At 65.0% G+C, this 57,671-nt stretch carries 48 protein-coding genes (1 of these 48 running past the window's edge); 22 read left to right on the top strand and 26 right to left on the bottom strand.

Going from position 1 to position 57,671, the window contains the following annotated elements:
- Window positions 1-272: 272 nt before the first annotated feature.
- The 8 genes from KHO41_RS31410 to KHO41_RS31445 all read left to right on the top strand — a co-directional run bounded on the left by KHO41_RS31410 (window position 273) and on the right by KHO41_RS31445 (window position 7,641).
- Window positions 273-1,196, top strand: coding sequence for a dioxygenase family protein (locus tag KHO41_RS31410; RefSeq protein WP_211957150.1), 924 nt, complete (start codon window positions 273-275; stop codon window positions 1,194-1,196).
- A 41-nt stretch (window positions 1,197-1,237) separates the two neighbouring features.
- A complete protein-coding gene (locus tag KHO41_RS31415; RefSeq protein ID WP_211957151.1) occupies window positions 1,238-1,987 on the top strand; it encodes an SDR family NAD(P)-dependent oxidoreductase in 750 nt (249 codons plus the stop codon).
- A gap of 29 nt (window positions 1,988-2,016) precedes the next feature.
- Entirely contained in the window at window positions 2,017-2,901 is an 885-nt protein-coding gene (locus KHO41_RS31420) for a BKACE family enzyme (protein ID WP_211957152.1), read from the top strand.
- 41 nt (window positions 2,902-2,942) lie between these two features.
- The gene (locus KHO41_RS31425; RefSeq protein ID WP_211957153.1) at window positions 2,943-3,920 is read left to right on the top strand and encodes a quinone oxidoreductase family protein; all 978 of its coding nucleotides are present in this window, start codon (window positions 2,943-2,945) and stop codon (window positions 3,918-3,920) included.
- A complete protein-coding gene (locus KHO41_RS31430; RefSeq protein WP_211957154.1) occupies window positions 3,917-4,258 on the top strand; it encodes a cupin domain-containing protein in 342 nt (113 codons plus the stop codon). The genes KHO41_RS31425 and KHO41_RS31430 overlap by 4 nt, the downstream gene beginning before the upstream one ends.
- Window positions 4,259-4,368: 110 nt before the next feature.
- Window positions 4,369-5,469: a porin gene (locus tag KHO41_RS31435; RefSeq protein WP_211957155.1), complete on the top strand. Its 1,101-nt coding sequence runs from the start codon at window positions 4,369-4,371 to the stop codon at window positions 5,467-5,469.
- A 25-nt stretch (window positions 5,470-5,494) separates the two neighbouring features.
- Window positions 5,495-6,487 (top strand): tripartite tricarboxylate transporter substrate binding protein, encoded by a 993-nt coding sequence (locus tag KHO41_RS31440; RefSeq protein WP_211957156.1) that lies wholly within the window; start codon window positions 5,495-5,497, stop codon window positions 6,485-6,487.
- Between the two features lie 125 nt (window positions 6,488-6,612).
- The gene (locus tag KHO41_RS31445) at window positions 6,613-7,641 is read left to right on the top strand and encodes a LacI family DNA-binding transcriptional regulator (RefSeq protein ID WP_211957157.1); all 1,029 of its coding nucleotides are present in this window, start codon (window positions 6,613-6,615) and stop codon (window positions 7,639-7,641) included.
- 31 nt (window positions 7,642-7,672) lie between these two features.
- Here KHO41_RS31445 and KHO41_RS31450 read toward each other — a convergent pair whose 3' ends face one another.
- The 4 genes from KHO41_RS31450 to KHO41_RS31465 all read right to left on the bottom strand — a co-directional run bounded on the left by KHO41_RS31450 (window position 7,673) and on the right by KHO41_RS31465 (window position 11,645).
- Window positions 7,673-8,464, bottom strand: coding sequence for an SDR family oxidoreductase (locus tag KHO41_RS31450; protein ID WP_211957158.1), 792 nt, complete (start codon window positions 8,462-8,464; stop codon window positions 7,673-7,675).
- 16 nt (window positions 8,465-8,480) lie between these two features.
- Complete coding sequence (fabG, locus tag KHO41_RS31455; protein WP_211957159.1) at window positions 8,481-9,221, bottom strand: 3-oxoacyl-ACP reductase FabG; 741 nt, start codon at window positions 9,219-9,221, stop codon at window positions 8,481-8,483.
- 65 nt (window positions 9,222-9,286) lie between these two features.
- Window positions 9,287-10,630, bottom strand: a complete 1,344-nt coding sequence (locus KHO41_RS31460) for an MFS transporter (RefSeq protein ID WP_376989545.1) — start codon at window positions 10,628-10,630, stop codon at window positions 9,287-9,289.
- Window positions 10,631-10,706: 76 nt separating this feature from the next.
- On the bottom strand, window positions 10,707-11,645 hold the full coding sequence (locus KHO41_RS31465) for a BKACE family enzyme (RefSeq protein ID WP_211957160.1): 939 nt from the start codon (window positions 11,643-11,645) through the stop codon (window positions 10,707-10,709).
- A gap of 151 nt (window positions 11,646-11,796) precedes the next feature.
- Here KHO41_RS31465 and KHO41_RS31470 point away from each other — a divergent pair, with 151 nt between their 5' ends.
- Window positions 11,797-12,828 (top strand): AraC family transcriptional regulator, encoded by a 1,032-nt coding sequence (locus KHO41_RS31470; protein WP_211957161.1) that lies wholly within the window; start codon window positions 11,797-11,799, stop codon window positions 12,826-12,828.
- A gap of 13 nt (window positions 12,829-12,841) precedes the next feature.
- On the opposite strand, the gene KHO41_RS31475 is transcribed toward KHO41_RS31470, so the two are convergent.
- Window positions 12,842-13,312 (bottom strand): MaoC family dehydratase, encoded by a 471-nt coding sequence (locus tag KHO41_RS31475; protein ID WP_211957162.1) that lies wholly within the window; start codon window positions 13,310-13,312, stop codon window positions 12,842-12,844.
- A gap of 39 nt (window positions 13,313-13,351) precedes the next feature.
- Window positions 13,352-14,329 (bottom strand): tripartite tricarboxylate transporter substrate binding protein, encoded by a 978-nt coding sequence (locus tag KHO41_RS31480; RefSeq protein WP_211957163.1) that lies wholly within the window; start codon window positions 14,327-14,329, stop codon window positions 13,352-13,354.
- 208 nt (window positions 14,330-14,537) lie between these two features.
- Here KHO41_RS31480 and KHO41_RS31485 point away from each other — a divergent pair, with 208 nt between their 5' ends.
- From KHO41_RS31485 to KHO41_RS31500, 4 genes are all read left to right on the top strand, one after another.
- The gene (locus KHO41_RS31485; RefSeq protein ID WP_211957164.1) at window positions 14,538-15,431 is read left to right on the top strand and encodes a LysR family transcriptional regulator; all 894 of its coding nucleotides are present in this window, start codon (window positions 14,538-14,540) and stop codon (window positions 15,429-15,431) included.
- Window positions 15,432-15,715: 284 nt separating this feature from the next.
- Window positions 15,716-16,906, top strand: coding sequence for a CaiB/BaiF CoA transferase family protein (locus tag KHO41_RS31490; protein ID WP_211957165.1), 1,191 nt, complete (start codon window positions 15,716-15,718; stop codon window positions 16,904-16,906).
- A gap of 223 nt (window positions 16,907-17,129) precedes the next feature.
- Window positions 17,130-17,954 carry an outer membrane protein assembly factor BamE domain-containing protein gene (gene bamE, locus KHO41_RS31495; RefSeq protein ID WP_211957166.1) on the top strand — a complete coding sequence of 275 codons (825 nt, stop codon included), beginning with the start codon at window positions 17,130-17,132 and terminating at the stop codon, window positions 17,952-17,954.
- Window positions 17,955-18,208: 254 nt separating this feature from the next.
- Window positions 18,209-20,257, top strand: a complete 2,049-nt coding sequence (locus KHO41_RS31500) for a YadA family autotransporter adhesin (protein ID WP_211957167.1) — start codon at window positions 18,209-18,211, stop codon at window positions 20,255-20,257.
- Between the two features lie 99 nt (window positions 20,258-20,356).
- On the opposite strand, the gene KHO41_RS31505 is transcribed toward KHO41_RS31500, so the two are convergent.
- The 5 genes from KHO41_RS31505 to KHO41_RS31525 form a co-directional block, all read right to left on the bottom strand.
- Window positions 20,357-21,001, bottom strand: a complete 645-nt coding sequence (locus tag KHO41_RS31505; RefSeq protein ID WP_211957168.1) for a response regulator transcription factor — start codon at window positions 20,999-21,001, stop codon at window positions 20,357-20,359.
- Window positions 20,973-23,690, bottom strand: coding sequence for an ATP-binding protein (locus tag KHO41_RS31510; RefSeq protein WP_211957169.1), 2,718 nt, complete (start codon window positions 23,688-23,690; stop codon window positions 20,973-20,975). Before KHO41_RS31510 ends, KHO41_RS31505 begins: the two co-directional genes overlap by 29 nt.
- Before the next feature lie 549 nt (window positions 23,691-24,239).
- Window positions 24,240-24,470: a hypothetical protein gene (locus tag KHO41_RS31515; protein ID WP_211957170.1), complete on the bottom strand. Its 231-nt coding sequence runs from the start codon at window positions 24,468-24,470 to the stop codon at window positions 24,240-24,242.
- A gap of 218 nt (window positions 24,471-24,688) precedes the next feature.
- Entirely contained in the window at window positions 24,689-26,824 is a 2,136-nt protein-coding gene (ppk1, locus tag KHO41_RS31520; protein ID WP_211957197.1) for a polyphosphate kinase 1, read from the bottom strand.
- 1,210 nt (window positions 26,825-28,034) lie between these two features.
- Window positions 28,035-31,595, bottom strand: a complete 3,561-nt coding sequence (locus KHO41_RS31525) for an indolepyruvate ferredoxin oxidoreductase family protein (RefSeq protein ID WP_211957171.1) — start codon at window positions 31,593-31,595, stop codon at window positions 28,035-28,037.
- 130 nt (window positions 31,596-31,725) lie between these two features.
- Here KHO41_RS31525 and KHO41_RS31530 point away from each other — a divergent pair, with 130 nt between their 5' ends.
- Both KHO41_RS31530 and KHO41_RS31535 read left to right on the top strand, forming a co-directional pair.
- Window positions 31,726-32,661, top strand: coding sequence for a LysR substrate-binding domain-containing protein (locus KHO41_RS31530; protein WP_211957172.1), 936 nt, complete (start codon window positions 31,726-31,728; stop codon window positions 32,659-32,661).
- Between the two features lie 171 nt (window positions 32,662-32,832).
- A complete protein-coding gene (locus tag KHO41_RS31535) occupies window positions 32,833-33,561 on the top strand; it encodes a Crp/Fnr family transcriptional regulator (RefSeq protein WP_211957173.1) in 729 nt (242 codons plus the stop codon).
- A gap of 187 nt (window positions 33,562-33,748) precedes the next feature.
- Here the strand turns inward: KHO41_RS31535 and KHO41_RS31540 are convergent, their stop codons facing one another.
- Entirely contained in the window at window positions 33,749-34,195 is a 447-nt protein-coding gene (locus tag KHO41_RS31540) for a MerR family transcriptional regulator (RefSeq protein WP_211957174.1), read from the bottom strand.
- A 172-nt stretch (window positions 34,196-34,367) separates the two neighbouring features.
- Here KHO41_RS31540 and KHO41_RS31545 point away from each other — a divergent pair, with 172 nt between their 5' ends.
- Together KHO41_RS31545 and KHO41_RS31550 are read left to right on the top strand one after the other, a co-directional pair.
- Window positions 34,368-35,603, top strand: coding sequence for an NADH:flavin oxidoreductase/NADH oxidase family protein (locus tag KHO41_RS31545; RefSeq protein WP_211957175.1), 1,236 nt, complete (start codon window positions 34,368-34,370; stop codon window positions 35,601-35,603).
- A complete protein-coding gene (locus KHO41_RS31550) occupies window positions 35,576-36,634 on the top strand; it encodes an acetoacetate decarboxylase (ADC) (RefSeq protein ID WP_244874121.1) in 1,059 nt (352 codons plus the stop codon). The genes KHO41_RS31545 and KHO41_RS31550 overlap by 28 nt, the downstream gene beginning before the upstream one ends.
- 102 nt (window positions 36,635-36,736) lie before the next feature.
- On the opposite strand, the gene KHO41_RS31555 is transcribed toward KHO41_RS31550, so the two are convergent.
- From KHO41_RS31555 to KHO41_RS31615, 13 genes are all read right to left on the bottom strand, one after another.
- The gene (locus KHO41_RS31555; protein ID WP_211957176.1) at window positions 36,737-37,477 is read right to left on the bottom strand and encodes a sulfite exporter TauE/SafE family protein; all 741 of its coding nucleotides are present in this window, start codon (window positions 37,475-37,477) and stop codon (window positions 36,737-36,739) included.
- A gap of 32 nt (window positions 37,478-37,509) precedes the next feature.
- A complete protein-coding gene (locus tag KHO41_RS31560) occupies window positions 37,510-38,511 on the bottom strand; it encodes a Bug family tripartite tricarboxylate transporter substrate binding protein (protein WP_211957177.1) in 1,002 nt (333 codons plus the stop codon).
- A gap of 26 nt (window positions 38,512-38,537) precedes the next feature.
- Entirely contained in the window at window positions 38,538-39,632 is a 1,095-nt protein-coding gene (locus KHO41_RS31565; protein ID WP_244874122.1) for a Bug family tripartite tricarboxylate transporter substrate binding protein, read from the bottom strand.
- A gap of 214 nt (window positions 39,633-39,846) precedes the next feature.
- Entirely contained in the window at window positions 39,847-40,773 is a 927-nt protein-coding gene (locus tag KHO41_RS31570; RefSeq protein ID WP_211957178.1) for a LysR family transcriptional regulator, read from the bottom strand.
- Window positions 40,774-40,837: 64 nt separating this feature from the next.
- The gene (locus KHO41_RS31575) at window positions 40,838-41,671 is read right to left on the bottom strand and encodes an amidohydrolase family protein (protein WP_211957179.1); all 834 of its coding nucleotides are present in this window, start codon (window positions 41,669-41,671) and stop codon (window positions 40,838-40,840) included.
- A 19-nt stretch (window positions 41,672-41,690) separates the two neighbouring features.
- Window positions 41,691-42,374 carry a fumarate hydratase C-terminal domain-containing protein gene (locus tag KHO41_RS31580; RefSeq protein WP_211957180.1) on the bottom strand — a complete coding sequence of 228 codons (684 nt, stop codon included), beginning with the start codon at window positions 42,372-42,374 and terminating at the stop codon, window positions 41,691-41,693.
- Complete coding sequence (locus KHO41_RS31585; protein ID WP_211957181.1) at window positions 42,368-43,303, bottom strand: fumarate hydratase; 936 nt, start codon at window positions 43,301-43,303, stop codon at window positions 42,368-42,370. Before KHO41_RS31585 ends, KHO41_RS31580 begins: the two co-directional genes overlap by 7 nt.
- 12 nt (window positions 43,304-43,315) lie before the next feature.
- Window positions 43,316-45,064 (bottom strand): L-aspartate oxidase, encoded by a 1,749-nt coding sequence (locus tag KHO41_RS31590; protein WP_211957182.1) that lies wholly within the window; start codon window positions 45,062-45,064, stop codon window positions 43,316-43,318.
- A complete protein-coding gene (locus KHO41_RS31595; protein ID WP_211957183.1) occupies window positions 45,065-45,412 on the bottom strand; it encodes a succinate dehydrogenase in 348 nt (115 codons plus the stop codon).
- Window positions 45,409-45,744, bottom strand: a complete 336-nt coding sequence (locus KHO41_RS31600; RefSeq protein WP_211957184.1) for a succinate dehydrogenase — start codon at window positions 45,742-45,744, stop codon at window positions 45,409-45,411. Before KHO41_RS31600 ends, KHO41_RS31595 begins: the two co-directional genes overlap by 4 nt.
- A gap of 2 nt (window positions 45,745-45,746) precedes the next feature.
- Complete coding sequence (locus KHO41_RS31605) at window positions 45,747-46,478, bottom strand: succinate dehydrogenase/fumarate reductase iron-sulfur subunit (RefSeq protein WP_211957185.1); 732 nt, start codon at window positions 46,476-46,478, stop codon at window positions 45,747-45,749.
- A 20-nt stretch (window positions 46,479-46,498) separates the two neighbouring features.
- Window positions 46,499-48,130, bottom strand: a complete 1,632-nt coding sequence (locus KHO41_RS31610; RefSeq protein ID WP_211957186.1) for a thiamine pyrophosphate-binding protein — start codon at window positions 48,128-48,130, stop codon at window positions 46,499-46,501.
- Window positions 48,131-48,290: 160 nt separating this feature from the next.
- The gene (locus KHO41_RS31615) at window positions 48,291-49,256 is read right to left on the bottom strand and encodes a LysR family transcriptional regulator (protein ID WP_211957187.1); all 966 of its coding nucleotides are present in this window, start codon (window positions 49,254-49,256) and stop codon (window positions 48,291-48,293) included.
- Between the two features lie 187 nt (window positions 49,257-49,443).
- Between KHO41_RS31615 and KHO41_RS31620 the strand changes: the two genes are divergently transcribed.
- From KHO41_RS31620 to KHO41_RS31630, 3 genes are all read left to right on the top strand, one after another.
- A complete protein-coding gene (locus KHO41_RS31620; RefSeq protein WP_211957188.1) occupies window positions 49,444-50,958 on the top strand; it encodes a CoA-acylating methylmalonate-semialdehyde dehydrogenase in 1,515 nt (504 codons plus the stop codon).
- Window positions 50,959-51,869: 911 nt separating this feature from the next.
- Window positions 51,870-54,209, top strand: a complete 2,340-nt coding sequence (locus KHO41_RS31625) for an ATP-dependent DNA helicase (RefSeq protein ID WP_211957189.1) — start codon at window positions 51,870-51,872, stop codon at window positions 54,207-54,209.
- Window positions 54,210-54,225: 16 nt separating this feature from the next.
- Window positions 54,226-55,578 (top strand): 3-deoxy-D-arabino-heptulosonate 7-phosphate synthase, encoded by a 1,353-nt coding sequence (locus KHO41_RS31630; RefSeq protein ID WP_211957190.1) that lies wholly within the window; start codon window positions 54,226-54,228, stop codon window positions 55,576-55,578.
- Window positions 55,579-55,625: 47 nt separating this feature from the next.
- On the opposite strand, the gene KHO41_RS31635 is transcribed toward KHO41_RS31630, so the two are convergent.
- Entirely contained in the window at window positions 55,626-55,964 is a 339-nt protein-coding gene (locus KHO41_RS31635) for a hypothetical protein (protein ID WP_211957191.1), read from the bottom strand.
- 335 nt (window positions 55,965-56,299) lie between these two features.
- On the opposite strand from KHO41_RS31635, the gene KHO41_RS31640 reads away from it, so the two are divergent.
- Both KHO41_RS31640 and dmpG read left to right on the top strand, forming a co-directional pair.
- On the top strand, window positions 56,300-57,241 hold the full coding sequence (locus KHO41_RS31640) for an acetaldehyde dehydrogenase (acetylating) (protein ID WP_211957192.1): 942 nt from the start codon (window positions 56,300-56,302) through the stop codon (window positions 57,239-57,241).
- A gap of 14 nt (window positions 57,242-57,255) precedes the next feature.
- Window positions 57,256-57,671: the beginning of a 4-hydroxy-2-oxovalerate aldolase gene (dmpG, locus tag KHO41_RS31645; RefSeq protein ID WP_211957193.1), read on the top strand. 607 nt of this gene lie beyond the right edge of the window; only the first 416 of its 1,023 coding nucleotides appear in the window; it begins with the start codon at window positions 57,256-57,258; its stop codon lies beyond the right edge, outside the window.

Genomic DNA, 57,671 nt, shown 5'->3' on the forward strand with positions numbered 1-57,671 from the left:
GGAATCTGGATGCCGTGGTCTACCTGAACCCCGAACGGGCCGAGCCGCAAACCACGGAGTACAGGAAAGCAGCATAGCGGCGGACGCGACAACTACCTTGACACACGCCGCTCGGACAAAAAGTGACTCGCCGGCTACGCCGGCGAAACAGCGCCGCCAGCCAAGAACGACACCCCCCAACTCAGCCCCAAAACAAAAAAATCCTTGACCATTTCCCCATACCAATCATAATTGCAAACGTTTGCTGCAAACGTTTGCAAAGGAGACCAACAATGCAGACCACCCAACACAAAGACAACGACCTACTCCTGATCGAAGACGAACACTCCGTCACCCAGATCGTCCAGGCCGCCATGGCTCAAACCACCAGCCCGCGCCTGCGCTTCGTCATGGGCCTGCTTGTCCAGCACCTGCACGACTTCCTCCGTGAGGTCCGTCCAACGGACGAGGAATTCGAAAAAGCGCTGGAGTTCATCGCCGCGCTGGGCCACGCCACCCATGCCACCAACAACGAAGTAGTACTCGCCGCCGACGTGCTGGGCCTTTCCACGCTGGTCACCGTAATGAACAACAGCACGAAGGACGGCCGCACCCCTGGCGCGCTGCTGGGCCCGTTCTACCGTGCCAACGCCCCCCGTTACGACTGCGGCGACTGCGTGGTACAGGACGACGCACCCGGCCTGCCATTGTTCGTGCGCGGCACCGTGCGCGCGACGGACGGTACGCCGTTGTCCAACGCCCTTGTGGAAATCTGGCAGGCATCGCCCGTCGGCCTGTACGACAACCAGGACCCGCGCCAGCCCGACCGCAACCTCCGCGGCTGTTTCCAGACCGATGCAGAAGGCGCCTACCACTTCCGCACGGTGCGCCCCGCCGGCTACCCGGTGCCGACCAATGGCCCGATCGGCACGCTGCTCGACGCACAGCAACGCCATCCGTACCGCCCCGCACATATCCACTTCATCGTCGCCACACCGGGCTACCGCACGCTCGTGACACAGGTATTCGTCGATGAACCGCAGGCCCTCGAATCCGACGTGACATTCGGCGTCCATCGCCAGCTCGTCGGGCAGCTCGAACTCGTCAACCATGGCCGCAGCCCGTGGGGCGACCTCCCTGCCCCGTTCTACACGATGGACTTCGACTTCACGCTCGAACCCGGCGAACAGACTTTCCCGAAGCCGCCGATCGACTGACGGCCCTGCTTTTCAAATTTCCACGCAGCACAACTGACACCATGAGCCTCTCATCTCTCTCCGGCAAGGTCGCCGTGATCCTCGGCGGTACCGGCGGCATCGGTTTGGCCACCGGTTATGCGCTGGCACAGCTTGGCGCCAGCGTTGTCCTGACCGGACGCAACCGCGACAGTGCGGCCAGTGCAGCGGCATCGCTGCCGGCCGGCAACCATATGGGCGCCGCGGCCGAGATCGGCGACACCGCGTCGCTGAACGACCTGGCCGACGAGGTCAGCCACCACTACGGTCGCGTCGACATCCTGGTCAATACCGCTGGCTTCACGCAGGCCATTCCGCATGCCGATCTCGATGCGCTCAACGATGCGCTGATCGACGAGCTGTTCGCGATTAACTGGCGCGGCCAGTTCGCGGCGATCCGCGCGTTTGCACCGCACTTGCGCGCTAATGGCGACGGCCTCGTGGTCAACGTCGGCTCCATCGCAGGGCGCACGGGCCAGGGCAGCAACGTGGCGTACTGTGCGGCCAAGGCCGGGCTCGATGTCATGGCCGTGTCGCTGGGCCGCGCGCTGGCGCCGGCCATTCGCGTGCTGAACGTGTCGCCAGGCGTGGTCGATACCGGCTTCGTGCCCGGCCGCGACGACACCTTCAACGAACGCGCGGCCAAGACCACGCCGCTGCGCCGCATCGGCCAGGCGCAGGACGTGGCCGACGCCATCGTCGCCTGCGCGACGTCACTGCGCTTTGCCACCGGCACCACCATCGTCGTCGATGGCGGACGCCAGCTCGGCTGATCGATTTCCATACTTACGCCAACACAACCATGCACGCACGCAAGACCATCATCACCTGCGCGGTGACCGGCAATATCGTCACGCCCGAGCAGTACCCGAACCTGCCAGTCACGCCCGAGCAGATCGCCAATGCCGCGCTCGAAGCCGCCGAAGCCGGCGCCGCTGCCGCGCATATCCACGTGCGCGATCCCGAGACCGGCCGCCCATCGATGTCGCTCGACTACTACGCCGATGTCATCGACCGCATCCGCAAGCGCAACCGCGCGCTGATCATCAACCTGACCACCGGTCCCGGCGGCCGCTTCGTGCCGAGCGAAGACGAACCGCGCGTGGCCGCGCCGGGCACCACGCTGCTGCATCCGTCCAAGCGCGTGGAGCACATTGCGGCGCTGCGCCCCGACGTGTGTTCGCTCGACCTGAACACCATGAACTCGGGCGGCGACGTGGTCATCAACACGCCCGCCAATGTGCGCAAGATGGCCGGCGTGATCCGTGCGGCCGGCGTCATGCCGGAGCTCGAGATCTTCGATTCGGGCGACCTCAACATGGCGCTCGATTTCATCCGCGAAGGCGTGCTCGATGGCCCCGGCCTCTGGACCTTTGTGCTGGGCGTGAAGTACGGCTTCGCGCCGACGCCGGAAACCATCTTCTACGCGCGCAGCATGCTGCCGCCCGGCGCGCACTGGTCGGCGTTCGGCATCGGCCGCGCGGAGTTCCCGATCGTCGCGCAGGCATGGCTCGCGGGCGGGCATGTGCGCGTCGGCCTGGAAGACAACATCTACCTGGAAAAAGGCGTGCTGGCGCCGAGCAATGCCGCCCTGGTCGCCAAGGCGAGCGACATCGTGCGTTCGCTCGGCGGCGAGATCGCCTCGCCGCACGAAGCGCGCCGCGCACTTGGCCTGCGCGAAGCCTGAACACACATTCACAACATCAGACACTGAACGAGGAAGACACCATGAACACGATTCGCGTCAGCGAGAAAGCCGCGGGCATCGACACCCTGAAACTGGAACTGGTGGGCGCGCCGCGCCCCGACGCCACTGATGGCCAGTGCGTGATCGAAGTGGCCAGCGCCGGGGTCAACCCCAGCGACGTCAAGGCCACGCTCGGCCTGATGCCGCATGCAGTCTGGCCGCGCACGCCGGGCCGCGACTATGCGGGCGTCGTGGTCGACGGCCCGACTGGCCTGATCGGCCTGAAGGTATGGGGCAGCGGCGGCGAACTCGGCATCCGCCGTGACGGCACGCATGGCAAGTACCTGCGCGTCAATGCGCAGTCGGTGCGCGAAAAGCCGGCCACGCTGTCGCTGCTCGAAGCCGGCGCGGTCGGCGTGCCGTTCATCACCGCCTATGAAGGCCTGCGCCGCGCAGGCATGCCGAAGCCGGGCAGCGTCGTGCTGGTGTGCGGCGGCAACGGCAAGGTTGGCCAGGCCACCATCCAGATCGCCACCGCGCTGGGCGCGCGCGTGTTCGCCGTGGAGCGCACCGCCGAGCCCTACCGTGGCCACGCGAACGCACCGGTGCGCATGATCGACGCGAGCCGCGAATCGATTTCCGCCGTGGTGCGCGACGAGACCGACGGCCATGGCGCCGACATCGTCTACAACACCGTGGGCAGCCCGTACTTCGAGCAGGCCAACCAGGCCATGGCGATCGGCGCCGCGCAGATCTTCATCTCGACCATCGAGCGCCCGGTGCCGTTCGACATCTTCACGTTCTACCGCGGCCAGCACACCTACGTGGGCGTCGACACGCTGGCGCTGGACAGCAGCGCGGGCGCGAACATCCTGGACCAGCTCGCGCCGATGTTCGCCTCTGGCGCGCTGAAGCCGTTCCCGGTGCTGCCCGAGTACACGTATGCGCTGGCCGACGCCGCCGAGGCCTATCGCGCCGTGCTGCAGGGCGCGACCGAACGCGTGGTGCTCAAGCCATGAACACGACCCGCTTCGCCCAGGCGCCGGCGTACTTTCCGCCGAACCACGACGGCATGCACTGCCTGCGCCTGCAGGGCCATGAGGCCGGGCCGTCCGAGTCGCTGTGGATGGGGGTGTCGGTGCTGCTGCCCGGTGGGCATACCAGCATGGATGCGTCCGGCGTCGAGAAGCACTATGTCGTGCTCGAAGGCGAGGTCTGCATCCGCACGCCCGACGAAGCCGTGACGCTGCAGCAGTTCGATTCGGTGCGGCTGGCACCGGGCGAAGCGCGGCAGGTGTCGAACCCGGGCAACCGCCCGGCCATGCTGCTGCTGGCCATGCCTTATCCGAAGGCCTGACCGGCAGCCGTAGCAGCAAGCAGTATCCGGCGCCCCGGCATGGCGCCGTGCCCGCGCATCGGCGCGGGCGCCACTTCGACAAAAAACATCACAGAAGCGGGAGACTACCCATGAAACGCGTTCCCATACGAAGCGCGGCCCTGACCCTGGCCGCATGCTGTCTTGCCGGCGAGGCCGCGGCACAGTCGTCGGTCACGGTCTACGGCCGCATCAATACAGCGCTGGAGTATTCCAGCGCCAGCACGGCAACGGACGGCACGCATCTTGGCGGCACCGGCCGGCTGACCAACAACCGCTCGGTGTTCGGCCTGCGCGGCGAAGAGGACCTTGGCGGATCGCTCAAGGCCATCTGGCAGATCGAGAGCAACTTCTCGCTCGATACCGGGCAGGGCCAGATCGCCGGGCGCAATGACCGCATCGGGCTGCAGGGCAAGGCCGGTACCTTCTTCATGGGCCACTGGCAGACACCGTACACCGTGTCGACGATGGGCTATGACCCGTACTACCCGACCACCGCGGGCTATATGGCGCTGATCGGCAACGGGTCGACGTCCAGCTCCGACAACGTGCAGGACACCAGCTCGTTCGACCGCCGGCAGAAGAACATCATCGTCTACCAGACGCCATCGTTTGCGGGCTTCAGCGGCTCGGCGGCTTGGGGCATCAACGAGGAAAAGCTGACGGTGCCGCGCAACCCGGGCCTGTACTCGTTCTCCGCCGCGTACGACAACGGCCCGCTCAACGTGGCGCTGGCCTATGAAATCCACCAGAACTACCAGGTCCAGGGCCGCAACGACGACGCCATGAAGGCCGGCGTGTCGTACCGGTTCCCGACCACCACGGTCGCCCTGCTGTACGAGCGCCTGCATTACCGCACCGCGACCGGCGATCTCACGCGCAACGGGTACTACGCATCGCTCGTGCAGAAGCTTGGGCCGGGCAGCGTGAAGCTGGGCTTTGCGCTGGCCAGCAACGGCGCCGGCAGCGCGACCGAGACCGTCGGCTTCTTCCGCAGCGGCGCAGATACCGGCGCCACGCAGGTGACCATCGGCTATGACTATCCGCTGTCCAAGCGCACGACGCTGTTCGCGTACTACAGCCGCATCGATAACAAGAAAAACGCGATCTACGACTTCGCCATCAACGAACTTGGCGTGAGCGCCGGCGCCGACCCGCAGACCTTTGCGCTCGGCATGCGCCACTTCTTCTGAATCCGTGGTTGTGAGGAGACAAACGATGTACCGCCCCCTTCGTCGCAAGACTCTGTTCACCCTGTCCGCTGCCGCACTTGCTGTGCTGGCCGCGGTTCCGCCCGTCATGGCGCAACCGCAATACCCGGCCAAGCCGATCCGTCTCGTGGTGCCGTTCTCTGCAGGCAGCGCGACCGATATCCTGGCCCGCATTGTCGGCACCAAGATGGGCCAGAACGCCGGCTACCAGGTCATCGTCGACAACCGGCCGGGCGCCGGCGGCACGCTGGGTGCCACCGGCGTGGCCAAGGCCGCGCCCGACGGCTACACGCTGATCCTGGTGTCGGTGGGCCATGCCATCAACGCCACGCTGTACCCGAAGCTCGCCTATGACACGGTCAAGGACTTTGCGCCCGTGTCGCTGGTGGCGAGCGTGCCGAACGTGCTCGTGGTGAATTCAGCGAGCAAGTACAACTCCGTGCGCGACATCGTCGCCGCAGCCAAGGCAAACCCGGGCGCGATGAATTTCGACTCGGCCGGCTCGGGCAGCTCCACGCACCTGAGCGGCGAGATGTTCAAGATGCAGGCCGGCGTCGATGTCGTCCATATTCCGTACAAGGGCACCGGCGAAGCGCTGACCGATGTCATGGCCGGCCGCGGCGACATGATGTTCGCGCCGACCGTCTCGGCCATGCCGTTCGTGCGGCAGGGCAAGCTCAAGGCGCTGGCCGTGACCACGGCGAAGCGCGCCGGCTCGCTGCCCGACATCCCGACCGTGGCGGAATCGGGTCTGCCCGGCTATGCGTTCGATTCGTGGTTCGGCATCCTGGCGCCGGCCGGCACGCCGAAGGAGATCGTCAATACGCTCAATGCCGAGATCGGCAAGGCGCTGGCCTCGCCCGATGTCAGGGAGAAGCTCGCGGTACAGGGCGCCGAGCCCCGGACGTCCACGCCGCAGGAGTTCTCCAGCTACATCAAGGCGGAAATCGCCAAGCTGGCGCCGGTGGTGAAGCAGTCGGGCGTTCAGGGCGGCCAGTAACGGCGCGGACAGCGGCGCACGGGGCCCGGGTGGCGGCCGCCCGGGCCCCGTGCCTTAGAATGGCGTATTCCCGATTCCGATCAGCGCCCAGCGCCCACGGCGCCGCCGCACCGCTTCCCGCCGACATGTCCGAGCGCAAACGCCTGACCCTCAAAGACCTCGCCGCCGAGATCAATGTGCATTACTCGACCGTGTCGCGCGTGATGAACCCGGCAACGCGGCATCTCGTGGCGGACGACGTGGCGGCGCGCGTACTCGCCCTGGCCGACGAACGCGGCTTCCGCCCGAACCGCATTGCGGCGGGGCTGCGCACGCAGCGCTCGGGCCTGGTCGGCGTGGTGCTGCCCGATATCGCGAACCCGGTGTTCCCGCCGATCCTGGCCGGCATTGAATCGGTGCTGTGCCAGCAAGGCTATGTGCCGATCGTGGTCAATGCCGGCACCGACAAGGAACGCCAGCGCTTCGTGATCGACCAGATGGTCGGACGCCAGGTCGAAGGCTTGCTGCTCGCCACGGCCGAGCGCGACGACCCCATCCTCGACTATTGCCTGGCCCAGCGCATTCCGGTGGTCATGGTGAACCGCGGCGAAGACACTGGCCGCGCGTCGTGCGTCGTCAGCGACAGCCTGCTCGCCATGCGCCTGACCGTGGACCATCTGGTCGGGCTCGGCCACCGCCGCATCGGCCATATCGCGGGACCCGCCACGTTGTCGACCGGCTTCCTGCGCCGCGAGGGCTTCCTGCGCGCCGTGCGGCACCATCGCCTGCGGCGCGAGCAATGGCAGGTCATCGAAGCCCCGAGCTATTCGCGCGAAGCGGGCCGAGAAGCGTGTGAGAAGCTGCTGGCCGAGTTTCCCGGCATGACAGCCATCGCCGCCGGCAACGACCTGATCGCCATGGGCTGCTATGACTGCCTGCGCGCAAGCGGCCTGCGCTGCCCCGAGGACATCTCGGTGATCGGCCACAACGACATGCCGTTCGTCGATGCGCTGACACCGCCGCTGACCACGGTGCGCATTGCCGTGCACGAGATGGGCGAAGAAGCCGCCCGGCTGCTGCTCAGGAAGATCAGCGAGCCCGACGCCGATGCCGTCACGGTCGAGCTGAAACCGGAGCTGATCGTGCGCGGATCGACAGCGGCGCCGGCGGCCTGATACCGCCGGGGGCGGCGTCCGGTGCCGCCTCTTACAGATACTCGAGGTTGCCGTCCACGCTGATGGCCTGGCCCGAGATATTGGCGCCAGCCGGCGACGCCAGGAACAGCGCCATGGCAGCCACATCGTCCATGGTGACCATGCGCCGCAGCGAGATCTTGCGCAGGTATTCCTCTTTCATCGCGTCGAAGCTGATGCCGAGTGCCTGTGCGCGCGCGGCGATCACGCGGTCCATGCGCTCGCCCTGCACCACGCCCGGCAGGATCGCGTTCACACGCACATTGGACGGGCCGAGCTCGATCGCGAGCGACTTCACGAGCCCGACGATGGCCCACTTCGTCGCCGCATACGGCGTGCGGAACGGGTAGCCAAGGCGCCCCGCCACCGACGACATGGCGATGATCGCGGGGCTGTCCGAGGTCTGCCTGAGCAGCGGCACTGCCTTGCGCAGAAAGTAATACTGGCTGTTCAGATTCGTGGAGACGGTCTGTTCCCACTGTTCGGGGCTGATCTCGTCGACGGGACCGGTCGGTCCGGCAATGCCCGCGTTGTTGATCAGGATGTCGAGGCCGCCCAGCGCATCGCGGGCCTCGTCGATCACGCGGTCCACCTGTTCGCGAACAGACACGTCAGCCACACCCGCATGCAGACGCGGATGCCGGCCATTCGCCTGGGCAACCGCGGCCGGGTCGATGTCGCAGACATAGACCGACGCGTCGGCCTGCAGGAATGCCTCCGCAATCGTCGCGCCAATGCCGGCGGCTCCGCCCGATACCAGTACGCGCAGGCCGGGTCTTGGCTTCAATAGATCCAGGGTATTCATCTTGGGTCCTTTCCGTTCAGAGCGTCATGCCGCCAGAGGCTTCGATGACCGCGCCATTGATATAGCTGGCCTCGTCGCTGGCCAGGAACGCGTAGACGTTGGCGATTTCCTCGGGCTGGCCGAGCCGGCGCAGCGGCACCTGTTCGCGCATCTTGTCCAGTACGTCATCCGGCACGGTCGACAGGATCGGCGTGTCGACAAAGCCCGGTGCCACCGCGTTGACGCGGATGCCCTTCGGGCCCAGTTCGCGGCTCCAGGTCTTGGTGAAGCCGATCACGCCGAACTTGGCCGCAGCATAGTTGGTCTGGCCGTAGTTGCCATAGATTCCGACGACCGAACTGGCGTTCAGGATCACGCCGTTCCCCTGCTCCAGCATCCGCGCCGCCACCGCCTGCGTAGCATGGAAGACGCCGCGCAGGTTCACGTCGATCACATCGTCGAACTGCTTCACCGTCATCTTCTGCAGGCGCGCATCACGCGTGATGCCGGCATTGTTGACCAGCACGTCAACGCGGCCCCAGCGCGTGCAGACCTTTTCGACCAGATCATCGACCGCTTCACGGTTTGCCACGTCGATGCAGAAGCCCTCGGCATCGGCACCGGCCTGCCGGCACGCGTCGACGACAGCCGATACGGCATCGCGATTGAGGTCGCACGCCACCACCGTCGCGCCTTCACACGCGAACTTGAGTGCCGTCGCCGCGCCGATGCCCTGGCCCGCTCCCGTCACGATTGCCACCTTGCTGCGTAGTCTCATGAACCATCATCCTTCTTGTAAAAGCCGATCTCACCGGCGCCGGGCCAGGCCAGGCGCCGGTGCCCTCATGCGCCCTGGGCCAATGCGCCCGCCGCCTCGGCAGGCTGCTGCGTCTCGGTGCGGATGGCGCGCGCCAGCAGCGGCACCAGCAGCAGGCCCAGCACGGCGGCACCGAAGACCACGATGAATCCCGACGCGCTCTTGCCCGTCGTCGTCTCGGCCATGCCGAACAGGTAGGGACCGATAAAGCCGCCCATCAGGCCGATGGTGTTGATGAATGCGAGCCCCGCCGCGGCGTGGATGCCCTGCAGGCGCTTCATGGCGATGGCCCAGTACGAGGGCAGCACACCGCCGCCGAAGAACGCGGTCGCCGCGAACAGCACGATCTGCAGCGTGGGATCGGACGTAGCCAGGACCGCCCCGGCACATACGGCCGGTCCCGCCGTCAGCACGCCGAGGTACGCGCAGTCAGCCTTCACGCGGCGATGAATGCGCGGCAGCACCAGCACGCCGAGCAGGAAGCCGACGCCGACGCAGCTTGCAAGCAGCCCGATCACCAGCGGCGACGTGATGTGCATCTGCTGGATCATGGCGGGCGTGAAGAACACGAGTCCGACGAACGCCACCTGGTTCAGGAAATAGATCAGGCCGATCAGCACGGTGGACGGACGCTTGAGCGCGGCGACCCAGTGCGCGGACGTAAGCCCCGCGTGGTCCTCGATGACCGCCCGGCTTTCCAGCGCCTTGGCCTCGGCGCGCGACAGCCAGCGCGCATCGGAAGGCCGCTCGGGCAGCTTGAAGTAGAGCAGGATGCCAACGAACACGCTCGGCAGGCCTTCCAGCAGGAACATCCATTGCCAGCCATGCAGTCCGCCCGCGCCGTTGAGCTGCATCAGCGCGCCGCCGAGCGGATTGCCGATGACCAGCGCGATGGCCGGCGCGGTGTAGATCCAGCCGATCGCCACCGCGCGGTCCTTGGGCGCGAACCACAGCGTGACCATATACATCAGCGCCGGGAACAGGCCCGCCTCGGCAATGCCGAGCAGCACGCGCAGCGTATAGAACGACCATTCGCCCTGCACGAACATCATTGACGCCGACAACGCGCCCCATGTCACCGCGATGCGCGCAATCCAGCGGCGCGGACCCACGCGGTGGGCGATCAGGTTGCTGGGCACCTCGAGCAAGGCATAGCCGATAAAGAAGATGCCGGCACCGAGCCCATACATTGCCGCGCTGATGCCGAGGTCCGCCGCAAGCTGCGCCTTGGCCAGCGCCACGTTGGTGCGGTCGAGATAAGACATGAAGTAGATCGCGCACATAAGCGGGATCAGCTTCAGCATGGCCTTGCGCGTGGCAAGGCCATGTACTGCGTCACTATCGGAATCGTGGAACGTCGTCACGGTGATGTCTCCATGTTGGATGCTGCTTTGTCAGTTGCCGGTGCGAACGCTGCGCGACCGGGGCGCCGAAGCGCGGGAAAGGCTAGAAATTCACGCCGGAAGGGCCTTTCAGGCCCAGCATGTCGCGGGCTTCATCGGGGGTGGCGATCTCAAACGAGAGTTCTTCGAGGATGCGGCGGACCTTGCGTACCTGCTCCGCATTGGTCCGCGCCTTCACGCCGCGCGACAGGTACACGCTGTCTTCCAGCCCCACGCGCACATTGCCGCCGAGGATCGCGCCCATGGTGACCAGCGGCATCTGGTGACGCCCTGCACCGAGGACCGAGAAGTGATAGTTCTCGCGCCCGAACAGCCGGTCGGCCGTCGCGCGCATGGTCACCAGGTTCTCGGGGTCCGGACCGAGGCCGCCCAGGATGCCGAGCACGGACTGGATGAAGAACGGCCCCTTGACCAGCCCCAGGTCGGCGAAATGCGCCAGGTTGTAGAGATGGCCAACGTCGTAGCACTCGAACTCGAACCGCGTGCCGTGCGCCTGGAACTCGGTGAGGATCTCCCGGATGTCCTTGAAGGTGTTGCGGAAGATCATGTCCTCCATCGACTCGAGGTAGGGCTTCTCCCAGTCGAAGCGCCACTCGTCGATACGACCGGCCAGCGGATGCAGCGAAAAATTCATCGAGCCCATGTTCAGCGAACACATCTCGGGCCGTGCGGCACGCGGGTAGGCCAGGCGCTCCTGCAGCGTCATGCGCGTGCTGCCGCCGGTCGTGATGTTGATGACGGCATTCGTAGCGCGCGCGATCGTCGGCACGAATTCGCGGTACACCTCGGGACTTGGCGTGGGCCGGCCGTCGCGCGGGTCGCGCGCATGCAGGTGCAGAATCGCGGCGCCGGCCTCGGCGGCCTCGATGGCCTGGGCCGCGATGTCCGCGGGAGACAGGGGCAGGTATTCCGACATCGACGGCACGTGTGCGGAACCTGTCACGGCGCAGGAAATGATGACTTTGCGGCTGGCGTTGCTCATGGGATGGGATCGTCTCGGTCATGGCCGGTCACGCAATGCGCCGGCGTCTTGTCGGATCGATGATAGTTCGATAGCATCCGCCAGGTAAGGTCATTTCCGGACACCATCATGTCCTAATGGGACAATCTGAGGCGAGTCCTTCGGAGGCGCTGTGGCAACGAGACTTCCCCTGCATAACGAGCGCATCTATGCGCCCTACAAGATCGCGGCACTGGTCGAGGTACTGGCCGAACAAGGCATTGCGCCGGCCGACAGCCTCAAGGGCACGGGCATCGACCCCGACGCGCTCGGCGACACGTCGCTGATGACGTCCGTGCGCCAGTACACGGCGGTCTGCAAGAATGCGCTGACGCTGTCCTGCCATCCCGCCACGCCGTTCGAAGTGGGCTCGCGGCTGCACCTTGCCGCGTATGGCATGTACGGCTACGCGCTGATGTCATGCCTGTCATTGCGCGATTACTTCCGGCTGGGCGTGAAGTACCATCGCCTGGCCACGCCGACGCTGACCATCGCGTGGACCGAGTATCCCGACAAGGCGGTCTGGACCTTTCCGGACGCCTTCGTTGCGATGCCGTCCGCCGAGCTGCGCCAGTTCCTGATGGAGCAGCAGTTCGCCCAGCACGTCACGCACCTGCAGGATGTGGCAGGCCATAGCTGCCCGCCGATGCTCGCGCGCTTTCCCTACCCGGCGCCTGCGCACGCCGATCTCTATGCGCAATACCTCGGTTGCCCGTGCGAATTCGGCCAGGAGCAGTATGAGCTGATCTACGACAGCGCGATCCTCGGCCAGAAGCCGCAACTGGCGCACCGGCATTCCGCCGCGCTGATCCAGGAAACCTGTGATCGCCTCGTTGGGCAGGCGAAGATGTCGGTCGGCGTGTCGGGCGAGGTCTACCAGATTCTCATGCGCGAGCCCGGCGTGTTTCCGGGCATGGAAGCGGTTGGCGAAGCGCTCGGCATGACGAGCCGCACGCTGCGCCGGCACCTCGGGGCCGAGGGCACGTCGTTCGGCGCGATCCTCGACGACGTGCGCTTCAGCCTCGCAAACGAATATCTCAAGACCACGCGGATGAGCACGGATGACATCGCGTTGCTGCTCGGCTTCAGCGACGGCGCGAATTTCCGGCGGGCGCTGAAGCGGTGGAACGGGAATGAGGGCGGGGTATCACGCGGCGAACGGTGACCCCCGGGGCAGATCAGCCCTGCGCAGGCGTACGCTTGCGCAGCAAATACTTCTGCCACCCCTCCATCACGCACACATCGTTCTGGTTGCGCACCTCGGTACGCATCACCAGTACGCCCGTGGTGCGGCCGGGAATCAGCTCGCTCACGGTCAAGCTGCTGTAGAGGGTATCGCCGACGTAGACCGGCGCCAGGAAGCGGCTGCCCTGTTCGATGAAGGCCTTCAGCGACTCCTCGACCATATGCGGGAACAGCCCCGCGCCGGCGGCCGTCTGGATCAGCACCTGATAGCCATGCGCGAGCATGTGCGGCATGCCGTGTGCGCGGCAATACTCGACGTCATAGTGCACGGGATGGTTGTCGCCGCTGGCCAACTGGAACGCGGCAAACAGCGCGTCGGTCATGGTGCGCGACGGCAGGTTCATGCGCTCGCCAAGTTCGAAGTCCTCGAAGTAGCGCTGCGGGCAAAGCTGGTATTTGTTCATCGTTGATCGCTCCTGGGTGTTCGTGTTGTCGTTGCGGTCTCAGTCCGCCTTCATGTTGGCCGCGGCAGCGACCGGTGTCCATTTCGCGATTTCCGCGCGCAGGAACTGCGTCAGCGCATCCGGCGTCGGCTTTGGTTCGAGGAGCAGCCCCAGTTCATTGGCCTTGGCCTGCAACGCCGGCTCATGCAGGGTCTGGCCCAGTGTGTCGGACAGCTTGCGGATGATCTCCGGCGGCGTCTTTGCCGGCGCGAACACGGCGTTCCAGGTATAGGCCTCGTAGCCCGGCACGGCTTCGGCAATGGCGGGCGTGTCCGGCGTCTGCGGCAGCCGCTTTGACATCGATGTCGCAAGCAGCCGCACCGTCCCCGCGCGAACCTGCGCAAGACCCGTAGGCGCGCTGTCCATCATGAACTCCACGTGGCCGCCGATCAGGTCCGCCATGGCTGGCGCGCTGCCGCGATACGGCACGTGGATGGCCTTGGTGCCCGCCTTGTAGTTCAGCAGCTCCGCGCCAAGGTGCGGCGCACTGCCGACGCCGGCCGAGCTGTAGTTGACCTTGCCAGGGTGCGCCTTCAGGTAGGCAATGAATTCGCCGAGCGTCTGCGCGGGGACCGACTTGTTGACCACCAGCACCAGCGGCGCGCGCGCCGCCAGGCCCACGGGCGCGAAGTCCTCGATCGTCCGGTACGGCAGCGATGCGTGAATGCTCGGGTTGACCGCATGGGCCACGGTGGTCAGCAGCAGCGTGTAGCCGTCCGGCGCGGCCTTGGACGCATACTCGGTGCCGACGATCGTGCCGGCGCCGGTGCGGTTTTCCACCACCACCTGCGCCTTGAGCTGCCGGCTCCAGCTTGCCGCGAGCGAGCGCGCAAAGGTATCCGTGGGGCCGCCGGCCGCGTACGGCACGACCAGCCGGATCGGCCGTGCGGGATAGTCCGATTGCGCGGCGGCGCTCGCGGCAAGCATCGCGAGTCCGACGCCAAGCGCAGTAGCGAAGCGGGAAATAGGGAAAACCATGTCGATGTCTCCGTCTTGTGATCTGGCGATCGCGCGGCCGCTGCAGAGAGGCATCGGCGTGCGGTGCGAGCGGAAAATATAGAATCGGGAGCATCGGACAGGCCAGTCGAAAGGTACTGGGGGTTCCTTAGAAGATTTCTAAAAGCACGGTGTGGCAAGGCTTTGCGGGCAGCAAGCCCGCTGCAAGCCACCGCCGACGGAGACGGATTTGCGATTCGAACTGACAGACCTGCGCGTATTCCTGGCGATCGCGGAGGCCAAGAGCCTGACCGCAGGTGCATCCGATGTGCACCTGACGGCGCCATCGGCCAGCTACCGGCTGAAGAACCTGGAGCAGGCCGTCGGCGTGCCCTTGTTCCGGCGCACGCAGAAGGGCATGGCGCTCACCGCGGCCGGCGAAACCATGCTGCGCCACGCGCGCACCATTCTCGACAACGTCGAACGGTTGCAGGCCGACATGCGGCGCCACACCGACGGCATCGAAGGTCATCTGCGCGTGCATGCGAACAGCAGCACCATGAGCAGCCTGCCCGCCGCGCTCAGCCGCTTCCTCGCGGCCTATCCCAACGTCAACGTCGATCTCGAAGAGCACCTGAGCGAGGAAAGCGTGCGCGCAGTGCTCGAGCAGCGCGCCGATATCGGGCTGGTGGCCGGCGACATCGACCTGCGCGGGCTCGAATCCATCCGCTATGGCGAGGATGAACTGCTGTTTGTGGTGCCACCACGGCATCCGCTCGGCATGCGCGAACGCGTGTCGCTGGCGCAAGCGCTGCAGTACGACCTGGTGTCGATCGGCAGCCGCAGCAGCAATTTCCTGTTCCTGAAGGACATGGCCGTTCGTGCGGGCATGGAGCCGCGCGTACGCGTGCACGCGGCGAACTTTCCGGCGGTGATCCGTTGCGTGCAGGAAGGTGCGGGCATTTCGCTGGTACCGCGCTCGGTCGCGGACCCGGCCATTGCGCAAGGGCTGGTGGAAGGCGTGGTGCTCGATGAGCCATGGGCCCGGCGCGAGCAGCGGATCGTGATGCGCAGCCAGGAAGAGCTGCCGGGGTATGCGCGGGCGTTTATACGGTTTGTGGCGGAGTCGGGGGAAGTGAGCTAGATCGCTGATTCCAACGCCGACTGTTCGCTCCCCTCTCCCGCCTGCGGGAGAGGGGTCGGGGGAGAGGGCCGAAGTGTCCACGAAGTGAAGCGCCTCGCCCTTGCTGATGCCTGCCCTCTCCCCCAGCCCCTCTCCCGCAAGCGGGAGAGGGGAGAAACCGGGCCCACTTGCTGGCGTCTCACAGCACCCGTTAGAAACCCTCAAACCCCGCTTAGGAAATCTCGACTGGCCCCAAAGCAGGCACGGTTCCTATACTCGGCCGACCCGATTTCCCGGAGCCTGCCATGCCCCCTACCCCTGCGCCGCTCGACGGCATCACCGTCCTGGCCCTCGAACACGCCGTTGCCGCCCCGTTTGCGAGCCGCCAGCTGGCCGATCTCGGTGCGCGCGTCATCAAGATCGAACGTCCCGGTGTCGGCGACTTCGCGCGCGGCTATGACCAGACCGTGCACGGCATGTCGTCGTTCTTCGTGTGGGCCAACCGCGGCAAGGAAAGCCTGACGCTGGACCTCAAGCATCCGCGCGCGGCAGAGATCGTGCGGCAGTTGCTGGGACAGGCCGATGTCCTCATCCAGAACCTCGCACCGGGCGCGGCCCAACGCATGGGGCTGGATTTCGATGCACTGCATGCCGACTTTCCCGGCCTGATCGTCTGCGACATCTCCGGCTATGGCGACCAGGGCCCTTACCGCGACAAGAAGGCCTACGACCTGCTGATCCAGGCCGCCGCGGGGCTGATCTCCGTGACCGGCACCGACGCCGAGCCGTCGCGCGCGGGCATCTCGATTGCCGATATTGCGGCGGGGATGTATGCGTACTCGGGCATCCTGTCCGCGTTGCTCGCGCGTGCGCGCACCGGCAAGGGCCAGCGCGTCGAGGTCACCATGCTTGAAGCGCTCAGCGAATGGATGTCCTACCCGCTGAACTTCGCGCACTACGGCGGCACGCCGCCGGCACGCACCGGCCTTGCCCATCCGGCCATTGCCCCCTATGGCCAGTATCGCGCCGGCGATGGCGGCAGCGTGATCTTCGGCCTGCAGAACGACCGCGAGTGGCAGTGCTTCTGCCGCGAGGTGCTCGACAACGCGGCGCTCGCCAGCGACGACCGTTTTGCGACCAATCTGCAGCGCGTGGCCAACCGCGGTGCGCTCGATGCGGAGATCAACGAGCGTCTCGCGCACATGACGCGCGACGAACTGATCGGCCGCCTGGACCGCGGCGGCATCGCCAATGCGCCGTTGAACGATATGCACGAGGTGTGGGCGCATCCGCAGTTCACCGCACGGGACCGCTGGCGCGAGGTCGCCACGCCTGCGGGTGCCGTGCAAGCCCTGCTGCCACCGGCCACGCTGTCGCACGCGCCGGCGTGCATGGGCAGCGTGCCGGCACTTGGCGAACACTCGACGGAGATTCTCGCCGCATTGGGTCTCAGCCCTGCGCAGATCGACGTGATGCGCGCTGAAAACGCGATCTGAGCAAACAGGGCGGCGCTGGCAGCCGCCGCAAGAAAACTGCGCGGATTCGAAGTCCTTCTATAGTTTCCGTGGCTGCGGAACCCTAGTCTACGACTCGTAGATCCGCAGCATTCCACGTCGCTCGACATATTCACGACTGAAGCCAATCTCCCGGACAGCCTGGCTGGCCGAGGGCAGGTGTTTGCCGCGGATCGAAGTCCTTCGATCCACCTGAGGCATCACCATGAGATTGACTATCGCTTCGCTGGCGGCTGCCGTGGCCCTGACGGCCACTGTCGTTACCGGATGTTCCACCACCTCCAGCCACCCCACGGACCAGGGCACATCCGCCAACGTCGTATTCCCCGACAAGGCGAGCGCCTGGCCTGAACAGGGCACATTCCCGAACCTCGACAACCTGCGGCTGCTGCGGCCGGGCATGACCAAGGACCAGCACTACGCGCTGATCGGCCGGCCACACTTCAACGAAGGCATGGCCGATGTGCGCGAGTGGGACTACCTGTTCAACTTCCGCACGGGCAAGCCGGCCCCGAACGACATCGTGCAATGCCAGATGAAGGTCCTGTTCGACACGGCGATGGTGTCGCGCTCGTACTACTGGGCGCCCGAATCGTGCGCGGCATTCCTGCGACGTCCCGAAGCGCCGGTCGCAATGCCCGCCATCGTGGAGACCACCGCCACGCTCGGCACCGACGCGCTGTTCACGTTCAATGGCTCGACTGCCTCGGACATGTTGTCCGACGGTCGCGCCAGAATCGAGGCGCTCGGCCAGCAGCTGGCCGGCATGAAGGCGCTCACGCATGTGGACGTGTACGCGTACACCGATCGTCTTGGCTCCGATGCCTACAACATGCGGCTGTCACAGCAGCGCGCCGACACGGTGAAGTCGTTGCTCGTGGCACAAGGCGTCGACAGGCGCGTGGTGACGTCACAGGGCATGGGCAAGGCCGACCCGGTCAGCCATTGCGGCGCGATGCCGCGTCCGCAGCTGATCCGCTGCCTGGCGCCTGACCGGCGCGTGGAGATCCGCTCCGCCGGCGTGAAGTAGTACGCCGCCAGGCCGGCGTGAACACGCCCGGCTGACCCCATCCACTCACGAAGCTTTTCGAGATATGCCGCGCGTGCGGCAGGGGCGGACTCGTGCCGGATTTCCGCAGGGGCCTCCGATGAGGCGTCGGCCTCCGCACACCATCGCTTACGCAAGAAAACAGGAATTTCATCATGAAGAAGACATACCGCAGCATCAGGTCCAATTGCCGCATGCTTGCCTGCACAGCGCTTGCGGTCACCGCCGGATTGGGAATGCGAACCGCCTTCGCCTTCACGCCCATTGGCAACGACGCAACCGGCAGCTCCACCGACCTGGTCATTGGCGACAACGCAAAAGGCGACGCCACGCCAACCTATTTCTGGATCGTCCCCGATACGGATCCGGCGGGGAAGCCGGTGCCCGCCGTCGGCTCGACGATCGTCGGCAACTATGCCAACGCGAATGAGTACGCCGGCGTGACCTTGTTCGGCGACCATACCTACGCTACGGGCAACGGTGCCGTCGCGTTCGGCCCCAATGCATCGGCTGGTACGGTCGGGACGGCGGTCGGCAATGATTCCATGGCCGGAGGCAAATGGAGTCTGGCTTTTGGCGCGCGTTCGTACGCACCGGGGTATGGCTCGATGGCCCTGGGCGGCCTGTCGAGCGCGTCGGGTGATTATTCGAATGCCGTCGGCGTGCTTGCCAATGCCTCTGGCTATGGCTCGTTTGCCGGCGGTTATGCCTCGGCCTCGGGCTGGGGTGGCATTGCCATCGGCCTGGGTGCCACGCAAGCCGACGACAACGGCATCGCGCTCGGGGCTCTGGCCAATGCAGGCGGCACGTCGTCGGTTGCCATCGGCAACGGGGCCCATACGAGCAGTGCCGACGCCATTGCGCTGGGCAGGAATGCCTCGGCGCTAGGCGACCGTTCCATCAGCATCGGCACCGGCAGCACCGTGACAGGCGCGAGGTCCGGCGCAATCGGGGATCCGAACACCGTCACCGGCTCCGGCAGCTACGCGCTGGGCAACGACAACAACATCGGCGCCGACAACGCGTTCGTGGTGGGCAACAACGTGACGGTGGCGGCCGGGCTGAACGGCGCTGTCGTACTGGGCAACGGATCGACCGTCTCGGCGGCCACGCCCGTGTCTGGCATCACCATCAACGGCGTCACGTACACGTTCGCCGGCGCATCCCCGGCAGCGGGCGATGTGGTGAGCGTCGGTTCTGAAACAGCGCCGCGCCAGATCCAGAATGTGGCGGCCGGGCAGATCAGTGCCACCAGCACCGACGCCATCAACGGGTCACAACTGTACGCAACCAACCAGGCCATTGAACAGATGGAATCCAGCATCACCGTACTGGACCAGGGCTCGGTGAAGTACGACACGAATGCCGACGGCACGATCAACTACAACAGCGTGACGATGGGCGGCGACACCTACAACGCGGTCACGAAGACAGGCGGCACGCGCATCACCAATGTCGCGCGCGGCGTCAATGACAGCGATGCGGTGAACATGTCGCAGCTGAACGAGACCAATGCGGTAATCAACAACTTCGCGGGCGATCAGTCGGACACGTACACCGAGCAGAACGGTCGCGGCATTCGCTATGTGCGCACCAACGACATGGGCCTGGCGCAAGCCGACGCCTACGCGCAGGCCCAGGGCGCCACGGCCGTGGGCTATGCGGCGCAGGCCAGCGGCGACAACGCGCTGGCGCTCGGCCGCAATGCCGTGGCATCGGAGGCCAATAGCGTGGCGCTTGGCGCCGGCTCGGTGACGGCCGCGGCCGTGGCGACGGCCAGCGGCGTGGTGGGCGGCACCACCTACCAGTTCGCCGGTGCCGCGCCTGCCAGCACGGTCAGCGTAGGCTCGGCCGGCAACGAGCGCACCGTGACCAACGTGGCAGCCGGGCGGATCAGCGGCGACAGCACCGACGCCATCAACGGCTCGCAACTGTACGCGACCAACCAGAAGGTGAACGAGAACACGCAGGACATTGCCAACCTCAACCAGCAAGTGGGCGGCAACACCCAGGCGATCACCAACCTGAACAACCGGATCGACGGGGTACAGCGCGATGCCAATGCGGGCACGGCGTCGGCCATGGCCCTGGCGGGCCTGCCGCAGTCGGTGCTGCCGGGCAAGGGCATGGTTGCGCTGGCGGGCAGCACCTACAGCGGGCAGTCAGCGCTGGCGCTGGGCGTGTCGACACTCTCGGATTCCGGCAGGTGGGTCTTCAAGGGGGGCGTGACGAGCAATACGCGCGGGAACGTCGGGGCCACCATCGGGGCCGGCTTCCACTGGTGAGCGCCAGGACCACTGCAGTGCTGCTCGCTCCCACCGGCGTGGGAGCGAGCAGCTGGGTCGCAAGCACGGACAACGGACACGGCGCCGCTCGCCGAAGGCTCAGGACTTCAACCCGTGCGCCTGCGCATAGTCGAACAGTTCGGCATCGTTCGATACCCCGAGCTTGCGCATGGCATTGGTCTTCTGGGTGCTGATCGTGTTGATGCTGCGATGCAGGTGCCGCGCCATCTCCGAGGTCGACATGCCATTCACGTACATGCGCACGACCTCCGTTTCACGCGGGCTCAGCTGGCGTGCGGCATGCTTCTGCGACATCTGGTGTTCCCATTGCCTCAGGTCCTCTCGCACGGACGTGCTCAGCAGCCTTCTGCGCCGGTAGGCTGCCGCGATCACCGCGGGCAACTCCGACAGGTCATCGCGCTTGTTCACGATGCCGAGCACGCCGACATCCTGCATGCTGACCATCAGGCCGGGATTCTCGAGCATGGTCAGCACGACCACCCTGACATGGGGAAACCGGGTCCGGATGCCGGTCAGCATGGCCAGGCCATCGGGCGTTGTTCCGCACGGCATGGAGAAATCCGTGACCAGCACATCGCATGGCACATTGCGCAGCAGCTCGGTCAGCGCGCCGGGATCCGGGGCGTCCGCCACCACGCGGATGCCCGTGGCCGAAGCGAGCGCCTGCCGTACGCCAAAGATGATCAGCGGATGGTCATCCGCAAGTATTACCCTGATTGCCATTGCTTTTCCCCTCTCCAGATTCATGGCCGCCATGGGGGTTGCCCGCTGCGCATTCCGCACGCGGCAGGGTGCAATCCCGGCAATTCACTGGCGCCCGCGCAAGCTCGCCCGCATCGCGGGAGTCCGGCGCCAGCGCCTTCATCAGGTAGGCAATCACATCCAGCACCGGCCGGGCGGCCGCACGGACGCTGTCACCGTTACCGCTTTCCACGGCCCGCTGAAGGCTGTCGATGATGTCGTCGAGATGAGGTTGTCCAAATACGGACAGCGCGCCCCGCATGCGGTGGCACCATGCGCGCAGCGCCGCCGTCGCCCTCGTGGCAAGACCATCGAGCAAGGCGTCGCGGTCTGCCTGCAATGCGGCGATGCACGCTTGCAGGCCAGCATCGCCCGAGCCCGAGCCCTCGACCAGCACCGCGAGCAGGTCTTCGCGCCGTGCGAGCGTTGCGTCAAAGCGCAGTGCGCCCGCTGCGCCGGACTGTGGCCGGCACGCCCCGATTGGTACGGTAGCGGCGCCGTCCGCCCGCATCGCACTCTCCAGTCCTTGCTGCAGCGACGCGAGCGTGACCGGCTTCAGTACGCACGCGTTCATGCCAGCCTCGAAGCCGCGCCGGTGTTCTTCCGGCACGGTGGTCGCGGTGATCCCCACCACAGGCAGCACCCGCAGCGTGGCGTCCGCGCTGGTGCGGAGCGCCTGCGTCAGCGCGAAGCCATCCATGCGCGGCAGGTGGAAGTCCGTCAGCAGCAGGTCGAATGCGCCGGCACTCAACGCATCCAGCGCGGCCTGGCCGTTGTCGACCACCGTGGGCGTGTGGCCCAGCAGCACAAGCTGCTGCCGGATGACTTCCTGGTTGATGCAATGGTCTTCGGCCACGAGGATGCGCCAGCGTGCCGGCGCCGGCGGGACATCGGGTTCGACTGCGCATGTCGCCTGTTGCTGCCGCTTGTGCATCGGCGGTTCGGATGCCTGGCGCATGACCGAACACGGCACGCGCAAGGCCGCCGTGGTGCCCATGCCTTCCTCGCTGCTCAGCACGAGGCTTCCGCCCATCATCGCCGCCAGGTTGCGCGAGATGGCAAGCCCGAGCCCGGTGCCGCCGATACGGCGTGCCGAACTGCGTGCGCCCTGCACAAACGGCGTAAAGAGCCGGGGCATGTCCGCACTGGCGATGCCGATGCCGGTGTCCTGCACTTCCAGCAGCACGGTGGCCGTTTCCTGCGTGAACGCCTCGACCGTGGCGCGCAGCGTGACGCTGCCGCGGTCGGTGAACTTGATGGCATTGCCAAGCAGGTTGAACAGGATCTGCCGCATCCGGATGCTGTCCGCGCGCACGATCGCGGGAACCTCCGCGCTGACCTGCACGCGCAGCTGCAGGCCCTTCTGCTGCGCCTGTGGCAGCAACAGCGACGAGACGCTGTCCAGCAGGTCGCGCAGGTCCACCGGCGCCGGCACGATTGCGAGGCGGCCGGCTTCGATCCTCGCGTAGTCGAGGATATCGTCGAGGATCTGAGCAAGCGCATGGCCGGACTCTTGCGCGAGCGTCAGCATGCGATGCTGCGCGGGCGTCAGCGCCGTGTTCTGCAGCAGTTCGACGAGCCCGAGGATGCCGTTCATCGGCGTGCGGATCTCATGGCTCATCATGGCGAGGAAGCCTTCCTTGGCACGCAAGTCTGCCTCGGCCGCATCCTTCGCCTCATGCAGCGCCTCGGCCTGCCGATGCACGTCGGTGACATCGATGACCACGCCGTTCCACACCGTGCAGTTGCCCTCCCGCCTCGGCATGGCACGCGCGCGGATCCATCTCGGCTCCGGCCCGCAATTCAGGCGCCCTTCGACATCCAGCGGCTGGCATGTGCGCGCGCTCTCGAGGATGGCCGCGCGCAGGCGCTGGCGATCCTGCGGACAGAAGCCCGTGCTTTCGGATGGCCCGGCACCGAGTGCGGTTACCGTATCGACGCCGCGCCCGACACCATCTCCGGCGGCATACGTGACCTCCCAGCCTAGGTCGCATGCATCTGACGGCAGACGGCTCTGGAACACCGTGACGGGGAGGCTGTCGACCACGTCCTTGAGCCGGCGCTCGAACGCCTGCGCGCGCTCGCGCGACTCATCGATATCCGTCACGTCGAAATGCACGGTCACGATACCGCCGGGCATGCCATCGGGATTGCGGAACGGCAACGCCCAGAAGTTCACCCGCCGCAACTGGCCCGCTGCGTTCCGCATATGCAGCCGTGTCTGGCGTGGCGCCATGGTGCGGATGGCTTCGTCCTGCAAGGCCAGCAGGTCGCCGGTCATTCGCTCCCGCAGGCGTTCGACTTCCAGCGCGTGCCTGCCCACGGCATCCGCTTTCGCGATGCCAAAGAAGTGCTCGAATGCCGGATTCAGTTCGATGTAGCGCAGGCTCGGGTCTTTTGCTGCCACGGGTTCCGGCAGGCAGGCCAGCAGTGCTTTCCTGAGCGCGAGCTCATGGCCGAGCTTCGCTTCGGCCTTCGTGCGCTGCACGATCAGCCGGCGCATGCGCAGGTAGCCGATGGCCAGTACACCGCTGGCGGACATGAATGGCAGCAGCAGCGGCCATGCGGCGCGAAGCATGCCGCCCTGCTCCGTCATGGCCTGCGCCGCTTCGTCGAGCAGGAACAGGCACAGCCCTCCCGCGAACAGCGCACGACTGATATGCAGCCCCAAGGTGCTCCCCTTCTGTCTCCATGGCGTTCCGCGTTCGCCGCATTGTTGCTCTCGTCTGCACGAAAGCATTTATTGCTGTCGTCCGCGGGTATTGGCGACAGCGTGGAAAAGTCTAGGCTCGGCACATCGTGCGCGGCTATAGAAGGAATTCGATTCTTCAGACAATCCTGATGCAGTCCGGACGAACGGGTGCGCCTGCAGCTCCAACGGCATGCGAATGATGAAGTGGGGAACAGGACGGCTCATGATGCTTTGGCGTTGAACCATGCCGGCGCGCGAAACGCGAAGCGGGTGTCGAAGCTGACCGGCGACGTGGCGTCACACCGGGTTCGAAGAAAAGCCGGGAGCCATTCTAGGACTGCAAGTTGGGGACGCCTTGCGGTGTGTCAGCGTTCCATGCAGGGTATCGCCGCGGCATTGCACCGCTGGCATTCGGGCTGCGCGCTTCGCCGACAAGCGCGACGCTGCGAGGGGATGGGAAGGGAATGCATGAGGTCGGAAGGAACCGAGGGTTGCCCACAGCCATTCCGACCCTGAAGTACGCCAGCGCTATCCGGCATTTGCCGAATTCTCGAAGCTGGCGAATACGCGAGCCTGCACCGCGTCCATGATCGCAAGCACCTGCGCATCGGTCTGGCCGCTGGCCGCCACGCCTGTCGCATGTTTCGGCTTGGCGCCAGGGGGATAGAACACAAAGGCGGCGTCGCTGGTTCCGGCCAGCTCCTTCTTCAGTTGCTGGTTGAGCGCCTTCAGGTACTGCTTCTTGATCGTCTTCGACATGAGTGACCTGGCTCCGTTTGCAGTGCTGTTTCCAATGATGGGCCGCCATCCGTTGCAGGCGCCGCGGCGGTCATGGAACCCCGCTGCTTGTTGCGGCTCATTCGTCACAAACGTGATTGACAAACAACCCGCCGATGGGATGGCATTCCGAGTGTACGCCGCAGCGCGAGGATGGCTCGGTTTGGCGCCGCACGACACGCGCCCGTCGCGCCATCTGTTCAGGTCAGGTTTGCCAGCAGGACGCTCTGTGCCGATTCCCCCTGGCGCGAGCGCTTGCGCCGGTAGCTGCCGGCAGGTTCCATTTCCCAGGCTTCGCGCTTGTCATGCAGGTACGGCTTAAGGCCTTCGCCGATCACGCGCTTCTTCAGGCGCGCATCCAGCACCGGGAAACAGACTTCGATACGCCGGAACAGGTTTCGGCCCATCCAGTCCGCGCTGGACAGCATGACGTCTTCGGCCTTGTCGTTGTAGAAGTAGAAGATGCGCGAATGCTCCAGAAAGCGGCCGATGACGGAGCGCACGCTGATGTTCTCGGACAGACCCGGCACTCCCGGCCGCAAGGCACACGCGCCGCGCACGATCAGGTCGACGCGCACGCCATCGCGCGAGGCGTCATAGAGCGCCTGGATCAGACCCGGTTCCAGCAACGCGTTCATCTTGGCAATGATCCAGCCTTTGCGCCCTGCCTTCGCATGCTCGGCCTCGCGGCGGATCGCATTGAGCAGCGACTTGTGCATGGTGAAAGGCGACTGCCAGACATGCGCCATCTTGCTGGTCTGCCCGAGCCCGGTCAGCTGGGCGAAGACGTTGGCGATGTCCTGGGTAATTTCAGGATTGCAGGTCATCAGGCCAAAGTCCGTATAAAAGCGCGTCGTCAGGCTGTGATAGTTGCCGGTGCCAAGGTGCGCATAGTGGCACAGACGTCCGCCTTCTCGCCTGACCACGAGCACCATCTTGGCGTGCGCCTTGTAGCCAACCACGCCATAGACCACGTGCGCGCCCGCCTCTTCCAGCTGCGCGGCCCAGCCGATATTGGCCTCCTCGTCAAAGCGCGCGAGCAGTTCCACGACTGCCGTGACTTCCTTGCCCTTGCGCGCGGCTTCGATCAGCGCCGACAGCAGCACCGAATCATGGCCGGCCCGATAAACGGTCTGGCGGATGGCCACGACGTCCGGATCCTGCGCAGCCTGCCGGACAAAGTCGACCACTGGCGAAAACGACTGGAACGGGTGGTGCAGCAGGATGTCCGCGTCGCGGATCGCGCGGAACATGTCGTTCTGCTGCTGCAGTGACTTGGGCAGGCCCGGCCGGAAAGGCGGGTACTTGAGATCGGGCCGGTCGACCTGGTCCGGCACTTTCAGCAAGCGCACCAGGTTGACAGGCCCATTGACAGAAAACACCTCCGTCGCGGACAAGCCGAACTGCTGCTGCAGGAACAAGGTCACGGCGGGCGGGCAGTTGTCCGCCACTTCAAGCCGCAACGCATCGCCGAAATGCCGCTGGGGCAATTCACCCTGCAACGCTTCACGCAGGTTCTTGATTTCTTCATCGTCGACAAACAGTTCGCTGTTGCGCGTCACCCGGAACTGGTAGCAGCCGCGCACCGTCATGCCGCTGAACAGCTCGCCGACATGCGCATGCAGGATGGAAGACAGGAAGACGAAACCATGACGGCACCCGGCCACATCCGGCGGCAAGGCAATGACACGCGGCAATGCACGCGGCGCCTGGACGATGGCGTTGCCCGAGCGGCGCCCGAATGCATCCTTGCCTTCCAGCTCCACCGCGAAATTCAGGCTCTTGTTCAGCACGCGCGGGAACGGGTGCGCGGGATCTAGCCCGATCGGCGTGAGCACGGGCATCAGTTCATTGAAGAAATACTCGCGGATCCACTCCGCCTGTACCGGGTTCCACGATGGCCGCCGCAGGAAGCGCACCTCTTCGGCGGCCAGCGCGGGGATCAGGACATCGTTGAACATCTGGTACTGCAGCGCGACGAGTTCGCGGACTCTCGCGTTCACCAGGTCATAGAGTATCTGGGGGGAAAGTCCATCGGGGCCGGTGACCGGAGACTGCACCAGGCATTGCTCCTTCAGGCCCGCGACCCGGATCTCGTAGAACTCGTCGAGGTTGCTGCTGAAGATGCACAGGAATTTCAGCCGCTCCAGCAATGGCGTGTCGGCGTCGGCGGCCTGCATCAGCACGCGACGGTTGAATTCAAGCTGGCTCAGCTCGCGATTGACGAACAAGGCATTGCCGTTCGGCCATGTGGATGAGACGGCCGATGCCGGCAATCCATCGATACCGGCCCCTACAGGCAGCGCGCTCTGCGAGGAGATCGAGTCGTCTTCCATCTGGCATCCGATCAGGAGTGGTTCTGCCGCAGGCACGCCGCTCGCGGCCGACACCGGCACCAGGGTTGTCAAAAATCTGTCACTCCACACGGGAGGAATGCCGGCGCGGGCCCGTTTGGATTCTAGTTCACGGCTTTGGGGAAATCGCGTTCTGTGCCTTTTGATGCATGGGCGGATGGTCATTAAATTTTTTTGATTAATTTATATGGCGGGCCGCTGGGTATCGTCGCAACGAGGCGGCTGTTCTTCCGTCATCGATGGGATACGTAATCTTCAACGAATTTCACGTTAGGCTGGGAAATCTGGGGATTCGCAGGTGTCCTTGCGTAGAGTTGGGTTGTCGCTCTTGGTCTGCGCCGCTGTTTCGCCGGCGTAGCCGGCGGGGGTTTTATGGTCGGGAATGGGGTTTCGTTCTTGGCTAGCGCCTCCGTTTCGCCGGCGTAGCCGGCGAGTCACTTTTTGTCCGAGCGACAAAAAGTAACCAAAAAGCGCGTCGTTGCCGCTGGCCATCAATTCCACGGTGGCAGTAGCTCAAACGGCTTTGGACGCCTGCGATGGTGGTCAGTGGTTCGACCCTGCTACGCCATGTGAGTCAGAACCCGTGCCTGACGCGGCACGACTTTTGGACGATCCCCAAGACGGACTCGGGTACAGCGTTTCAATCAGATCTGTGGTGGGACGCCTTCGGCTGCGCTGCGCGCGCGTCGTCGTCTGAGGGCATGCGCATCAACGTCGCTGGCGCCCAAGGTCCGTTTCCTTTCTCTACGTGCATGCAAGCGCGGGCATCTTCACCTAGGCGTGGTTTGCCTTGGGCCCACGCGCTCAGACTTGAGCTCTGCGCGTAGCGCAGCCGAAGGCGATTACACGATGTGGGTAGTAGCAGGGGCCACAGACGCTTGCAGGGCTCGTCCAATCAGCGTTGTATTCCCACTCACGGTGGTGCCCCACGCGGCAGGCAGTGTGACTGACTCTGAAGCCCATACCCGTACAACACCCCTGGCACACTACGATAAAAATTCGCCCCTTTGGGGCAACCAAAACGCGTTTTTGGTTACTTTTGTCGCTCGGACAAAAGTGACTCGCCGGCTACGCCGGCGAAACAGCAGCGCATGCCAAGCCCGATACACCCCCCAATTCGGTGAAGAGCCGAATGAAAAAACCCGCGATCCATAACAGATCGCGGGTTTTCCCATGAAGCAGAAGCTTCCGCTTACGCAGCCGCCCGATGAGCACCCTGCCGATACTGCGCAAGCAATCCCTCACGCCGTGCCTGCGCCGCATGCAAGCTAGCCTCCTTCACATGCCCGAAGCCACGGATGTCATCCGGCAACGTCGCCAGTGCCATAGCGGTATCGATCCGCTCGACGCTCAGCGACTGCGCGAACTCATCCACCATGGCGAGGTAGTCAGCGACCAACTGCCGTTCCGCGCGGCGCTCGGCGGTCTTGCCGAACACGTCAAGCGCGGTGCCGCGCAACCCCTTCAAACGCGCCAGCAAGCGGAATGCCGTCATGGTGCGCGGACCAAAGCGCCGCTTGAGCATGCGACCCTTGTCATCAGTCTTGGCAAACATCGGCGGCGCCAGCCAGAAGTTGAGCTGGTAGTCGCGGCCCGGTTCGCCTTCGAACTGCGTGCGCAGCTTGTCGAGGAACGCGGGATCGGTGTAAAGACGGGCAACTTCGTACTCGTCCTTGTAGGCCATCAGCTTGGCAAGATTGCGCGCCACCGCCTCGGTCAGCGCGAGCTTGCGGCCCGCGCCGAGCTTTTGCTCGGCGGCGCGCACACGCTCGACCGCGTCGCGATAGCGGCCTGCATAAGCGGCATTCTGGTAATCCGTCAGCATCGCTTCACGCTTGCGGATCAGGTTGTCGAGCGTCTGCGGCATGGCCACCACCTGCTCGCGCCGCGGGGTCGGCAGCAGCGCCTTCACTGCCGCCTCGCCATGATGCGCAAGATAGCGGCCCCATTCGAACGCCAGGCGGTTCTTCTCCACCGACACGCCATTGAGTTCGATTGCACGCACCAGGCTGTCGCGCAGCAGCGGAATCCAGCCCTTCTGCCAGGCAAAGCCCAGCAGCAGCGGGTTCGAGTAGATGGCGTCGGCCAGCAGCGTGACCGCCCATGCGCTCGCATCGACGAAGGCGCAGGCATCGCCGGCGCTCGCGCGCAGGTCCTGCTCCGCACTCGCACCCGGGAACTTCCACTTCGGGTTCTTGATGAAGTCGGCGGTCGGCGTGTTGGCGCTGTTGACGACAGCGGCGGTCACGCCGTGGCGTACCTTGGACAGTACCTCGGCTGAGGCCGAGACGATCGCGTCGCCGCCGATCACCAGCCGCGCATCACCCGTGGCAATGCGCGTGGCATGCAGCCCGGCGGGGCTCGGCGCGATCTGCACATGGCTGATCACCGCGCCGCCCTTCTGCGCCAGGCCCGCCATGTCCAGCACGGTCACGCCCTTGCGCTCGAGATGCGCGGCCATGCCGAGCAGGCCGCCGATCGTCACCACGCCGGTGCCGCCCACGCCAGTCACCAGCACGCCATAGGGACGCTCGAGCGCTGGCAGCAGAGGCAGCGGCAGCGCGTCGAAATCCGCGCCCACGCCCTTGCCGCCCGCGGCCGCCGGCTTGCGCACCTGCGCGCCCTCAGCCGTGATGAAGCTCGGGCAGAAGCCGTTGACGCAGGAGAAGTCCTTGTTGCAAGACGACTGGTTGATCTTGCGCTTGGTGCCGAGCTCGGTTTCCAGCGGCTCCACCGACAGGCAGTTCGACTTGGCCGAGCAATCGCCGCAGCCTTCGCAGACTGCGTCGTTGATGAACGCGCGGCGCGCCGGATCCGGGTACGTGCCGCGCTTGCGGCGGCGGCGCTTTTCCGTGGCGCAGGTCTGGTCGTAGATCAGGATGGTGACGCCCGCGGTGTCGCGCAGGTCGGTCTGTACCTGGTCGAGCTGGTCGCGGTGGAACACCGTTACGCCGGACGGCAGCATGCCGCCATCGCCGTACTTCTCGGGCTCGTCAGTGACCACCACGAGCTTCTTCGCGCCTTCGGCAAGAACTTGATGCGCGATCTGCGGCACGGTCAGCACGCCGTCGATCGGCTGCCCGCCCGTCATCGCAACGGCGTCGTTGAACAGGATCTTGTAGGTGATATTCGCATTGGCCGCGATCGACGCGCGGATCGCCAGCAGCCCCGAGTGGAAATAGGTCCCGTCGCCGAGGTTCGCGAACACGTGCTTGTCGTTCGTGAAATGCATCTGGCCGGTCCACGCCACGCCTTCGCCGCCCATCTGGCTGAAGGTGTCGGTATTGCGGTCCATCCACAACGTCATGTAGTGGCAGCCAATGCCCGCGAGCGCGCGCGAGCCTTCGGGCACGCGCGTCGACGTGTTGTGCGGGCAGCCCGAGCAGAACCACGGCTTGCGTTCCACGGCGATACGCGGCTGCGCCGCCTCGCGCTCCTTCGCTTCGATCAGCGCGACCCGCGCGGCAACACGCGCGCGGACCTCTTCGGGCAGGTCGAAGTGCTCCAGACGCCGTGCGATGGCCTTGGCAATCAGCGCCGGCGACAGCTCGTAGTGCGCGGGCAGCAGCCAGTTGCCGCGCGGCACCGACCATTCGCCGCCGTCGTTGCCGCGCTGGTCGAACTTGCCGTAGACCTTTGGCCGCACGTCCTCGCGCCAGTTGTACAGCTCTTCCTTGAGCGCGTATTCCAGGATCTGGCGCTTCTCTTCGACGACAAGGATCTCTTCAAGGCCGGTCGCGAATTCGCGCGCGCCGTGTGCCTCGAGCGGCCACACGCAGCCAACCTTGTAGACGCGAATGCCGATGCGCTGGCAGGTGTCGTCGTCGAGCCCCAGGTCGGCCAGCGCCTGGCGTACATCCAGGTAGGCCTTGCCGGCGGTCATGATGCCGAAGCGCGCATTGGGCGAATCGAGCACGACGCGGTTGAGCTTGTTCGCGCGCACATAGGCGAGCGCCGCGTACCACTTGTGGTCGAGCAGGCGGGCTTCCTGCTGCAATGGGGTATCCGGCCAGCGGATATTCAGGCCGCCCTCGGGCATGGCGAAATCTTCGGGAAGCACGACCTGCACGCGGTCCGGATCGATATCAACCGAAGCCGTCGATTCCACCACGTCCGTCACGCACTTCATCGATACCCACAGGCCCGAGTAGCGGCTCATGGCCCAGCCATGGAGCCCGTAGTCGAGGTATTCCTGCACGTTGGACGGATACAGCACCGGAATGCCGGCGGACAGCAGCACGTGCTCCGACTGGTGCGCCACCGTGGACGACTTGGCCGCATGGTCATCACCAGCCAGCAGCAGCACACCGCCGTGGCGGGACGAGCCGGCCGAATTGGCGTGCTTGAGCACGTCCATGGAACGGTCAACACCCGGTCCCTTGCCGTACCACATCGCGAATACGCCGTCGCGCGTGCCATTGGGGAACAGGTTGACCTGCTGGCTGCCCCAGACGGACGTGGCAGCGAGATCCTCGTTGACGCCCGGCTGGAACACCACATCGCTCGCGGCCAGGTGCTGTTTTGCCTTCCACAGCGCCTGGTCGACGCCGCCCAGCGGCGAACCCCGGTAGCCGGAGATGAACCCCGCCGTATTGAGGCCAGCGGCGCGGTCGCGCGCCTTCTGCAGCATGGGCAGGCGCACCAGCGCCTGCGTGCCGCTCATATAGACGCGGCCCTTCTCCAGGGTGTACTTGTCGTCCAGGCTGGCATTGGCCAGCGCCTCGCGCAACGCGTTGGGTAGCGGGGCATTCATGGTGTCTCTCTCCGGGGGATATCGGGGATATATCGGGCTTATCGGGGCAGTGTAGAAAGCACCGGGGCTATCGTAAAATCATGAAATACGAGAGCTGATATCCGACAAACGAATACCGGAGGGGACCACCATGGCAAAGACTCGCGAGACGCCCGAACGGCTGGCCAAGGAAATCACATTGCGGCAGTTCCGCTACTTCGTCGCCGCGGCGGAAACCGGCCAGTTCTCGATGGCCGCGACGACTGAACATGTGTCCCAGTCGGCCATCACCAATGCCGTGCTGACGCTGGAACAGCGCCTCGCGGTGCGCCTGTTCGACCGCCTGCCCCACGGCGTGGCGCTGACGGCCGAGGGCCACCTGTTCCACCAGCACGCGCGGCAGATCCTCGATTCCGTCGAAGATGCGCTGCGCGAGCCGCGCTTTCAGGTGCACGGGTTGAAGGGCAGCGTGCGGCTGGCCGCGTCGTACACCGTGCTCGGCTACTTCCTGCCCGGCCTGCTGGCGCGCTTTCGCACCAACTACCCCGATATCGAACTCGACCTGCTGGACATGGACCGCCCCGAGATCGAAAAGGCCGTGCTGTCCGGCGACATCGAACTCGGTATCGCGCTGCTTTCCAACCTGGAGCGGCCGCAGCGCTTTTCACGTCACACGCTGGTCCGTTCGCGGCGGCAGCTATGGACATCGGCCACGCACCCGCTGCTCGCCGTCGATCGCCCTTCGTTGCGCGATATCGCGGCTCATCCGTACATCCTCATCACCGTGGATGAGGCGGAAACGTCGACCATGCGCTACTGGCGCAGCCGCAAGCTCGCGCCCAATGTTGCGTTCCGCACCAGTTCGATGGAAGCGTTGCGCGGACTGGTCGCGCATGGCTTTGGCGTCACAGTGCTGTCCGATATCGTGTACCGGCCCTGGTCGCTGGAGGGCAAGGAGATTGCCGCCAGGCCGATTGCCGATGCGGTGCCGGACATGGAGGTCGGGATGCTGTGGCAGCCTGGGCGCAAGCTGGAGAAGCCGGCGGATGCGCTGCGGGAATTCCTGATCCATGCGTGTGGGAGCTGACGCCGACGGTTCCCTCCTCCCTTTGGCCGGGTTCCATCCTTTGGTCTCATACCGCACCAAGAGCCTAAGCCCTTCAGCCAATGTTCGTCCACGCACAGAACGCGCCTAATGTGCTCACGGTGAGCACCGGATCGACAAGAACTCTTCGAAACTTGCTAAACGGGGGCGGGGATGGAAACTTCACTCGGATCGAGCAGCAACAACCTTCTGCTGCGTCAGCTTCCAGAATCGGAATGGGCGGCACTGCGGCCGTATCTGGAAACCGTGGCATTGCGTGGCGGCCAATTGCTCTGCGATGCCGGCCAGCGCGTGCGGCACGTCTACTTTCCCAAGGACGGCGTGGTCTCGCTGCTGTCGCTCCACGCAGATGGCTCCAGCGTGGAACTGGCGGCGGTCGGGAAAGAAGGCCTGGTCGGCCTGCCGGCGCTGACGGGCGCGGAATCCATGCCGCAACGCTGCGAGGTCAGCCAGGCAGGCATGAGCTGGCGCATTGCCGCCGCCGACCTGCGCGACCTGTATCCGCGCTTGCCGCACATGCAACGGCTGGTCATGCGCTATATGCAGCTGCTGCTGACGCAGGTCGGCCAGACGGCGGCATGCATCTGTCATCGCACGCTGATGGAACAGCTCTGCCGGTGGATCCTGCAGACGTTGGACCGGCTTCAGAGCAACGAGCTGAGGATCACGCAGCAGCGGATTGCCGAGATGCTCGGCGTGCGCCGCGAAGGCGTCACCGAAGCCATGGGCAAGCTGCAGAACCTGCGCCTGATCGAGCACACGCGCGGCAAGATCGTCGTGATCGACAGGAACGGCCTGGAGTCCATGTCGGGCGAGGCCTATACGATCGTCTCGGCGGAAGTGCGGCGGCTGGTCGGGGATGCCAGCGCGATGGCACGCTGACAAGGATGAAGCTGGCGAGGTCGAACCGCGAGGGATTGACGCACCGGATCGTTTCGGATGAGCACTAGGATTTCCGCTCTCCCCAACAGGCATTTGGCCGCGCAATAGCGCCTTATTGCGCCGGCCCGGCCCTCGCTATCCTCAGCCAGCTCACTTTAAAGTCTACGGCCGGTGCGTCAGGCCGGGATCATTTTGCAGCGAGGCGACGACGCTTGCCTTGTACGACGGCACCGTCAGCACGCAGGCGATCCAGCACCCACTGCGCCCCGTCCGAGCAATCCATTTCCGCCGGCCGCTCCTCGATATTCCTGAGGGCGGCGAGCAGATGCGCCTTGTTCTCCTTCAGGCGCTTTTGCATGTCTTCGATCTCGGCAATCTTGCGCTTGAGAGCATCCAGAAGTTCGTCGTGCTGCCAGTTCCCGGCGCCGAGCGGCAGCAGGTGACGGATCTGTTCGAGCGAGAAACCCGCGCCCTGTGCGCCGGCAATAATCTCCAGAATCCACACAGCATCCGGCGAGTAATCGCGATAACCGTTGGCCGAGCGCTCGACAGCCGTGATCAATCCGGCTGCCTCGTAAAAGCGGATGCGTGAGGCTGTCAGGCCGCTGCGCTTTGCCAGTTCCCCAATTCTCATAGCGAAGAAAGATTGCCCGTAAGGTGAGCTTCAATCCTACAGCGGTTTTTGGCCCGTGCGGACACCGCATCCTGGCGGTACTCGCCGCACGCCGGCGCAGCACGTAGAAAACCCTTGACCTTAAAGTTCACTTTAATCTTAAAGTCGAACCACGATCCAACGAGGTGACCTCATGAACGTGTTCGACACACTGCTCCTGCGCAACGGTTCAAGCGTTCCGAACCGCATCGCCAAAGCGGCGATGGAAGAAAATTTGGCGGATGCCGATCACACCCCTTCCGACGCGCTGATTCGCCTGTACAGCGCCTGGGCGCAAGGCGGTGCAGGCTTGCTGCTGACAGGCAATGTCATGGTGGACGGCCGCGCCATGACCGGGCCCGGCGGCGTCGTGCTGGAAGACGCCCGCCGCCTGGACAGGTTCAAACAATGGGCGAGCGCAGGCCGCGCCAATGGAGCGCAATTCTGGCTGCAGATCAACCATCCCGGTCGTCAGATGCCGGCCAGCCTGGGACAGCCAACCTGGGCACCCTCCGCCGTTCCCATGGACCTGGGCAACATGTCCAGGCACTTCAATACGCCGAAGGCGATGACGCAGGAAGTGATTGCCGACGTCATTGCACGCTTCGCCCGTACGGCTCGCCTTGGCGAGCAGGCAGGCTTCACGGGCGTCGAGATCCACGCGGCGCATGGCTATCTGTTGAGCCAATTTCTGTCTCCATTGACCAACCAGAGAACAGACGCCTGGGGCGGCCCGCTCGAAAATCGCGCCCGCCTGCTTGTCGAGATCGTCAAGTCGGTCCGTGCCGCGGTGTCACCCACGTTCGCGGTTGCGGTCAAGCTGAACTCGGCCGACTTCCAGCGTGGCGGGTTCAGCGTCGATGACGCACGCGAAGTGGTAAAGATGCTCAACGGACTGGCCGTCGATCTGGTCGAGCTGTCGGGGGGCAGCTATGAAGCGCCGGCCATGCAAGGTCAGGCCCGCGATGGCCGCACGCTGGCCCGGGAAGCCTACTTCCTGGAATTCGCCAGGCATATTCGCGAGGTGGCAAAGATGCCAGTGATGGTCACCGGCGGCATCCGTCGTCTTCCTGTGGCCGAACAGGTGATCCTGAGCGGCGTGGACATGGTCGGCATCGGTACCGCGCTGGCCATCGACCCCAATCTGCCGCGCGCCTGGCATGCCGGCAAGGACAGTGCGCCGGCGCTGCCGCCAATCACGTGGAAGAACAAGGCATTGGCGTCGCTGGCCAACATGGCGACGGTCAAGTATCAGCTCCGCAAGCTCAGCCGAGGCAAGCCGACGGATATTCGCGTGTCGCCGCTGCGCGCGCTGATCCTCCAGCAAGCCTCCGACGCATGGCGTGCGCGCAAATACCGGCGATGGGTGACCGCACGCATCCATGGCTGACAGACCAGACAGGAACCGCTTTCAACCCGCCCTATCCGTACCGCCAAATGACGATCCGCAATCTTGCTTTCACCGGTGCCATCCTGAGTGCCGCCCTGAATCCCGCATGGGCCGATGGCACGCCCGATGCCACGCCATCCCCGACCACGACTATCGATATCGCTGGCCATCAGGTGCCCGTCGTAAAGGGCGGACTGTATGACCGCTATCGCTCGAACCCTCCGCTGGCCGTTATTGAGGCCGAAGCGCCGGACGTGGACCTGAGCTGGTTCAAGGCGCTAAAGAAGGAGAAGGTCGATATTGGCTTCGAATCCTATTCGCCAAATTTCTACTACAAGAACAGCAGGGTAACGGCCATCTTTACTGCCGACCTGGACCGGCTGCGAGAACTGATGCCTGCGCAGATACTGCAAAAGGTGCAGCCACTTCAGGTGTGGCCGGGCAGAGGCCTTGTCGCACTGACGGCCTACGCCTATCACTACTGCGACAACGACAGCTACAACGAGATTGGGCTATCGATCATCACGACTCGGCCGGACGGCGCCAGTTTCGGACCGTTGACTCTAATGAGCCAGGCGATGTCGAACGATTTCTGGGGGTATGTACTAAAACTGCCGGTGAACACCGAACTTGCCCGGGTGCGGGGTGTCGTCGGCTATAACCTACCGAAATGGGTGACCGGCATCCAATACCGGGAGACCGACAGTTCGGTCATCGTCGAGATCCTGGACGCTGAGACCGGCAATGTCGATGTCACGCTGGAGACCAGGAAGCTGGACAAGCTATCGAGCAAGGTTTCCATGGTGACCAACAGCTTCACGAATATCGATCAACAGGGACAGTTGACCACCGGCCACGCGACGTCGCGCCAGCTTGCTCATGCCTCCAGCTCAAGTGCGGAAGCCGTCAACCTCAGCCTGACGGACGGCAGCCTGTCGACGTTTATCAAAACGCTGAAGCTCGGCAAGATGCTCAAGTACGAATACGTTCCGGAGTTCCAGAGCGCACTGTACGCCCCTGGTCCGCTTTGATCATTGGGTTTTCGTCGCCTACGCGACGCCGGTCGGCCCCTCAGGCAGTTCTTGGGCCGCCGTTTCTATACTCGTGGCGCGAGCCCGATCACGGGCTTCGCACTACATCATCAACCCACGACATAGCACCGACACGCCGCTGGCCGCCAGAAACAGCAGCAGCGCACGCCGCACCGCATCGGCCGAGAATCGCTTGCGCAGACGTGATCCCGCTGCCAGCCCAATAAGGCTGAACGGCACTGCGAACGCGGCACTCCGCAGCAGGTCCGCCTGCTGCAGCAGGCCGCTACTGGCAAATGCCGCCAGTCGCATCAGGGCACTGACCAGAATCACGGCCGCGATCGTGGCCCGGAATTCGTCGGCTTGCGGCAGGCGCCTGGACAGGTACATGGTGTAAATCGGCCCGCCGGTCCCGAACAGCGCGCTGAATACACCGCCCACGACGCCCGCCGGCGCCGACCAGCCGCTGCCGGCCGCCTGCATCCCCGCAGAAGGCCGGGCCAGCGCGCGCGCCGTCATGGCAAGCACGAACACGCCAAGGGCAACGAGCAGCCACCGCGACTCGACCTTCGCCAGCACAGTGGTGCCAAGTGCGACCCCGGCAACCATGAATGGCACCAGCCGCAACAACTCGGATCTCGCAATGGAAGTGCGGTTGCGCAGGCCCACCATGGTGGTCGTGACGAGGTCCAGCAACAGCAGCATCGGCACGACGAACTGCAGAGGAATGAACTGGACCAGCACGGGTACCGCCACCATCGCCGCGCCAAAGCCGGTCAAGCCGAATACCGTGTAAGCGGCGGCGATGGTCGCCCCCAGGACCGCGTAGTGCTCAGTTCCCATTCCCTCAACTCATTTTTTCTTGTCGTGCCGCACTACTGCACCTTGATGCCGACGCTGCGGGCCAGGGACTGATAGGTCGCGAAGCTCTCCGACACATACTTCGTCGTCTCTTCGGGCGTCAGGATGCGCGGTATGCCGCCATAGGTTGCGTTGGCGGAAATCCATCGCGCATCGGTCGCAGCCGCCTTCAGGATGCCGGCCCACTTCCCGACGATCTCTGCAGGCAGCTTCGGCGGGCCATACAACGCGCTCCATCCTACTACCGCCTCGAGCTTCGCAAAGCCAGCCTCGCGCGCAGTCGGCACATCGGGAAGCTGCTTCAGCCGTTCCGGCGTCGTGGTCACCAGCGCGCGCAGTTTGCCTCCCGAGAGTTGGCCTGCCACCGAACTCAGGTTGGGGCAACTGAAATCGACTTCCTTCGAGATCACGGCGAGCGCTGCCTCGTTACCGCCTTTGTAGTTCACGCTGACGGCATCGGCCGGCTTGAGGTTCAGGCTCTGGAGCAGCAGCTGCGGTGCCAGATTCAGCACCGTAGCCGGGCCCGACGCACTGTAGTTCAGCTTGCCGGGGTGCGCCTTCAGCTCCTCAGCGAGATCCGCGATGCTCTTGTACTTCGACTCCGGATGCACGACGCAAACCACAGGGTTCAGTTCGAGCAGGCCGATAAACGTGAAGTCGTTCCACTTGTACTGAAGCCCCGATTCCTGGATGGCGGGAAGCAGCACTTGCGAGCCAACCCGGGCCAGCAGCAGCGTATAGCCGTCCGGCGCGGCATCCTTCGCCACCTGCGAGCCGATGGCTCCGTTGGCGCCTGGCCGGTTCATCACCACAACCGGTTGCCCGAGCATGGCGGATGCCGTCACGGACAGGTTGCGCGCGGACTGGTCCGCGTCGCCGCCTGCGCTGAACGGCACGACGATCGTGACCGGCCGGCTCGGATAGGTCTGTGCCGCGGCGGGCAGCGCCGCCGCAGCGCTGGCCGCCGCCATGCCGATGGCCGCTGCCCTTAGGGTCCTGCGAAGCATTCGTTCCATGGTACGTGTCTCCGCTCTTGACCCGGCTAGTTGGCCGAGATCTTGCGCCGGGCCACCAGCATCTTCCAGCGGCCCGATTCCTGCGCGATCTCCTCGACCAGGCGGCCATTCGGCGACAGCGTCTTGGTCATGCCCTGCCCTGCCAGATACTGCTGCATGCGCGGCTCCGACACGGCATGCTCGAGATCGGCATACATCTTCGCGGTCAGGTCCTTGGGCGTTCCCGCCGGCGCCATCAGCGCAAACCAGCCGTAGAAACTGAAGCCCGGCAGGCCGGCTTCCGCCACCGTCGGCACGTCGGGCAGCAGCGGCGAACGCTCCTTGCCCGTCACCGCCAGCGCACGCAGGCGGCCACCCTTGAGCAGCGGCGAGATGCCATTGATATTGCCCACCGTCATGTCGATCACGCCCGCCATCAGGTCCGCATACGCCGGTCCATCGCCCTTGTACGGCACATGGACAACCTCCATGCCCGCGGCTTCGGCAAACGCCTCGCTCGCGATATGGACCTGGCTGCCATTACCGGCCGAACCGAACGTCAGCTTGCCGGGATTGGCCTTCGCATAGCTGATCAGTTCCGCCATGGTCTTGGCGGGCACCTTGGTGTTGACCGTGACGACCATCGGGCCGCTGGCAACCTTGCTGATCATCTCGAAGCTCTGCGCCGAATACGGCAGCTTCTGATAGATAAAGGGATTCACCGTAAACATGCTGCCCGAGGCCAGCAGCAGCGTGTAGCCATCTGGCGCCGACTTGGCGACGACCTCCGCCCCGACCGCACCGCCTGCACCGGGACGGTTGTCCACCACCACGGGCTGCTTCCATTGCTTGCCCAGTTCCAGCGCCAGTGCGCGTGCGAGCAGGTCGGTCGCACCGCCTGACGCGAATGGCACCACCAGGCGGATCGGCTTGCCCGGCCACTCCTCCGCATGCGCCGGCGTCATGTACAACGGCGCGATCGCGAACGCGAACATGGCCACCGCAGTCGAACCTGCATGGCGCCTGGCGTCCGCATCGCCGCACAGCTCCTTTACGACGGGATTCGCCCGCACCCGGCGCAGCCAATGCAGGGTCTGTCTCTTGCAACGTGTGAGCGCCTTTCCAATGCCAAATGATGTCATTGCTGTCTCCTGTGTAGTGCCGCTGTTTCGCGGCTATCGTGCGCAGTGTTTCTGCTTCAATGAATGCTAGTGATGGATTTCCTTAAATAAAAACCTGATCTTTCAGTTACTGTCACCAGTTAAACTGGTTAATATAAATTCAGGTAAAAGCGGTCCGTCTTGCATTTAAATAAAATGCAAGTTCTCAATCCGACTGGAGGCCTTCCTCGTCGAACTAACGCTTCCGAACAAGCCTGGGCCGGTTGTCATCGGGCGCGCTGTCCGGCGCGCTCGTCGGCGCGGAAACCGCCGTCAGGGCATCGAGCAGCAGCCGCGACAGGTGCGCGCGCGGGTTGTCACGCGGCACCAGGATGCCGAGCCTGCGCATCAGCGGCGGCGATCCGAACGGGATGGTACGGATCGACGCCGGAAACTCGTTCTCTACACCTCGCGCAGGCACCACCGAAGATCCCAGGCCGTTCGCGACCATGCAGATGACACCCTCCAGCGTGTCGATTTCCATCGTCGAGCGGACCGCAATCTGCCGGCGCACCATTTCTTCCTGGACCAGAAAGCCGACGCGCGCCGTGCGGTTGAAGCGGACATACGGCGTTGTCTCCAACACCCCCTTGTCCGAGTCGCCACGCGTCGTGACATGCGTGATGACCACGAACTCCTCATTGAAGAACGGCGTGAACTCCAGATCCAGGCGCGGCACCTCGGGCTCCGTCACCACGGCGACATCGAGCTGGCGCCGCTGCACGGCGCGCTCCAGATCGTGGGTCAGCCCCGTCGTCAGATGGATGTCGAGACGATGCCCCTGCTGCTGGAGCCGCTTCAGCGCGAGCGGCAGCAGGCCGGACACGCACGTATGCACAGACCCGAGCTTGAGCACGCCGCCTGCGGCTTCGCGCTTGAGTGCCGCACTCATGCTTTCCCAATGTGTCAGCAGGTCGCGGGCGCGGTTGGTGAACGCGAGCCCGGCATCCGTCAGGATCGGCGGCCTGCGGCTGCGGTCGAAGATGGTCATGCCCAATTCTTCCTCGAGCGCGCGCATTTGCATGCTCACGGCGGACAGCGAGAGGCCGATGGCGTTGCCCGCTTCGGCGAAGCTGCCGCGATCCGCGATGGCGACCAGGGTGTAGAGCGTCTTGACGTCCATATTCGACTCGGTATCAGGGGTTCAGTGCGCCGTCATTGTGCCGCACAGGCGCATCGAGCGTGCCCTATAGCCCCAGCAGCCGGCGTGCGTTCCCGCCCATGACCTTCTCCATGTTCTCCGGGCGGATCGGCAGGGTTTCAAACCACTGCTTGTAGTCGCGCACCGGGCAGAACGGGAACGAACTCGCGTAAAGCATGCGGCCCGCAAGGAAGGTATCGGCCGCCTTCACGTACTCCTCCCAGCCCGGCATCCGCGAGAAGTACATATCCGGCGACAGGTACAGATTCGGCCGGCGGAACGCGATGTGCAGGATCTCCGTGACCCATGGCCAGCCACCGTGCACCACCACGACCTTCAGATTCGGGAAATCGGTAAGCACACGGTCCGTGCGTATCGGGTCGGAATAGCTGAGATCCGGGCCCGCCGTGCCGCCGACCATCAGGATCACCGGCACGCCCAGGTCTTCGCAGTGCGCGTAGATCGGGTACAGGCGACGATCGTCCGCGTACATCGGTATGGGATACGAACCTGGCTCGATATTGATGGCCTTGAAGCCGTTCGCAACAGCATCAGAGATGGTCTTGCAGGCAGCCACTCGGTTAGTCGGATCGATGGACGCCGCGCCAATGAACCGCCCCGGATAGTCGCGCACGATGCGCGCCACATCGTCATTCGATACGCTGCCCAGCGTGCCAGCAAGGCGCCCCACGACAACACCCTCGTCGACGCCGGCCTCGTCCATCTCCTGCATCAGCAGATCCATCGATTGCTGCTGCGCGGCCGGCGACGGCTCGAAGCCGACCGTGCGCGTGAAGCCGTCGCGGCGTTCGCCGGCCGAGTACATCAGGGTGTTCAGGAAGCCGCCGAGCGGCGGCCGCAGTCGGAAATCGATGATCATGTCCGTTCCTTTAGGGGCGCTACATCACTTCATTCTTGCGGTCGTCGGTCTCGCCGTAGCGGTGCAGCGCGGGCGGCTTGAGGCCGGCGTAAAGCTTCTCGATGCCGGCGTTGATGACCTCTGCATGCTGCGCAAACAGCGAATTGCCATCGAGATCGCTCTCGACGATGAACGGGCCGAAGTTCTCGACTTCGAACATCCACATCGCCTGGGCAATACCAAGCTCGTCGAGCCAGAACACATCGCGCACGCGCTTGATGCCGCGACCCAGCAGTGCGCCCGTGCCGTATCCCACTGTAGTCAGGTAGACCGCGCCGCCGGGCGCCAGCACGCGCTTGTAGTCGTCGGCGGGCATGCCCCCCTTGCCGATAAAGATCCGGCAGTCGGTCTTTTCCATCCACCGCGGAATCCACTTCGAAAAGCGGAAGCTTGCGGTGGCCGTCACCGCGCCGACGTTGTAGCCGCCGTCGCCATCGGGCGCGGCTGCCGGCGAGCAGTGGAAGTTCACGTTGCTGAGCCCGCGCAGCTCGACCGGCGGCTCGAAGCCTTCATCGAGCACCTTCTTGTAGACGCCCTCGCGCGCGGTGTAGATCACGCCGTTCAGGTAGACGGCCGAGCCCAGTTCGAGCTTGGCAATGTCTTCCGTCTTGGCAGGCAGGTTGATGTGGAAGACCTTCAGGTCATCGTCTTGCGGGCTTACCATTCGACTGTCTCCCTGCGCAGGTAAGGGGTGAACCACTGCGGGTCGGTGCGGTACTCGATCTCGCCACTCGCATGGATGCGTGCCGTGGCGCGCCGCGACGACAGGCAGAACGTATGGAGGCTGATCGGCATGCCGCCCGTGTGGGTATGGCCGACCTCGATGTGGCAGTCGACCACCATCGACGAACCGACAAAGCCCATCGCCCCCATGCCGATCGAGTTGCCGAGCTTCATCAGCTCAAGCTCCAGTTCAGCAATCTTCGGATCGGGGTTGCGGTCGCCAACCACGCGCAGGCAGGCCGCCTGCTTGCCAAGCTGCATGCACGTATCCTTGGAGCCGCCCAATCCAATGCCGACAATGGCCGGTTGGCACGCAAGGCCGCGTTTGCCAAATGCGATCAGCGTGTCGAGCACGAAGCGCTTGATCCCGTCGATGCCATCACCGGGGAACAGCATGCGGTAGTCAGTGCCGAACAGGCCGCCCTTGTGCACCGTGGTGATCTCCACCCAGTCTGAGTCCGGCTCGAACGACCATTCGATCTCGGGCGCGTTGATGCCGACGTTGTTGTTGTTGTCGGTGCGCCAGAGCGGATGCACGCGGTTCGGGCGCAGCGGCACGGCCAGCGTCGCATCGGCGGTCGCCTTGCGCAGCGCACGCTCGACGGCGACAAAGCCGCGCTGGATCGCCGCTTCATTGCCGACCTTCACGTAGTAGCGTGGCAGGCCCGTGTCCGCGCACATCGGGCGCCGGTCCTGGTCGGCGGCTTCCCAGTTGTCCTGCATTGCGTGGATGACGAAGCGCGGCAGCTTGCCCGTCTCCGTCTTCTGCAATGCCTTGATACCTTCCTTGTAGTCCTTGGGGATCTCGATCGCGGCGCGTTTCATGATCTCGAACGCGGCTTCCTCGACCCGGTCGATGGAAATGGTCATCGTAGCGGTCCTTTATGCGGCAACTTTCGGGGGTTGGCCGGCTTCGCCAGTGATCAGCGACGTTCCGGGCCGGACAATATCGAACTTCACGGGGACCATTTCCAGGCGAAGGTCATCGCCGTCGGCGCTCACACGGGTGTAGCGGCTGCCGTGCAGGTCGCCCGTCTCGGGGAAGTCTTCGCGGAAATGCGCACCGCGGCTGTCCTCGCGCGCCAGTGCGGAGACCGTGATCACGCGCGAGATGTCGACCAGGCTTTGCAGGTTCAGCCAGTCGTGCCATGTCACGTTGTAGCGACGGTCACCGTCGGGCACGCCCATGCCCATCAACGCGCGCTGGTGCGAAGCGACCGATTCCAGGCCGCGGCGCATCGCCGCCTTGTGGCGCAACACGCCGACGTCGTCCCACATGGTCTGTGCCAGTGCATCGCGCAGGTCGTGAATCGCGCCGGCCGGTTTCGAGAACGGATACTCCGCACGCTCGATGCCGCGCTCGATCACACGGCGGTCGGGCTCCTTCCATTGCCGCACGCCCGAGACATAGTCGGCCATCGCATCGCCTGCGATGCCGCCGAACACGGTCGAGTTCGCCACGCCGTTGCCGCCGAGGCGGTTCGCGCCGTGGACGCCACCGCAGTCCTCGCCAGCCGCGAACAGTCCCGGCGATGCCGTGCTGCAGTCGACGTTGAACTCGACGCCACCCATGAGGTAGTGCGCCGTCGGCACGACCTCGACTCGTCCGCCTGCGAGGTCGAAACCGCAATCGCTGCAGCGGTTGACCATGCCCGGGAACGTCTTGGCGACCTTCTCCGGCCCGAGGTGGCTCATCTGGATGTAGACGCCGCCCATCGGCCCGGTCCGGCCGGCACGCATCTCGGCATAGATGCCACGGCTGACCACATCGCGTGTCGCGCGCTCGCCGCGTGCGTCGTAATTGGTCATGAAGCGGTTGCCATCGCCATTGAGCAGCCAGCCGCCCGCGCCGCGCAGGCCTTCTTCAAGCACCGTTCCCGTCATGCGCGTATCGGGACCACCGAGCAGGCCGGTCGGATGGAACTGCACCATCTCCATGTCGCGCAGGCTCAGGCCGTAGCGCATCGCCATGGCCAGGCCATCGCAGGTCTTGTCGCCGGACGGCGTGTGATAGCGATACATGGTCGGCCCTGCTCCCGTGGCCAGCAGCACGGCCTTGGCCTGCACGAAGCGGTAGGTGCCACGGCGCATGTCGATGAACAGCACGCCCGCGATGCCCGAGCCGTCCGCCGCGGGAATCAGCTCGATCGCGCGGTGCTCCTCCATCTCTTCCACATCGAGCGCGCGCACCTGCTCCATCAGCCGGTTGATGATCTCGATGCCGGTCAGGTCGGCCTTGTGCACGGTGCGGTCGAAGCTCTGCCCCGCAAACGCCTTCTGGTGCAGCGTGCCGTCCGGATTGCGGTCGAAGAAGCAGCCGATCTCGTTCTCGAGTTCGCGCACGCGCTCGACCGCGCCTTCCACGAGCCGCCAAGCCAGGTCTTGCCGTGGCAGCCACTTGCCGCCTTCGATCGTGTCCATGAAGTGGCGCTCGACCGAATCGCCGGCAGACAGCGCCACGTTGTAGCCGCCCTGCACCATGCGCGTACAGCCGCACTTGCCGAGCAGGCCCTTGACCGTCACGGAGACCTTCAGCGCAGGATTCGCTTTCTTCGCGTGCAGCGCCGCGAACAGGCCGGCCCCGCCAGTCCCGAGGATCAGGATGTCCGTCTTGTGGTTCTCGATTTGCATTCAGATGACTCCCAGGGCAAAGACCACGCCAACGAGCAGCGACAGCGCACCGCCCCAGCCGATCCACGACAGCCGTGCGTCACGTGTGGAACTCCACGGCAACAGCTCCAGCGCCAGCAACCGCAGGCCGAAGCACATGTGGATGGAGAGCAGCAGCACGAGGCCCCACTCCCCGAACTTGACCGCGCCCATGTCGGCAAACTTCAGGAACGCGTCCATGCGGGCGCGCTGGTCCAGCGCAAGGCCGAGGACATAGAAATGCGCGGGCAGAAAGAGACCGAGCGCCAGCCCCGAGAGCCGATGCCCCAGGAACGCCCAGTACGCGCGATGGTTGCGTGGTGACTTCATGACCAGAGCCCTCCGACCGCCGCTACCGCGCGCAGTCCCATCGCCAGCAGCACCAGCCCGAACAGCAGGCAAACCACCGATGCGCCGCTGCGGCTCAGTCGCGCCCATTCGATGAGGATGTTGCGCAGGCCAATCGGCACGTGCACCGCCACACTGATGACGAACAGCGAATAGAACGGAATCCAGATCCAGCTGCCCTGCGTGCGCGACAGGATCTCGGCAGCCGTCAGCCCGCCGCGCACCGCATAGAGGATGACGCCCAGGTGGACCAGCACGAACGGCGCCATGATCATCGCCGTCAGGCGCTGCAGGGCGAAAAGACGCTGCTCCATGTTCAACCTCCCTTCAGGAACTGCAGCAGCGCGTTCTTCTTCAAACCCGCGATGCTGCCCGTCGGGCTCAGGCTGACCGGGCAATGCGTCATACAGTTGCCCTGCGTGTGACAGGCATTGCAGCCGCTGCCGGAGGTCGCCTTGCGCAGCACGTCCTTCGGGTCGGCGTGGCGCTCGTCGTTGAACAGCGTCCACGCGCGGTTCAGCGCCGCCGGGCCCAGGTATTCCTTGTCCCACGACACGACATCGCAGGCGGCATAGCAGACACCGCAGTTGATGCATTCGATCGCGGCGTCGGCCATCTTGCGCTTGCGGCTGGTCGGCGACACGGCTGCCGGCGGGTCATCACGCGTGGCCGTGCCGACGAAGGTGTTGCCCGCCTTCTTCCACTTGTCGAAGAACTCCGACATGTCGACCACGAGATCCTTGATGCGCGGCATATTGCGCAGCGGCTCGATCACGATCACGCCGTCTTCTTCCACGCGGCTCACGTGCGTGCGGCACGTCCAGCGCGGCCGGCCGTTGACGGTCATCGCGCAGGAACCACACACGCCTACGCGGCACGCGAAGCGGTAGGACAGCGTCGGGTCGAGGCGACGCTGCACTTCGGTGACCACGTCGAGCACGGTCTGGTTCTCGCGCCACGGTACTTCGTAGGTCGTGAAACTGCCCTCTTCTGTCCCGCGTGCAATGCGCACCGTGAGCATGCGCTGCGCGGTCTTTGTCGCCTCCATCACTGTCTCCCCCGTGTCGTTCAATGTGCCGAAGCGCCGCTCTGGTTCCGCGCAAACACCGGCGCGGGCTCGCCTTCCATCCGTACGTTGATGCAGGCCGGCTGGCGGCTGTCGAGCGCGGCCTGCAGCGCCGGCGCCAGTGCATCGAGGCGCTCGACGAAGGCGCCGAAACCGCCCAGCCCGGCGACCGCGGCGTCGTAGCGCGCCTTGGCGCTGAGCCCGCAGCCGATCAGGCGGTCCTCGCCGTAGGTGCGTTGCTGGATCACGTGTTCGGCGTTCCAGCGCAGGTCGTTGCCGATCACGGCGATGACGCCGGCCTGCTCGCGCACGGCGGTGTCGAACTCGGACAGGTGGAAGCCGGCGGTGCCATCGCCCATCAGCAGGACGACCGTGGCATCGGGCCGGGCGATCTTCGCGGCAATGGCATAGCAGATGCCGCCGCCGATCGCACCGGACACGCCGTTGATGATTCGCGTCGGCGCAGTGCAGAACGCCTGCGCCCACTGGCCGAACTCGCCGCCATCGCACACAAGGATCGGTTCCGGAACACCGCTGAGAAACTGATTGACGGACTCGCACAACGCGCGCGGGTGGATACCCGGTTTCGTTCCGGCCTGTGCGGTGCCGCGTTCCAGCCGCGCGGCACCCACACGCTCCATCCATGCGGCGCGATCGTGTTCGGACGGGCGGGACGCTTGTTCAATCCGCTCGAGCGCCGTGGATACGTCCGCGACGCAGCGGGCGGCGAGGCGGTCGCCGAGCAGTCGTTCCGCCCGGCGCAGCATGTCCACATCCGGGTCGATTGCCACGACGCGCGCCGTCTTGCCGAAGACGCTCTCGCGGCCAAACCCCACCGTGAAGTCGAGACGCTTGCCGAGCAGCACGATCAGGTCGGATTCCGCGACGACTTCCGCGATCGCGCCCAGCGACGGATCGCGCAATCCGCGGGGGCTTTCCATGGGGATGATCGGGGCATTCAAGGCCTGGCTATGTCCCGGCAGTGCCCGGCGATTCCGCTCCCGGCACAGCGAGGGTCCTGCGAGGATCAGCGGCCGGCGCGCCTGGCTCAGCAGTTGCGCGATGGTCGAGATGGTGTTCGCGGCGGGCTCCACCGGCTTCGCGTCGGGTATCTGCGCAGGCAAGGCATCGAGCCCGGATTCCCGCGTCATCAGGTCGAACGGCAGCGCAAGGTGCACGGGGCCGCGGCGGTCTGCCATGGCCGTCGACATGGCAGTGTCCAGCGTGGAAACGAGCGACCTGGCATCGGTCACGCGTTTGGACCATTTGGTCAGCGGTGCCGTCATGGCGACCTGGTCCAGCTCCTGGAACGCGCCCATGCCGTCTTCGGCCACCGACGAATCGCCGGACAACACGAGCACAGCGCTTTCCGCCTGCGATGCGGAGAACAGCGGCGCAATACCGTTGGCAATGCCCGGCGCAGCGGTCAGCAGCGCCACGCCGAGTTGGCCCGTCACCTGCGACCACGCATCGGCCATGAAGACCGCCGCGGCTTCATGGCGGACGTGGACGATGCGGATCCCGGCATCGATGCACGCATCGTAGAGCGGCATGATCTGGTTGCCGGACAGGCTGAAGATGGTGGTGACACCCCGGCGCGCGAGCGCACGAATGACGAGTTCCGAACCGAGCATTTGTCTCCGTACCCGGCCGTTCTTTTCCGGCCGTGGTCTTTTGTGGTTGGGTTGAATAAAGTTTAAGTAATCGATATTTCTGAATCAATTAGATATAACTTGATATTTTTTGAATTTAAGGACGCAATGTGACGTTTATGCATCTCATTGCGACCGACTGTCAGATCTGGGCCGGCGGGCGGAACGTGAAGCCCTGCGAGAACGACTCCCTCAGGTACTCGACAAAGACCTGCGAGACGCGCGATGCATGCGCGGAATACGGCCGGATGGCATAGAGCCACTCCCCGAACGCGCCGGTCGCGCGCCATTGCGGCAGCAGCTCGACCAGTCTTCCGCTTTCCAGCGCCGACTGCGCACTGAAGTCAGGCAGCAGCGCGATGCCGAGGCCTTCGATGGCGGCGTCACGCAATGCCTCGCTGTTATTGACCGCGAGCGGGCCGGCCACCGGGACCGTAACCGGATCGGCATGCGTTGCGCCTGCATCCGGCGCCTCCGGTACGAAGGTCCATGTAGCGGTGCCCTGGCGCCGCGGATAGTGCAGGCAGGCGTGATCGGCCAGCGCCTCGGGCGATTCGGGCGCGCTTCGGGTCCTGAGGTAGGACCGGCTTGCCACCAGCACCGTACGCGTGGCCGCAAGCGTCCAGGCGACATGGGTTTCGGGCGGCGCGGACGTGTGCCGCACGGCAATGTCGAAGCCCTCCTGCGCGAGCGGGCGCAAGCGGTCCGACATATCCAGCTCGACCTGGATCTGCGGATAGCGGCGCAGGAATTCTGGCAGCCGCGGCACCAGTTGCTGCCGGGAGAACGCCACCGGCGCGGTGACACGCAAGAATCCGCGCGGCGCACCCGCGAGATCGCGGACATTGGCATAGCCCGAGGCGATCTGCTCAAAGGCGCCGCGCATCGAATCGACCAGTTGGCGGCCGGCATCCGTCAGCGTAGCGCTGCGCGTGGTGCGCTGGACGAGCGTGATGCCAGCCGCCTTTTCCAAATCGGCAATGTGCTGGCTCATCGACGCCTTGCTCACGCCCAGCCGTGCGGCGGCCTTGCTAAAGCTGCCCTGCTGATGCAGCACGACGAGCCAGTGCAGGTGCTCCCAAAGGTCCTCTACGTTGGTTTTCGTCATCTCCGGACTCCTTTTGCGTCACTTTCAGCGTCTATAGTTCGAATCCATAGCATGCCAGTATCTAAAAATCCTGAACAGTGAGTTCGGCGCCAGATGGCTACCCGCGCCTCGCCGGTCTCCCTACACTCGCCTCATTCCCAGACACGACGGGCGAAGCAGGCCCGCCAGACCAGCACAGGAGATCCCCATGACGGCGCCCTACAACGATTCCGCTGACGTGATCCACTTCGTTTCCGGCGAGCTTTATGCCGGCTCGGGCACGCGTTCACAGGCCGTGTTCAACCCGGCGACCGGCGCCGTGGCGCGGCAGCTTCGGCTCGGCACGGTCGAGGATGTCGATGCCGCAGTGGCCAGCGCACTGGCGGCATTCCCGAAGTGGGCCGACACGCCGCCGATCCGCCGCGCGCGCGTCATGCTGAAGTTCCTGGAGCTGATGAACCAGCACAAGGACGAGCTGGCCGCCATCATCACGGCCGAGCACGGCAAGGTACTGAGCGATGCGGCGGGCGAAGTCAGCCGCGGCATCGACATCATCGAATTCGCCTGCGGTATTCCGCAGCTGCTCAAGGGCGATTTCACGGACCAGGTCTCCACCGGCATGGACAACTGGACGCTGCGCCAGCCGCTTGGCGTGGTGGCCGGCATCACGCCGTTCAACTTCCCGTGCATGGTGCCGTGCTGGATGTTCCCGGTCGCGATTGCCGCCGGCAACTGCTTCGTGCTGAAGCCGAGCGAGCGCGACCCGTCGGCATCGCTGTTCATGGCCAGGCTGCTCAAGCAGGCCGGTTTGCCCGACGGCGTCTTCAACGTCGTGCAAGGTGACAAGACCGTGGTGGACGCATTGCTCCATCATGCCGACGTCAAGGCAGTGAGCTTTGTGGGCTCCACGCCGATCGCCAACTACATCTACGAGACCGGTGCGCGGCTGGGCAAGCGCGTGCAGGCGCTGGGCGGCGCAAAGAACCACATGGTGGTGATGCCGGACGCCGACATCGACCAGGCCGTGGACGGGCTGATTGGTGCGGCCTACGGCTCCGCGGGCGAGCGCTGCATGGCGATCTCCGTCGCGGTGCTGGTCGGCGACGTGGCCGACAAGATCATGCCGAAGCTGGAGGCCCGTGCGCGCGAACTGGTAATCCGCAATGGCATGGACCCTGCGGCCGAAATGGGCCCGGTCGTCACCGGGCAGGCGCTCGAACGCATCGAGAACTACATCGCACTCGGCGTGGATGAAGGCGCGAAGCTGGTGGTCGACGGCCGCAACTACAAGGTGCCGGGGCATGAGCAAGGCTTCTTCACCGGTGGCACGCTGTTCGACAACGTCACCCCAGACATGCGCATCTACAAGGAAGAGATCTTTGGCCCTGTGCTGTCATGCGTGCGCGTGGATGACTTCGCGCAGGCCGTAAAGCTGGTGAACGACCACGAGTTCGGCAACGGCGTGGCTTGCTACACGCGCGACGGCCAGGTGGCCCGCGAGTTCTCGCGCCGCATCGAAGTTGGCATGGTCGGCATCAACGTGCCGATCCCCGTGCCGATGGCCTGGCACGGCTTCGGCGGCTGGAAGCGCTCGCTGTTCGGCGACATGCATGCCTATGGAGAGGAAGGGGTGCGGTTTTACACGCGGCAGAAGAGTGTTATGCAGCGTTGGCCGGGGGATGTTACGCGGGGGGCGGAGTTTGCTATGCCTACGGCGAAGTAAGGGAGGTCTCGGGCGGGTTTTGTGGTTGGGATTGGGGTGGCGTTCTTGGCGGGCGCCGCTGTTTTGCCGGCGTAGCCGGCGGGTTTTGGTTGAGACCGGGGTGTCGCTCTTGGCAGGCGCCGCGGTTTCGCCGGCGTAGCCGGCGAGTCACTTTTTGTCCGAGCGACAAAAAGTAACCAAAAAGCGCGTCGTTGCCGCTGGCCATCAATTCCACGGCGGCAGCGGTTCAAACGGCTTTGGACGCCTGCGATGGTGGTCGGCCGTTCGACCCTGCTACGCCATGTGAGTCAGAACCTGTGCCTCACGCGGCACGGCTTTTGGACGATCCCCAAGACGGACTCGGGTACAGCGTTCCAACACGGTCAGTGGTGGGACGCCTTCGGCTGCGCTGCGCGCACGTCGTCGTCTGGACGCAAGCTCATCAGCGTCGCCGGCGCCCGAGTCCCAATTTCCTATCTCTGCGCGCATGCAAGCGCGGCATCTTCACCCGGGTCTGCTTTGCCTTGGGCCTGCGTGCTCAGACTAGGGCTCTGCGCGCAGCGCAGCCGAAGGCGATCACCCGATGCCGCTCGCAGCAGGGTCCACAGACTCTTGCAGGGCTCGTTCAATCAGCGCTGTAATTCTGACACGGTCGTGCCCCACGCGGCAGGCAGCGGAAATCCCCTCTGAAGCCCATACCCGTACAACACCCCTGGCACACTACGATAAAAATTCGCCCCTTTGGGGCAACCAAAACGCGTTTTTGGTTACTTTTGTCGCTCGGACAAAAGTGACTCGCCGGCTACGCCGGCGAAACAGCAGCGCCCGCCAAGAACGACACCCCCGCAGGCTCGTCAGCTAGCCCCGATCCTCCATCCGGCCCCATTCACTGTATATTCATACAGTCCAGAAATCCCCCGCCCGTTAGCGCCTTGTCCGCCACCCCACCCGCCTCACCCCGCTACACCGTCGCCGTCCGCACCTTATGCGAATTCACCGCCAAGGCCGGCGACCTCGACCTGCGCTTCACGCCTTCCCCCACCGGGCAGGAAGGCGTAGCGGGCCATGGCGTGGTCACGAGCCGCCGCGGGCCGGGCTACGAGTCCGAGGTAGCGCTGTCGGGTGAATTCGAAGGCCTGCGCGTGCGCGGCCGTGCCGATGGCTACGATCCCGTAGCCAACCGCGTCGAGGAAATCAAGACCGTACGCGGCGACAAGGCCGAGATCCCGCAGAACCATCAGGCGCTGCACTGGGCGCAGGCAAAGATCTACGGGTGGCTGCTGTGCGAGGCCCGCAACCTGCAGAAGATCGACGTGACGCTCGTGTATTTCGACATCCTGAGCCAGCGTGAACGCGTACTGAAGGAACGCTACGACGCCGCGACGCTGCGTGCCTTCTTTGAAGACAGCTGCCGCCGCTTCATGCATTGGGCCGAGCGCGAAATCGCACATCGCAGCGATCGCGATGCAGGCTTGCAGGCGCTGGCCTTTCCGCACGGCACGTTCCGTGACGGGCAGCGCCTGCTGGCGGAGTCGGTCTACAAAGCCAATGCCTCGGCACGTACGCTGCTGGCGCAGGCACCTACCGGCATCGGCAAGTCGATCGGCACGGTGTTTCCAGCGCTGAAGGCCATGCCCGCGCAGCGCATCGACAAGATCTTCTTCCTGTCCGCACGGTCGACGGGCCGCGCCGTCGCGCTGCAGGCCACTGCGCAACTGCGCAGCAGTCCCGACGATGCGCCGCTGCGCGTGCTGGAGCTGACCGCGCGCGACAAGGCCTGCGAGCATCCGGATCTGGCCTGTCACGGGGAATCCTGCCCGCTGGCGCAAGGCTTCTATGACCGGCTGCCAGCGGCGCGCGAAGCCGCAAGCCGTGCACCGCTGCTGGATCGCCACGCAGTGCGCGAGATCGCCCGTACGCATGCGGTGTGCCCGTATTACCTCACGCAGGAGATGATCCGCTGGAGCGATCTGGTGGTGGCCGACTACAACTACTATTTCGACCGCAGCGCGATGCTGTATGCGCTGACCGCGCTGAACGAATGGCGCGTGAGCGTGCTGGTCGATGAGGCGCACAACCTGGTCGAACGCGGCCGCACCATGTACACGGCTACGCTGGACCACGCGGCATTCCGCGGCGTGCGCCTGTCCGCGCCAGGCGCGCTGAAGTCGAAGATGAACAAGGTCTATCGGCAGTGGAACACGCTTGCCAAATCGAGCGAAGCTGAGTACGAAACGCACGATGAAGAACCCGCGGCATTCGTTGAAGCGTTGACCCAGCTCTGCACCGCCATCATCGACGACATGAGCGAGCATCCGCAGCGGCACGACGCCACGCTGGAACGCTTCTACTTCGATGCGATGCACTTCCTGCGCCTGGCGGAGCAGATGACGGAGTACGGCGGCAAGCATTCGCTGTTCGATATCACACGCACGGCGCGCGGCCGTTCCGGCGTGGATGCCGCGCTGTGCGTGCGCAATCTGTTGCCTGCGCCATATCTTGCGCCGCGCTTTGCCGGGGCGCATTCGACCACGCTGTTTTCCGCCACGCTGCAGCCAGCCGACTACTACCGCAACTTGCTCGGCATGCCGGCCAGTGCGGTGTGGGTGGAAGTGCCCTCGCCGTTCCAGCCCGAACAGCTCGACGTGCATGTCGCGCGCCATATCTCCACGCGCTATTCCCACCGGCAACGCTCGCTGCCGGCGATCGTGGAACTGATGGCCGACCAGTACGCGCAGCGTCCCGGCAACTACCTGGCCTTCTTCAGCAGTCATGACTATCTGCAGCAGGCCGCCGCGCTGCTGGCCGAATGCCATCCCGATATCCCGACCTGGTCGCAGGCGCGCGGCATGACCGAGGCTGGCCAGGCAGCGTTTCTCGATGCGTTCGCGGCGGGCGGACGGGGTATCGGTTTCGCCGTGCTGGGCGGCGTGTTTTCCGAAGGTGTGGATCTTCCCGGTGACCGCCTGATCGGCGCGTTCGTGGCCACGCTCGGGCTGCCCCAGGTGAACCCCGTCAACGAACAACTGCGCGAACGGATGGATGCCGCCTTCGGCCGCGGCTATGACTACGCCTACCTGTATCCGGGCCTGCGCAAGGTCGTGCAGGCGGCCGGCCGCGTGATCCGCACCCGCGAGGATCGTGGCGTGGTGTGGCTGATCGACGATCGTTTTGCGCGGCCGGAGGTGCGTGAGATGCTGCCTGCATGGTGGGAGATATCGGCGATGGATAATCGGCAGCGCAACGTTCACGAACGAAAGCCCGCCCCCTGAATTGCCAACGATCGCCATGCCCCTACTGCCACCGCCCGCCTTGCTTCAGCAGACGCTGCGCGCCGTTGCTCGCCGGTATCGCTTGCCTGCACTGTCCGAGGTGCGAGAAGCAGGCCCCTCTACCACGCTGGCGACCGTGATCGAACAGGCACGCCTGGCGTTGGTCCGCGGCGAAACGCCGGACGCGGCGCTCGAACGCCTGTTCGTCGAAGCGCTCGCCCGGCTGATCCACGACGCCATGCGCGCGGATGCCGGCGATCCCGTCTTTCAGGCCATGCTGCTTCGGCATCGGGTGACGCATGTTCGCGAATATGCATCGCTGTCCGCGCGTGCCGAGCAGGATCGGCGTCCGGTCCTCGCAAGCGTCAATGCGTTGGCCCATCCGCGCAAGCCGCAAAGTGAGGGGATGGTGAAGCTGCATGCGTTGGCATCATCGTCATCGTGGTCAGCATTACACGACGCAGTGCAACAGCTGCTGGATCTGCCGGCGATAGCAGACGACACACCGACCCGGCATCGTTTGTCGCGGCTCGCTGACAGTCCCGAGCTGGAACGCTTGCGGCGCCTCGAGACGCTGGGGTCCGATGCGCTCGTGCGCCAGTACCGGACGCTGTGGGACCGACAGGGTCCACGCTCCGGCACTGCGGCGGCTGCGGCCCAGGGTGTTGATGCGCAGCGGCGTGGCACTGCCGTCGAAGCACTCACGGCACAGGCACTTCAGGCCCTGGCGCGCCGACTCAATGAGGCAGATGGCACCGGGACTCCATACCGTGTTGTCACGTCGATGCGCGTACCCGCATCCATTCCCGCAAAGCACGAGCGCGCCAAGACCGAATGGGATGCGGTACTGCTGAGGCAGGCGGAAACGATCGACGATGCACCGGCCTGGGACATTTGCCTGCTCGCGGAGGCCAAGGCCTCCGCCGATGCGGCCACCACCGACTTCCCGCGGTTGCTGCGCGGCATGCGCCTGCTCGCGCAAGCGGACGCTGCCGTGACCTATGACTTTGAAACGCATGAAGGCGTGGTCAGGCTGCGCGGCGCCTCGTTAAGCGCACTGCCCACTGACGAGACCGCGCTCGCCGAGACGGTGCTCTACTGCAGCAATGCCCCTGCCGAGACCGCACCGCGTTTGCTCAGTGCGGCCAGCCGGATGCAACTGTTGTCCGCGCAGGACAGCCTTGACTTCGCGGCGCACGTCGCCGAAACACGGCACGCGGATGCGCGGGACCTCGAACCGGTGTGGCAGCAATTGCTGGAATCGCCGCGCTGGGCCGCGGTGTTGAACCAATACGCGGTGATGCGCGAGGTCCGCGACCTGATGGTCCATCCGGACGACCTGCTCGCAGCGAGCGACAGCCAGGCTTAGCGTTCGCGGCAAGGCTGGGTGAAACCTGCATCCGCCTCACGGCACGGCTAGTGTGGCGTAGGCCTTGGACGCGGCGTCGGATAAGGAGGATGCGCGCCACCGCCGGGCACCTCGATATACGGCGCGACGATGATCGGATACTGCGCCGCCCCATTGGACTGCGACGCTTCGGGTGCCATGTACGGCTGGGCTCCCGCGGCGCCACGACGCGAAGGCGGGGCGGTCTGAAGCCCGGTGCCGCCGCTCTTTCCGTCGCTGATGCCGCCCTGCGTATCGAGGACCAGCGGCTGGCTGGTCGACTGTGGAGCCGCAAATGCCAGCGACGCCGCGGTCAGCAGCATGGCAGTTGCCGTGGATTTCAGTAGGAGGGACACAGCTGAAGGCATGAATGCTCCGTTTGACCTGGAAGAAGGTGCCTGCCGGCTTGATTTGGCGGGCGAGCAAGGCGGCTCGTTGCCAGCGTTCCTATGGTAGCCCAGAGACTTTCTGACAACACGGAATCTCCAAGCGCCGCATACCGCCCTCGAAAAGTACGATGAAAATCTCTTTTTGGCCTTTATTTTCTTAACATATGAGATTAAATCTCGTATGTTGATAAGTTCGTTGAGACGGAGTAATCTTCGTTCACGGGCGCGGCCACCGAATCCCGCAAGACCGCCCCCGCTGCCCATCCCCGAAACAACAGAGGGCCGGCAGCAACGCGCCACCCAAGGAGGCTCAATTGGTGACAAGGAAACTCAAGGCCGCGATCATCGGATCCGGCAATATCGGCACGGACCTGATGATCAAGATCCTGCGCCATGGCAAGCACCTCGAAATGGGCGCCATGGTCGGTATCGACCCGGAATCGGATGGCCTGGCGCGTGCTGCCCGCATGGGTGTGGCGACCACGCATGAGGGCGTGGAAGGGCTGATCAACCTGCCGAATTTCGCTGACATCGACGTCGTCTTCGACGCCACCAGCGCCGGCGCCCACGTGAAGAACGACGCCCGCCTGCGTGAAGTCAAGCCGGGCATCCGCATGATCGACCTGACCCCGGCGGCCATCGGCCCGTACTGCGTGCCGGTGGTCAACCTGGACGACCGCCTCGACGCGCTGAACGTCAACATGGTCACCTGCGGCGGCCAGGCGACGATCCCCATGGTCGCGGCCGTGTCGCGCGTCGCAAAGGTCCACTACGCCGAAATCGTTGCGTCGATCTCCAGCAAGTCGGCCGGCCCGGGCACGCGTGCCAACATCGACGAGTTCACCGAGACAACCTCGAAGGCGATTGAAGTGATCGGCGGCGCTGCGAAGGGCAAGGCCATCATCGTGCTGAACCCGGCCGAGCCGCCGCTGATCATGCGCGACACGGTCTACGTGCTGAGCGCCGCCGCCAACCGCGCAGAGGTGGAAGCCTCCATCGAGGAAATGGCCGCCGCCGTGCAGCAGTACGTGCCCGGCTACCGCCTCAAGCAGAAGGTGCAGTTCGACGAAATTCCGGCCAGCGCCCCGCTCAACATCCCGGGCCTCGGCAAGTTCAGCGGCCTGAAAACGTCGGTGTTCCTGGAGGTCGAGGGCGCCGCCCACTACCTGCCCGCCTACGCCGGCAATCTGGACATCATGACCTCCGCCGCCCTGGCCACCGCCGAGCGCATGGCGCAGGCCGCACTGACCGCTTGAGGAGACACCCCGCCATGCCTTTCAACCCCGGCAAGAAGCTCTACATTTCCGACGTGACGCTGCGTGACGGCAGCCACGCCATCCGCCACCAGTACTCGATCCAGAACGTCAAGGACATCGCCCGCGCGCTCGACAAGGCCCGCGTCGATTCCATCGAGGTCGCCCACGGAGACGGCCTGCAGGGTTCCAGCTTCAACTACGGCTTCGGCGCCCACACCGACCTGGAGTGGATCGAGGCCGTGGCCGGCGAGATCTCGCACGCGCAGATCGCCACGCTGCTGCTGCCCGGCATCGGCACCATCCATGACCTGGACAACGCCTACAAGGCCGGCGCGCGCATCGTGCGCGTGGCCACGCACTGCACCGAGGCCGACGTCTCGCGCCAGCATATCGAGCGTGCGCGCGAACTGGGCATGGATACGGTCGGCTT

Source organism: Cupriavidus numazuensis, from assembly GCF_905397435.1.
GTDB lineage: Bacteria > Pseudomonadota > Gammaproteobacteria > Burkholderiales > Burkholderiaceae > Cupriavidus > Cupriavidus numazuensis.

Bases quoted from the DNA above. Each gene is read 5' to 3' on its own strand.
- KHO41_RS31565 (WP_244874122.1), bottom strand. From the start codon at position 39,632: ATGACATCATTTGGCATTGGAAAGGCGCTCACACGTTGCAAGAGACAG.
- KHO41_RS31430 (WP_211957154.1), top strand. From the start codon at position 3,917: ATGAACACGACCCGCTTCGCCCAGGCGCCGGCGTACTTTCCGCCGAAC.
- KHO41_RS31555 (WP_211957176.1), bottom strand. From the start codon at position 37,477: ATGGGAACTGAGCACTACGCGGTCCTGGGGGCGACCATCGCCGCCGCT.
- KHO41_RS31540 (WP_211957174.1), bottom strand. From the start codon at position 34,195: ATGAGAATTGGGGAACTGGCAAAGCGCAGCGGCCTGACAGCCTCACGC.
- KHO41_RS31435 (WP_211957155.1), top strand. From the start codon at position 4,369: ATGAAACGCGTTCCCATACGAAGCGCGGCCCTGACCCTGGCCGCATGC.
- KHO41_RS31440 (WP_211957156.1), top strand. From the start codon at position 5,495: ATGTACCGCCCCCTTCGTCGCAAGACTCTGTTCACCCTGTCCGCTGCC.
- KHO41_RS31545 (WP_211957175.1), top strand. From the start codon at position 34,368: ATGAACGTGTTCGACACACTGCTCCTGCGCAACGGTTCAAGCGTTCCG.
- KHO41_RS31575 (WP_211957179.1), bottom strand. From the start codon at position 41,671: ATGATCATCGATTTCCGACTGCGGCCGCCGCTCGGCGGCTTCCTGAAC.
- KHO41_RS31505 (WP_211957168.1), bottom strand. From the start codon at position 21,001: ATGGCAATCAGGGTAATACTTGCGGATGACCATCCGCTGATCATCTTT.
- KHO41_RS31570 (WP_211957178.1), bottom strand. From the start codon at position 40,773: ATGGACGTCAAGACGCTCTACACCCTGGTCGCCATCGCGGATCGCGGC.
- KHO41_RS31500 (WP_211957167.1), top strand. From the start codon at position 18,209: ATGCGAACCGCCTTCGCCTTCACGCCCATTGGCAACGACGCAACCGGC.
- KHO41_RS31600 (WP_211957184.1), bottom strand. From the start codon at position 45,744: ATGGAGCAGCGTCTTTTCGCCCTGCAGCGCCTGACGGCGATGATCATG.
- KHO41_RS31630 (WP_211957190.1), top strand. From the start codon at position 54,226: ATGCCCCTACTGCCACCGCCCGCCTTGCTTCAGCAGACGCTGCGCGCC.
- KHO41_RS31425 (WP_211957153.1), top strand. From the start codon at position 2,943: ATGAACACGATTCGCGTCAGCGAGAAAGCCGCGGGCATCGACACCCTG.
- KHO41_RS31450 (WP_211957158.1), bottom strand. From the start codon at position 8,464: ATGAATACCCTGGATCTATTGAAGCCAAGACCCGGCCTGCGCGTACTG.
- KHO41_RS31610 (WP_211957186.1), bottom strand. From the start codon at position 48,130: ATGCTCGGTTCGGAACTCGTCATTCGTGCGCTCGCGCGCCGGGGTGTC.
- ppk1 (WP_211957197.1), bottom strand. From the start codon at position 26,824: ATGGAAGACGACTCGATCTCCTCGCAGAGCGCGCTGCCTGTAGGGGCC.
- KHO41_RS31530 (WP_211957172.1), top strand. From the start codon at position 31,726: ATGGCAAAGACTCGCGAGACGCCCGAACGGCTGGCCAAGGAAATCACA.
- bamE (WP_211957166.1), top strand. From the start codon at position 17,130: ATGAGATTGACTATCGCTTCGCTGGCGGCTGCCGTGGCCCTGACGGCC.
- KHO41_RS31635 (WP_211957191.1), bottom strand. From the start codon at position 55,964: ATGCCTTCAGCTGTGTCCCTCCTACTGAAATCCACGGCAACTGCCATG.
- KHO41_RS31410 (WP_211957150.1), top strand. From the start codon at position 273: ATGCAGACCACCCAACACAAAGACAACGACCTACTCCTGATCGAAGAC.
- KHO41_RS31475 (WP_211957162.1), bottom strand. From the start codon at position 13,312: ATGAACAAATACCAGCTTTGCCCGCAGCGCTACTTCGAGGACTTCGAA.
- KHO41_RS31480 (WP_211957163.1), bottom strand. From the start codon at position 14,329: ATGGTTTTCCCTATTTCCCGCTTCGCTACTGCGCTTGGCGTCGGACTC.
- KHO41_RS31465 (WP_211957160.1), bottom strand. From the start codon at position 11,645: ATGAGCAACGCCAGCCGCAAAGTCATCATTTCCTGCGCCGTGACAGGT.
- KHO41_RS31490 (WP_211957165.1), top strand. From the start codon at position 15,716: ATGCCCCCTACCCCTGCGCCGCTCGACGGCATCACCGTCCTGGCCCTC.
- KHO41_RS31595 (WP_211957183.1), bottom strand. From the start codon at position 45,412: ATGAAGTCACCACGCAACCATCGCGCGTACTGGGCGTTCCTGGGGCAT.
- KHO41_RS31590 (WP_211957182.1), bottom strand. From the start codon at position 45,064: ATGCAAATCGAGAACCACAAGACGGACATCCTGATCCTCGGGACTGGC.
- KHO41_RS31415 (WP_211957151.1), top strand. From the start codon at position 1,238: ATGAGCCTCTCATCTCTCTCCGGCAAGGTCGCCGTGATCCTCGGCGGT.
- KHO41_RS31615 (WP_211957187.1), bottom strand. From the start codon at position 49,256: ATGACGAAAACCAACGTAGAGGACCTTTGGGAGCACCTGCACTGGCTC.
- KHO41_RS31535 (WP_211957173.1), top strand. From the start codon at position 32,833: ATGGAAACTTCACTCGGATCGAGCAGCAACAACCTTCTGCTGCGTCAG.
- KHO41_RS31525 (WP_211957171.1), bottom strand. From the start codon at position 31,595: ATGAATGCCCCGCTACCCAACGCGTTGCGCGAGGCGCTGGCCAATGCC.
- KHO41_RS31605 (WP_211957185.1), bottom strand. From the start codon at position 46,478: ATGGAGGCGACAAAGACCGCGCAGCGCATGCTCACGGTGCGCATTGCA.
- KHO41_RS31420 (WP_211957152.1), top strand. From the start codon at position 2,017: ATGCACGCACGCAAGACCATCATCACCTGCGCGGTGACCGGCAATATC.
- KHO41_RS31445 (WP_211957157.1), top strand. From the start codon at position 6,613: ATGTCCGAGCGCAAACGCCTGACCCTCAAAGACCTCGCCGCCGAGATC.
- KHO41_RS31620 (WP_211957188.1), top strand. From the start codon at position 49,444: ATGACGGCGCCCTACAACGATTCCGCTGACGTGATCCACTTCGTTTCC.
- fabG (WP_211957159.1), bottom strand. From the start codon at position 9,221: ATGAGACTACGCAGCAAGGTGGCAATCGTGACGGGAGCGGGCCAGGGC.
- KHO41_RS31515 (WP_211957170.1), bottom strand. From the start codon at position 24,470: ATGTCGAAGACGATCAAGAAGCAGTACCTGAAGGCGCTCAACCAGCAA.
- KHO41_RS31580 (WP_211957180.1), bottom strand. From the start codon at position 42,374: ATGGTAAGCCCGCAAGACGATGACCTGAAGGTCTTCCACATCAACCTG.
- KHO41_RS31560 (WP_211957177.1), bottom strand. From the start codon at position 38,511: ATGGAACGAATGCTTCGCAGGACCCTAAGGGCAGCGGCCATCGGCATG.
- KHO41_RS31550 (WP_244874121.1), top strand. From the start codon at position 35,576: ATGGGTGACCGCACGCATCCATGGCTGACAGACCAGACAGGAACCGCT.
- KHO41_RS31585 (WP_211957181.1), bottom strand. From the start codon at position 43,303: ATGACCATTTCCATCGACCGGGTCGAGGAAGCCGCGTTCGAGATCATG.